This is a genomic window from Pseudidiomarina aestuarii, from assembly GCF_048263735.1.
Classification (GTDB): domain Bacteria; phylum Pseudomonadota; class Gammaproteobacteria; order Enterobacterales; family Alteromonadaceae; genus Pseudidiomarina; species Pseudidiomarina aestuarii_B.
Window position 1 is genome coordinate 230,554 of the sequence record NZ_JBLXDX010000001.1, and the last position, 57,671, is coordinate 288,224.

Annotated in this window: 54 protein-coding genes, 6 tRNA genes and 1 pseudogene (2 of these 61 only partly in view); 32 read left to right on the top strand and 29 right to left on the bottom strand. The window is 48.2% G+C overall.

The window, feature by feature from the left end:
* Positions 1 to 200, top strand: partial view of an H-NS family nucleoid-associated regulatory protein gene (locus ACN0S4_RS01080; RefSeq protein ID WP_417655905.1) — the end only. 202 nt of this gene lie to the left of the window's left edge; 200 of the gene's 402 nt are visible here — the last part of the coding sequence; its start codon lies off the left edge, out of view; its stop codon occupies positions 198 to 200.
* An 85-nt stretch (positions 201 to 285) separates the two neighbouring features.
* On the opposite strand, the gene ACN0S4_RS01085 is transcribed toward ACN0S4_RS01080, so the two are convergent.
* Positions 286 to 930: a hypothetical protein gene (locus ACN0S4_RS01085; RefSeq protein WP_417655906.1), complete on the bottom strand. Its 645-nt coding sequence runs from the start codon at positions 928 to 930 to the stop codon at positions 286 to 288.
* 203 nt (positions 931 to 1,133) lie between these two features.
* Here ACN0S4_RS01085 and tsaA point away from each other — a divergent pair, with 203 nt between their 5' ends.
* Positions 1,134 to 1,853: a tRNA (N6-threonylcarbamoyladenosine(37)-N6)-methyltransferase TrmO gene (gene tsaA, locus ACN0S4_RS01090; protein ID WP_417655907.1), complete on the top strand. Its 720-nt coding sequence runs from the start codon at positions 1,134 to 1,136 to the stop codon at positions 1,851 to 1,853.
* Between the two features lie 67 nt (positions 1,854 to 1,920).
* Entirely contained in the window at positions 1,921 to 3,633 is a 1,713-nt protein-coding gene (locus ACN0S4_RS01095) for a proline--tRNA ligase (RefSeq protein WP_417655908.1), read from the top strand.
* A gap of 75 nt (positions 3,634 to 3,708) precedes the next feature.
* On the opposite strand, the gene gpt is transcribed toward ACN0S4_RS01095, so the two are convergent.
* Positions 3,709 to 4,191: a xanthine phosphoribosyltransferase gene (gpt, locus tag ACN0S4_RS01100; RefSeq protein WP_417655909.1), complete on the bottom strand. Its 483-nt coding sequence runs from the start codon at positions 4,189 to 4,191 to the stop codon at positions 3,709 to 3,711.
* Positions 4,192 to 4,311: 120 nt separating this feature from the next.
* Here gpt and ACN0S4_RS01105 point away from each other — a divergent pair, with 120 nt between their 5' ends.
* Positions 4,312 to 4,632 (top strand): 2Fe-2S iron-sulfur cluster-binding protein, encoded by a 321-nt coding sequence (locus tag ACN0S4_RS01105; protein WP_417655910.1) that lies wholly within the window; start codon positions 4,312 to 4,314, stop codon positions 4,630 to 4,632.
* Between the two features lie 20 nt (positions 4,633 to 4,652).
* Here the strand turns inward: ACN0S4_RS01105 and ACN0S4_RS01110 are convergent, their stop codons facing one another.
* From ACN0S4_RS01110 to prmB, 4 genes are read right to left on the bottom strand one after another with little or no spacing between them, the layout of a single operon-like run.
* Positions 4,653 to 5,786: an ATP-NAD kinase family protein gene (locus ACN0S4_RS01110; protein ID WP_417655911.1), complete on the bottom strand. Its 1,134-nt coding sequence runs from the start codon at positions 5,784 to 5,786 to the stop codon at positions 4,653 to 4,655.
* Positions 5,779 to 6,321 carry an elongation factor P hydroxylase gene (locus ACN0S4_RS01115; RefSeq protein WP_417655912.1) on the bottom strand — a complete coding sequence of 181 codons (543 nt, stop codon included), beginning with the start codon at positions 6,319 to 6,321 and terminating at the stop codon, positions 5,779 to 5,781. Before ACN0S4_RS01115 ends, ACN0S4_RS01110 begins: the two co-directional genes overlap by 8 nt.
* Before the next feature lie 3 nt (positions 6,322 to 6,324).
* Positions 6,325 to 7,425, bottom strand: coding sequence for a chorismate synthase (gene aroC, locus ACN0S4_RS01120; RefSeq protein WP_417655913.1), 1,101 nt, complete (start codon positions 7,423 to 7,425; stop codon positions 6,325 to 6,327).
* A gap of 14 nt (positions 7,426 to 7,439) precedes the next feature.
* Complete coding sequence (prmB, locus tag ACN0S4_RS01125; RefSeq protein WP_417655914.1) at positions 7,440 to 8,357, bottom strand: 50S ribosomal protein L3 N(5)-glutamine methyltransferase; 918 nt, start codon at positions 8,355 to 8,357, stop codon at positions 7,440 to 7,442.
* Positions 8,358 to 8,503: 146 nt separating this feature from the next.
* Here prmB and smrB point away from each other — a divergent pair, with 146 nt between their 5' ends.
* Entirely contained in the window at positions 8,504 to 9,058 is a 555-nt protein-coding gene (gene smrB, locus ACN0S4_RS01130) for an endonuclease SmrB (RefSeq protein WP_417655915.1), read from the top strand.
* On the opposite strand, the gene sixA is transcribed toward smrB, so the two are convergent.
* From sixA to ACN0S4_RS01145, 3 genes are read right to left on the bottom strand one after another with little or no spacing between them, the layout of a single operon-like run.
* Positions 9,045 to 9,548, bottom strand: coding sequence for a phosphohistidine phosphatase SixA (gene sixA / locus ACN0S4_RS01135; RefSeq protein ID WP_417655916.1), 504 nt, complete (start codon positions 9,546 to 9,548; stop codon positions 9,045 to 9,047). The two genes, smrB and sixA, sit on opposite strands and share 14 nt — an antisense overlap.
* Positions 9,545 to 9,874, bottom strand: coding sequence for an RnfH family protein (locus tag ACN0S4_RS01140; protein WP_417655917.1), 330 nt, complete (start codon positions 9,872 to 9,874; stop codon positions 9,545 to 9,547). The genes sixA and ACN0S4_RS01140 overlap by 4 nt, the downstream gene beginning before the upstream one ends.
* A complete protein-coding gene (locus ACN0S4_RS01145) occupies positions 9,871 to 10,314 on the bottom strand; it encodes a type II toxin-antitoxin system RatA family toxin (RefSeq protein ID WP_417655918.1) in 444 nt (147 codons plus the stop codon). The genes ACN0S4_RS01140 and ACN0S4_RS01145 overlap by 4 nt, the downstream gene beginning before the upstream one ends.
* A gap of 170 nt (positions 10,315 to 10,484) precedes the next feature.
* On the opposite strand from ACN0S4_RS01145, the gene smpB reads away from it, so the two are divergent.
* The 7 genes from smpB to trpA all read left to right on the top strand — a co-directional run bounded on the left by smpB (position 10,485) and on the right by trpA (position 17,970).
* A complete protein-coding gene (smpB, locus tag ACN0S4_RS01150) occupies positions 10,485 to 10,964 on the top strand; it encodes an SsrA-binding protein SmpB (RefSeq protein WP_169929998.1) in 480 nt (159 codons plus the stop codon).
* A gap of 341 nt (positions 10,965 to 11,305) precedes the next feature.
* Positions 11,306 to 12,898: an anthranilate synthase component 1 gene (locus ACN0S4_RS01155; RefSeq protein WP_417655919.1), complete on the top strand. Its 1,593-nt coding sequence runs from the start codon at positions 11,306 to 11,308 to the stop codon at positions 12,896 to 12,898.
* A complete protein-coding gene (locus tag ACN0S4_RS01160) occupies positions 12,895 to 13,530 on the top strand; it encodes an aminodeoxychorismate/anthranilate synthase component II (RefSeq protein WP_417655920.1) in 636 nt (211 codons plus the stop codon). The genes ACN0S4_RS01155 and ACN0S4_RS01160 overlap by 4 nt, the downstream gene beginning before the upstream one ends.
* 7 nt (positions 13,531 to 13,537) lie before the next feature.
* Entirely contained in the window at positions 13,538 to 14,542 is a 1,005-nt protein-coding gene (trpD, locus tag ACN0S4_RS01165) for an anthranilate phosphoribosyltransferase (RefSeq protein WP_417655921.1), read from the top strand.
* Positions 14,535 to 15,941 carry a bifunctional indole-3-glycerol-phosphate synthase TrpC/phosphoribosylanthranilate isomerase TrpF gene (trpCF, locus tag ACN0S4_RS01170; protein WP_417655922.1) on the top strand — a complete coding sequence of 469 codons (1,407 nt, stop codon included), beginning with the start codon at positions 14,535 to 14,537 and terminating at the stop codon, positions 15,939 to 15,941. The genes trpD and trpCF overlap by 8 nt, the downstream gene beginning before the upstream one ends.
* Positions 15,938 to 17,164 (top strand): tryptophan synthase subunit beta, encoded by a 1,227-nt coding sequence (gene trpB, locus ACN0S4_RS01175; RefSeq protein WP_417655923.1) that lies wholly within the window; start codon positions 15,938 to 15,940, stop codon positions 17,162 to 17,164. Before trpCF ends, trpB begins: the two co-directional genes overlap by 4 nt.
* On the top strand, positions 17,161 to 17,970 hold the full coding sequence (gene trpA / locus ACN0S4_RS01180) for a tryptophan synthase subunit alpha (RefSeq protein ID WP_417655924.1): 810 nt from the start codon (positions 17,161 to 17,163) through the stop codon (positions 17,968 to 17,970). The genes trpB and trpA overlap by 4 nt, the downstream gene beginning before the upstream one ends.
* Here the strand turns inward: trpA and ACN0S4_RS01185 are convergent.
* Positions 17,942 to 18,847, bottom strand: a complete 906-nt coding sequence (locus tag ACN0S4_RS01185; protein ID WP_417655925.1) for a TIGR01777 family oxidoreductase — start codon at positions 18,845 to 18,847, stop codon at positions 17,942 to 17,944. The genes trpA and ACN0S4_RS01185 overlap by 29 nt on opposite strands.
* Before the next feature lie 103 nt (positions 18,848 to 18,950).
* Between ACN0S4_RS01185 and ACN0S4_RS01190 the strand changes: the two genes are divergently transcribed.
* Both ACN0S4_RS01190 and ACN0S4_RS01195 read left to right on the top strand, forming a co-directional pair.
* On the top strand, positions 18,951 to 19,508 hold the full coding sequence (locus ACN0S4_RS01190) for an inner membrane-spanning protein YciB (protein WP_417655926.1): 558 nt from the start codon (positions 18,951 to 18,953) through the stop codon (positions 19,506 to 19,508).
* Positions 19,509 to 19,520: 12 nt separating this feature from the next.
* Entirely contained in the window at positions 19,521 to 20,396 is an 876-nt protein-coding gene (locus tag ACN0S4_RS01195; protein ID WP_417655927.1) for a serine aminopeptidase domain-containing protein, read from the top strand.
* A 10-nt stretch (positions 20,397 to 20,406) separates the two neighbouring features.
* Here the strand turns inward: ACN0S4_RS01195 and ACN0S4_RS01200 are convergent, their stop codons facing one another.
* The gene (locus ACN0S4_RS01200) at positions 20,407 to 22,920 is read right to left on the bottom strand and encodes an ABC transporter permease (RefSeq protein ID WP_417655928.1); all 2,514 of its coding nucleotides are present in this window, start codon (positions 22,918 to 22,920) and stop codon (positions 20,407 to 20,409) included.
* Positions 22,910 to 23,590, bottom strand: a complete 681-nt coding sequence (locus tag ACN0S4_RS01205) for an ABC transporter ATP-binding protein (RefSeq protein WP_169930009.1) — start codon at positions 23,588 to 23,590, stop codon at positions 22,910 to 22,912. Before ACN0S4_RS01205 ends, ACN0S4_RS01200 begins: the two co-directional genes overlap by 11 nt.
* Positions 23,591 to 23,592: 2 nt before the next feature.
* On the opposite strand from ACN0S4_RS01205, the gene ACN0S4_RS01210 reads away from it, so the two are divergent.
* Positions 23,593 to 24,216 carry an arylesterase gene (locus ACN0S4_RS01210; protein WP_417655929.1) on the top strand — a complete coding sequence of 208 codons (624 nt, stop codon included), beginning with the start codon at positions 23,593 to 23,595 and terminating at the stop codon, positions 24,214 to 24,216.
* Between the two features lie 111 nt (positions 24,217 to 24,327).
* On the opposite strand, the gene ACN0S4_RS01215 is transcribed toward ACN0S4_RS01210, so the two are convergent.
* Both ACN0S4_RS01215 and ACN0S4_RS01220 read right to left on the bottom strand, forming a co-directional pair.
* Positions 24,328 to 24,403: transfer RNA gene (locus ACN0S4_RS01215), tRNA-Val, on the bottom strand.
* Positions 24,404 to 24,429: 26 nt separating this feature from the next.
* Positions 24,430 to 24,505 (bottom strand) — tRNA-Val (locus ACN0S4_RS01220).
* A gap of 229 nt (positions 24,506 to 24,734) precedes the next feature.
* Here ACN0S4_RS01220 and gltX point away from each other — a divergent pair.
* From gltX to ACN0S4_RS01240, 4 genes are all read left to right on the top strand, one after another.
* Positions 24,735 to 26,147, top strand: coding sequence for a glutamate--tRNA ligase (gene gltX, locus ACN0S4_RS01225; RefSeq protein ID WP_417655930.1), 1,413 nt, complete (start codon positions 24,735 to 24,737; stop codon positions 26,145 to 26,147).
* A 17-nt stretch (positions 26,148 to 26,164) separates the two neighbouring features.
* Positions 26,165 to 26,788, top strand: a complete 624-nt coding sequence (gene can, locus ACN0S4_RS01230) for a carbonate dehydratase (protein WP_417655931.1) — start codon at positions 26,165 to 26,167, stop codon at positions 26,786 to 26,788.
* A 186-nt stretch (positions 26,789 to 26,974) separates the two neighbouring features.
* Positions 26,975 to 27,050 (top strand) — tRNA-Ala (locus ACN0S4_RS01235).
* Positions 27,051 to 27,098: 48 nt separating this feature from the next.
* Positions 27,099 to 27,174: transfer RNA gene (locus ACN0S4_RS01240), tRNA-Glu, on the top strand.
* 134 nt (positions 27,175 to 27,308) lie between these two features.
* Here the strand turns inward: ACN0S4_RS01240 and ACN0S4_RS01245 are convergent.
* Positions 27,309 to 27,779 carry a DUF2919 family protein gene (locus ACN0S4_RS01245; protein WP_417655932.1) on the bottom strand — a complete coding sequence of 157 codons (471 nt, stop codon included), beginning with the start codon at positions 27,777 to 27,779 and terminating at the stop codon, positions 27,309 to 27,311.
* A 95-nt stretch (positions 27,780 to 27,874) separates the two neighbouring features.
* Here ACN0S4_RS01245 and ACN0S4_RS01250 point away from each other — a divergent pair, with 95 nt between their 5' ends.
* The gene (locus ACN0S4_RS01250; RefSeq protein ID WP_417655933.1) at positions 27,875 to 28,561 is read left to right on the top strand and encodes a glutathione S-transferase N-terminal domain-containing protein; all 687 of its coding nucleotides are present in this window, start codon (positions 27,875 to 27,877) and stop codon (positions 28,559 to 28,561) included.
* On the opposite strand, the gene uvrB is transcribed toward ACN0S4_RS01250, so the two are convergent.
* Entirely contained in the window at positions 28,558 to 30,582 is a 2,025-nt protein-coding gene (gene uvrB / locus ACN0S4_RS01255) for an excinuclease ABC subunit UvrB (protein WP_417655934.1), read from the bottom strand. The two genes, ACN0S4_RS01250 and uvrB, sit on opposite strands and share 4 nt — an antisense overlap.
* Positions 30,579 to 31,961 (bottom strand): MATE family efflux transporter, encoded by a 1,383-nt coding sequence (locus ACN0S4_RS01260; RefSeq protein ID WP_417655935.1) that lies wholly within the window; start codon positions 31,959 to 31,961, stop codon positions 30,579 to 30,581. Before ACN0S4_RS01260 ends, uvrB begins: the two co-directional genes overlap by 4 nt.
* A gap of 172 nt (positions 31,962 to 32,133) precedes the next feature.
* Here ACN0S4_RS01260 and ACN0S4_RS01265 point away from each other — a divergent pair, with 172 nt between their 5' ends.
* The 3 genes from ACN0S4_RS01265 (at position 32,134) to ACN0S4_RS01275 (ending at position 34,081) form a co-directional block, all read left to right on the top strand.
* Complete coding sequence (locus tag ACN0S4_RS01265) at positions 32,134 to 33,321, top strand: pyridoxal phosphate-dependent aminotransferase (RefSeq protein ID WP_417655936.1); 1,188 nt, start codon at positions 32,134 to 32,136, stop codon at positions 33,319 to 33,321.
* 573 nt (positions 33,322 to 33,894) lie between these two features.
* Positions 33,895 to 33,971, top strand: a tRNA-Asn gene (locus ACN0S4_RS01270).
* Between the two features lie 33 nt (positions 33,972 to 34,004).
* Positions 34,005 to 34,081, top strand: a tRNA-Asn gene (locus tag ACN0S4_RS01275).
* A gap of 2 nt (positions 34,082 to 34,083) precedes the next feature.
* Here the strand turns inward: ACN0S4_RS01275 and ACN0S4_RS01280 are convergent.
* Positions 34,084 to 35,142 (bottom strand): glycosyltransferase family protein, encoded by a 1,059-nt coding sequence (locus ACN0S4_RS01280; protein WP_417655937.1) that lies wholly within the window; start codon positions 35,140 to 35,142, stop codon positions 34,084 to 34,086.
* Positions 35,143 to 35,176: 34 nt separating this feature from the next.
* Entirely contained in the window at positions 35,177 to 35,710 is a 534-nt protein-coding gene (locus ACN0S4_RS01285; RefSeq protein ID WP_417655938.1) for a phosphatase PAP2 family protein, read from the bottom strand.
* 196 nt (positions 35,711 to 35,906) lie between these two features.
* On the opposite strand from ACN0S4_RS01285, the gene rsxA reads away from it, so the two are divergent.
* The 7 genes from rsxA to nth are packed head-to-tail and all read left to right on the top strand — an operon-like array spanning position 35,907 to position 41,690.
* Positions 35,907 to 36,491 (top strand): electron transport complex subunit RsxA, encoded by a 585-nt coding sequence (gene rsxA, locus ACN0S4_RS01290; RefSeq protein WP_417655939.1) that lies wholly within the window; start codon positions 35,907 to 35,909, stop codon positions 36,489 to 36,491.
* Positions 36,488 to 37,060, top strand: a complete 573-nt coding sequence (gene rsxB / locus ACN0S4_RS01295; protein WP_417655940.1) for an electron transport complex subunit RsxB — start codon at positions 36,488 to 36,490, stop codon at positions 37,058 to 37,060. Before rsxA ends, rsxB begins: the two co-directional genes overlap by 4 nt.
* Positions 37,061 to 37,063: 3 nt before the next feature.
* The gene (rsxC, locus tag ACN0S4_RS01300) at positions 37,064 to 38,665 is read left to right on the top strand and encodes an electron transport complex subunit RsxC (RefSeq protein ID WP_417655941.1); all 1,602 of its coding nucleotides are present in this window, start codon (positions 37,064 to 37,066) and stop codon (positions 38,663 to 38,665) included.
* Positions 38,662 to 39,720 carry an electron transport complex subunit RsxD gene (rsxD, locus tag ACN0S4_RS01305; RefSeq protein ID WP_417655942.1) on the top strand — a complete coding sequence of 353 codons (1,059 nt, stop codon included), beginning with the start codon at positions 38,662 to 38,664 and terminating at the stop codon, positions 39,718 to 39,720. Before rsxC ends, rsxD begins: the two co-directional genes overlap by 4 nt.
* On the top strand, positions 39,717 to 40,352 hold the full coding sequence (rsxG, locus tag ACN0S4_RS01310; RefSeq protein WP_417655943.1) for an electron transport complex subunit RsxG: 636 nt from the start codon (positions 39,717 to 39,719) through the stop codon (positions 40,350 to 40,352). Before rsxD ends, rsxG begins: the two co-directional genes overlap by 4 nt.
* Entirely contained in the window at positions 40,349 to 41,038 is a 690-nt protein-coding gene (locus tag ACN0S4_RS01315) for an electron transport complex subunit E (protein ID WP_417655944.1), read from the top strand. Before rsxG ends, ACN0S4_RS01315 begins: the two co-directional genes overlap by 4 nt.
* Positions 41,039 to 41,057: 19 nt before the next feature.
* Complete coding sequence (nth, locus tag ACN0S4_RS01320; protein WP_417655945.1) at positions 41,058 to 41,690, top strand: endonuclease III; 633 nt, start codon at positions 41,058 to 41,060, stop codon at positions 41,688 to 41,690.
* Between the two features lie 54 nt (positions 41,691 to 41,744).
* Here nth and ACN0S4_RS01325 read toward each other — a convergent pair whose 3' ends face one another.
* Positions 41,745 to 42,599, bottom strand: a complete 855-nt coding sequence (locus ACN0S4_RS01325; RefSeq protein ID WP_417655946.1) for a CPBP family intramembrane glutamic endopeptidase — start codon at positions 42,597 to 42,599, stop codon at positions 41,745 to 41,747.
* Between the two features lies 1 nt (position 42,600).
* A complete protein-coding gene (locus ACN0S4_RS01330) occupies positions 42,601 to 43,137 on the bottom strand; it encodes a MarR family winged helix-turn-helix transcriptional regulator (RefSeq protein WP_417655947.1) in 537 nt (178 codons plus the stop codon).
* 201 nt (positions 43,138 to 43,338) lie between these two features.
* On the opposite strand from ACN0S4_RS01330, the pseudogene ACN0S4_RS01335 reads away from it, so the two are divergent.
* Positions 43,339 to 43,599 (top strand): annotated as a pseudogene (locus ACN0S4_RS01335) (endonuclease III); the annotation flags it as partial.
* Between the two features lie 12 nt (positions 43,600 to 43,611).
* Here the strand turns inward: ACN0S4_RS01335 and ACN0S4_RS01340 are convergent.
* From ACN0S4_RS01340 to ACN0S4_RS01375, 8 genes are all read right to left on the bottom strand, one after another.
* On the bottom strand, positions 43,612 to 44,163 hold the full coding sequence (locus ACN0S4_RS01340) for a 4'-phosphopantetheinyl transferase family protein (protein WP_417655948.1): 552 nt from the start codon (positions 44,161 to 44,163) through the stop codon (positions 43,612 to 43,614).
* A 191-nt stretch (positions 44,164 to 44,354) separates the two neighbouring features.
* Positions 44,355 to 45,125 carry a thioesterase II family protein gene (locus tag ACN0S4_RS01345; protein ID WP_417655949.1) on the bottom strand — a complete coding sequence of 257 codons (771 nt, stop codon included), beginning with the start codon at positions 45,123 to 45,125 and terminating at the stop codon, positions 44,355 to 44,357.
* 47 nt (positions 45,126 to 45,172) lie between these two features.
* The gene (locus ACN0S4_RS01350; RefSeq protein WP_417655950.1) at positions 45,173 to 45,337 is read right to left on the bottom strand and encodes a hypothetical protein; all 165 of its coding nucleotides are present in this window, start codon (positions 45,335 to 45,337) and stop codon (positions 45,173 to 45,175) included.
* Positions 45,338 to 45,365: 28 nt separating this feature from the next.
* On the bottom strand, positions 45,366 to 47,198 hold the full coding sequence (locus tag ACN0S4_RS01355) for an ABC transporter substrate-binding protein (protein WP_417655951.1): 1,833 nt from the start codon (positions 47,196 to 47,198) through the stop codon (positions 45,366 to 45,368).
* A 46-nt stretch (positions 47,199 to 47,244) separates the two neighbouring features.
* A complete protein-coding gene (locus tag ACN0S4_RS01360) occupies positions 47,245 to 48,201 on the bottom strand; it encodes a prohibitin family protein (RefSeq protein WP_417655952.1) in 957 nt (318 codons plus the stop codon).
* Complete coding sequence (locus tag ACN0S4_RS01365; protein WP_417655953.1) at positions 48,198 to 49,832, bottom strand: cyclic peptide export ABC transporter; 1,635 nt, start codon at positions 49,830 to 49,832, stop codon at positions 48,198 to 48,200. The genes ACN0S4_RS01360 and ACN0S4_RS01365 overlap by 4 nt, the downstream gene beginning before the upstream one ends.
* A 50-nt stretch (positions 49,833 to 49,882) precedes the next feature.
* The gene (locus ACN0S4_RS01370; protein ID WP_417655954.1) at positions 49,883 to 50,959 is read right to left on the bottom strand and encodes a DUF481 domain-containing protein; all 1,077 of its coding nucleotides are present in this window, start codon (positions 50,957 to 50,959) and stop codon (positions 49,883 to 49,885) included.
* A gap of 176 nt (positions 50,960 to 51,135) precedes the next feature.
* Positions 51,136 to 51,693, bottom strand: coding sequence for a YcjF family protein (locus ACN0S4_RS01375; RefSeq protein WP_417655955.1), 558 nt, complete (start codon positions 51,691 to 51,693; stop codon positions 51,136 to 51,138).
* A gap of 414 nt (positions 51,694 to 52,107) precedes the next feature.
* Here ACN0S4_RS01375 and ACN0S4_RS01380 point away from each other — a divergent pair, with 414 nt between their 5' ends.
* Positions 52,108 to 57,671, top strand: the 5' end (the start) of a protein-coding gene (locus ACN0S4_RS01380; RefSeq protein ID WP_417655956.1) for an amino acid adenylation domain-containing protein. Its footprint extends 12,283 nt past the window's final position; only the first 5,564 of its 17,847 coding nucleotides appear in the window; the start codon lies at positions 52,108 to 52,110; the stop codon falls past the right edge of the window.

Sequence of the window (57,671 nt, forward strand, 5' to 3'; positions counted from 1 at the left end):
CAGGTATTGATCCTAGTGAATTACTGGGTGATAGCGCAGCAGCACCAAAGACGCGTCGCAAGCGCGCTCCTAAGCCACCGAAATATGCAATTAAAGATGATTCAGGTGAACGTATTACTTGGACCGGTCAAGGGCGCATGCCTAAGGCATTGAAGAATGCAGTGGACCGTGGCGAAAAACTGGAAAAGTTTTTAATTTAATACCTTTTCAGTCCCTCATTAAAAAAGCAGCAAATACACAATGTATCCGCTGCTTTTTTTAGTCTTTTCTATTCACTGTTCACTATTAATTATTTACATAGATCGTTACATCACCCACGCCAACATCGATATTGATGCGTGCTTCGCCTGAACCAGTGGCTTTTGTTGAAGACGTCACTAAAAAGCGATCGGTGGACGTGTTGACGTCTCCACGCACAGAACTATCCCCCACGCCGACATCCACTTTAACAGTCGCAACCGCACCGTCGATGTCCAGATCCACATCACCCACCCCCAGATCGAGATTGAAATCTGCAGCAGCGAAGGTACCTATCACCTCACCGACGCCAAGATCCGCGTCAATTTCGGCAATGGCTGGCATGGTAATGACCCAATCCAATTGAATATCATCTTGCTCCGGCACTTCTAAGCGCAACCGGTCACCTGACTGTGTTGCAACCAGTTCAGCTTTCGACAAATCGCCATTGTTCCAACGATCATCTTCATCAACTGTTGCGATAATTTCGACTTCAATGGTATTTTTGTCATGGTACTTAAATTCAATCGTACCTACTCCAGATTCAACTTTAAGTTCAGTGGCGGCCGTTACGTCGTAACTACCTGACAGCTGCTTCTCACGTTCACTGGCAATGGCGTTCGGTAAACTCGCCAACGTGATGCTCGAAATCAAAGTAAATGCAAATCCCCACACGATTTGTTGCTTGTTCATGGTGTTCTCCAGTCTTCCATGGTTATGATTTCCCTTTACTAAGCAATTACGATGCCAACTTTAAATAAATAATAAAAACCAATTACTTATAAAATATTTAGACTGTTTAAAGCGACATTCTCAGAATGGCATCATGAAGAGTATTAGCGATTTTCACCAATTTGTGGTGAAATTTCACGATTCGAAGTCAGTTGAGAAATTGCGTGGCCCAACTACAATCTCACACCGTCGAACCCATCGGTTATGTTGAATCTCCCTATGCGCAGAAGTTTGCCGTGCCGCGGCAGCCTGGGTTGGTGACTGCCGCTGTTGCCTCGATTCGTTTGCAGGGAGCCTATGCGCATCCCGACTGTGTTCGCGAGTTATCCACCTTTTCACATGTTTGGGTGCTATTTCTATTTTCCGAAACGCTTGCCAATGGCTGGAAGCCTTTAGTCAGGCCACCGCGCTTGGGCGGTAATGTCCGCGCTGGCGTATTTGCATCACGAGCCACCTATCGTCCGAACGGTATTGGCATGTCTGTTGTGCCGCTACAAGGGATTCGTCACACGCCATCAGCAACCTATATTGACGTTCTCGGTGCAGACTGGGTGAACGGAACCCCAGTGATTGATATCAAGCCCTACCTTCCCTATGCAGAAGCCATACCACATGCTCAAGCAGGCTATGCTGACAGCCGCCCCACGACTGCGCTCACCACGGTTTTTACTGCTGAAGTACAACAGCAATTATCTCGGTTTGAAGCGGACTATCCGCAGTTCGCGCTGCTCATTAAACAAGTACTTGCACAAGATCCACGCCCTGCCTACAAAAAGCAGGACGATCCGAATAAGGTCTACGGTATGACGTTGTATGACGTAAACATCCAGTGGCGAGTGGAAAATGAACAAAATATTGTCATGAGTATCAGTAAAGACTTTTGACACCTCCGCGAGACTGGTAGAATTCAGACCACTTATTTGGAATCGCTCGAAAGGATTGAAAAAGCTCATGCGCAGCAGTCAGTATTTATTGGGTACATTAAAAGAGACGCCTGCCGATGCCGAAGTAATCAGTCATCAACTGATGCTTCGCGCCGGCATGATCCGCAAAGTCGCCGCAGGTTTGTACACCTGGACGCCGAGTGGACTTCGTTCACTGCGGAAAGTCGAACGAGTGGTGCGCGAAGAAATGGAAAAAGCCGGAGCTCTCGAAGTACTGATGCCAATGGTGCAGCCCGCTGACTTATGGGAAGAATCTGGTCGTTGGGAGGACTATGGTCCAGAATTACTACGCCTAAAAGACCGCAACGCACGTGACTTTGTGCTCGGCCCGACCCATGAAGAGGTCATCTCAGAGTTGGTGCGTAAAGAGATCAATAGCTACAAACAATTACCGCTCAATCTATTCCAAATACAAACCAAGTTTCGAGATGAAATCCGCCCGCGTTTTGGCGTGATGCGCTCTCGTGAATTTATTATGAAGGACGCGTATTCGTTCCATCTTGATCAAGCTAGCTTGCAAGAGACTTACGAGCGTATGCATGCTGCGTATTGTCAAATCTTCACGCGTCTCGGCCTCGACTTCCGTCCGGTCATTGCAGATACCGGCTCTATTGGTGGTAGCTCCTCGCATGAATTTCATGTGCTAGCCGCTTCAGGCGAAGACGATATCGCGTTTTCAAACGAATCTGACTACGCAGCCAACGTCGAATTAGCAGAAGCCATGGCTCCGCAGCAGGAGCGCCCCGCTCCGGGGGCTGCACTAGAAAAAGTAGCGACACCTAATTGCAAAACCATCACCGCATTGGTCGAACAGTTCAACGTTCCCGTTGAACAATCCGTGAAAACCCTGATTGTCAAAGGTGCCGAAAAAGGACTCGTGGCACTAATGATTCGAGGTGACCACCAGTTAAATGAAATCAAAGCAAGCAAATTACCTGCGGTGAAAAGTCCGCTTGAGTTCGCCAGTGACGACGATATTCGCCAAGCTATCGGCGCTGGACCCGGTTCGCTCGGTCCGATCAACCTGCCAATGCCGTTGGTAATCGACCGCTCCGTCGCGATACTCGCTGATTTTAGTGCGGGTGCGAATGAAGATGGCTTCCATCACTTTAATATCAACTGGGAACGCGATTGTGCATTACCCGAAGTCGCCGATTTGCGGAATGTCGTTGAGGGCGATCCAAGCCCCGATGGCCGTGGTACTTTGTCGATTAAACGCGGCATTGAGGTCGGGCATATTTTCCAACTGGGTAAAAAGTACTCGGATGCGATGAAAGTCGGCGTCCTTACCGAGTCAGGTAAACATGAAACGTTGATGATGGGTTGTTACGGTATTGGTGTGACCCGAATTGTGGCCGCAGCTATCGAGCAAAATCATGATCAGTACGGTATTACCTGGGGTGATGGTTTAGCACCGTTCAGTGTCGCGATCGTCCCTATGAACATGCACAAGTCGGTGCGAGTTCAAGAAACCGCTGAGAAGCTCTATGAGGACCTCGTGAACGCTGGTATCGACGTCTTATTTGACGATCGCAAAGAGCGTCCGGGTGTGATGTTCGCAGATATGGAGCTGATCGGTATTCCGCATCAAATCGTGATTGGTGAGCGCAATCTTGATGAAGCGCAAGTGGAATATAAGAACCGCCGCTCTGGCAATAAAGAATTAATGGCCATTGATGCGGTTGTTGCACATCTCAAAACGCTGTTAGCGCAAGCATAACAGAGTATTCGGTTTACGAAAAAGAGCTGCGGTTGCAGCTCTTTTTTTACTTCCCCAAGTCGCTAAATCTGAGAACTATTCGGCGCCAGCTAGAGGGTCAACGTAATGCAGGTGCATGTCCCATGGAAAGTGAATCCAGGTTTCTTGTTCTAAATCGGCAACATAATCGTCTACCAATTCCATCCCTGCGGGTTTGGCATAAACGGTCACAAACTTCGCGCGCGGCAGCCGTTGACGAAGAAACTTCAGGGTATTCCCGGTATCCACCAAATCGTCAACAACCAGAAATCCCTCGCCGTCTGTGGTAGCCGAGACATCTTTAATTAAACTGACATCATCCCGTTGTGCTTGATGATCGTAAGAACTTACGCACACGCTGTCGACTATGCGTACATTCAATTCACGAGCAAGGATAGCTGCGGGCACTAAACCACCACGACTGACTGCAATAATACCGCGCCATTGTTCGGCTGGCAGTTGCCGTCTAGCTAATTCTTTGGTCGCTCGGTGCAACTCTTCCCAAGACACAAAAAATTCTCGATTGGCATGCCAACTCATATCGACTCCTTGAAACTTTTCATCAGTTAATCTCGTAGTTTACACCAAATAGGGCAAGAAAATCGCCCGTCATTTATGCTATTCTGCCCACCGCAAAATAGTTTCAATGGGAGTAGTGGTATGCCAAAAGTGATTTACATCGACGCACAGGACAATCAGTTTGAAGCCGATGTCAAAGTAGGTCAAAACCTCATGGATGGCGCTGTGGATCATATGATCGATGGCATTCTCGGTGAATGTGGTGGCGTAATGTCCTGCGCAACGTGCCATTGTTATGTTGACCCAGCTTGGGCCGATAAAATACCGGAACCAAGTGAGCTCGAAGAAGACATGCTCGGCATGGTCATTGAACCGCAAGATAACAGCCGACTCAGCTGCCAGATCGAGATGACCGAAGCACTTGATGGAATTGTCGTTCGGCTGCCGCGCTCACAATACTAAAGCGACGCTAGTTCGCCTTCTTAAATAGAATGGACGGCGACAAACACTTCATCCCGATACCCGGTAATGACGCGTTGTAATCCAGCGAGTTCATCATCGAGTTCGGGATCGCCACTGTCCACCAGTAAAGGTCTACCATCTAGAGCGTGCAATTTACGTTTGGTTGCGACCACCCAAATATGGTCTCGACCAATGGCTCGAATCACTGCAGGACTCAGCTGCTGATTACCACGCCCCAATAAGTGCCCCTGACCACCAATCATCGTGATCACTAAATCAGCACCTCCATAAGCATCAATCAACTCAAAGAGCTGGTTCGCGGTCACATCAGCAGCAATGACATCACCGCGATAGATTACATCGACGCCGAGCAATGTATTGGGTAGACCTAATTCTTGCATGATGAAGTCGACGGTAGAGCCGGAGCCCATAATGGTCAACCGATCGGGGTCGATGCGTTCAATGACTTCCGCAGCAATATCTGCCAAGACCAGCTCATCGCTTTCCTTACCACCCATTTTGACGGCTTGAACATAGCGGAGCTCAGCAGGCACGAGCAGCTCGCCGAATCGGCGCGCACGTACGGTACCTCGTTGGAAGGCTTCCTCGTCGATATCCATGACATCCGCATGAATCACACTGGCCAACTTGCCAGTCAAGAGATCGAGAATGACATTTCCGGCTGCGCGCGGGCTGATTGCGTAAACTCCAGAATGAATCTTAACGCCAGCAGGTATGCCCAGTACCGGCCGGTCATCTGGATAACTAGCCGCGACATCGCGCGCAGTGCCATCACCACCGACAAACACCAACAAATCAATATCTGAGCGTTCTGCGAGGAGCTGTACCAGTGCCCGAGTATCTGCTGCTGTTGAGTGTTCCGACGCGGCTTGATAGACAACCTCCACGTCAGCGCTGATACTTTTCGCGACGTTTTCTCCTAACTCACCGGCGGCAGTCACAAATTGAAGCATCCGCCCGTGTTCACCGAGTTGTCGAAACGCCTGCAATGCACGCTGTTGCGCTTGTGGCGTAGCCCCGAGCGCTAACGCGCGCTCCTTAGTCCCCTCCGCATCGCTCCCTTTAAACCCGACACTACCGCCCAATCCGGCAACGGGATTGATGATCAAACCGATGGTAAATGCTTTAGACATAATCAAGCTCTCGTATCGATTCTGCGATGCAGGTTGGCGGCCAAGGCTGCCGGTAATAATGACAGAGCGCCTTGGCGAAACACTCAGCACGCTCAGGTAACCCATGCTCAAAAAAGCCAAGTAACTGTAGCCACACTGCTTGTGTAAACGCTTGCCGATCCACCTCAATACCACTCAAATTATCGACGCTGACTTGAAACGGGACTCCAGCACACAACGAAAATAGCCATTCCAACGCCTGCGGCTTGCGCTCGACACGCTCAAACTCAGCCTGCTGTTGCGCGTCCCTCCCATCGGGTTCATACCAATAACCATAATCGAATTGCGTGCGACGTTGGCTACCCGCAATACACCAATGCGCTATTTCATGAAGTGCGGATGCAAAAAAACCATGCGCAAACACCACTTCCGCCAACTGCTCTGTCGTAGCCGGTTGATAATAAGGTTCATCCTCACCCGCAACCAATCGCGTGCGATACGAACGCTCGAAACATTCAGCAAATAATTCAATCAGTTGAGAGTAATGATGTTGCACAGCTTAACGTTCAATATCCGGAAATGAATGAGATACATCGGCATTTTGCGCGCGATGACGGAGCCAGTGATCCATCAAAACCAGAGCAACCATCGCCTCGGCAACGGGAACGCCGCGAATACCAACGCAAGGATCATGGCGGCCGCGGGTAACGATTTCTTGGGTCGCACCCTTCGTGTCTATGGTAGTACCGGGAATCGTAATGCTCGAAGTCGGTTTGAACGCTAATTCCATACGTAACGATTGCCCCGTGCTAATGCCACCCAAAGTGCCACCCGCATGATTACTGGTGAATCCGGTTGGCGTAAGAGGATCACGGTGTTCAGTGCCACGCTGCGCAGCAACTGCAAAACCGTCGCCCACAGCTACAGCCTTAACGGCATTGATACTCATGAGTGCTTTCGCTAAGTCCGCATCGAGTCTATCAAAGACTGGTTCACCCAATCCGACCGGCACACCCGTTGCCTCAACCAATACACGAGCTCCCACCGAGTCCCCTTCTTTTTTTAACGCCCGCATAAATTCATCACATGCGGTCGCCATGGTCGCATCAGGACAGAAAAATGGGTTTTCAGAGGTTTGCGACCAATCGAACGTCGAGGCATCAGGATCAGTTTGATGGGGACCTATCTGGACGACGCCCGCACGAATCTTCACACCGTGCTGGCCGAGCCATTGCATGGCAATAGCGCCAGCGGCAACTCGCATTGCTGTTTCACGAGCAGATGAGCGACCACCTCCCCGATAATCTCGATGACCATACTTATGGGCATAGGTGTAGTCCGCATGACCAGGACGAAAAAGATCTTTGATCGCACCATAATCTTGGCTGCGTTGATCACTGTTATGAATCAGCAGACCAATAGGTGCGCCCGTAGTCTTGCCCTCAAACACGCCGGATAAAACTTGCACGGAATCAGCTTCTCGCCGCGCGGTCGTAAAGCGACTTTGGCCAGGTTTGCGGCGATCGAGTTGCCGTTGAATTTCCTCAACCGAGAGCTCGAGACCCGGTGGACACCCATCCACAATGGCGCCAATGGCGGCACCGTGGCTTTCACCAAACGTGGTGACGCGAAATAATTCACCAAAACTATTACCGGCCATGTGTCATCCTATCCTTAAAATTCGTACTGGTGTTCGAGCAGTGTTGCGCGGGACAGCACGAATACACCGTCACCACCGAAAGCAAACTCAACCCATTCGAATGGCACCTGAGGAAATGCCTCTTGCAGCGCTAGCATCGAATTGCCAACTTCGCACACCAATACGCCATGTTCCGTCAGATGATCAGGAGCTTCACGCAAAATAGTCCGAACCAGGTCTAAACCATCTTCACCGGCAGCAAGTCCCAACTCGGGTTCATGATGAAACTCAGCCGGTAAATCGGCCATGTCGTCTGCATCCACGTAAGGCGGATTCGTCACAATTAAATCATAACGTTCGCCGCGCACGGTTTCATAAAGGTCAGAAAGTAACGGTATTACGCGGCCTTCCAACTGATGAAGTTCGATATTTTGTTCTGCGACCGCTAATGCCTCAGGTGAGATATCGAGTGCATCCACTTCGGCTTCCGGAAATGCATAGGCACACGCAATCGCAATGCATCCGCTTCCGGTACACAGATCCAGAATGCGCTCAACCGGCGGTGCCAGCCAAGGCTCGAATGCTTTTTCAATGAGTTCAGCAATGGGCGACCGTGGCACCAGTACCCGTTCATCGACAACAAAAGGTAACCCTGCAAACCATGCTTTGCCGATCAAATAAGCGGCAGGCTTACGGCTTTGAATGCGTTCTTCAATCAGTTCAACAAAACGAGCTTGCTCAGCCGGTGTTAAAGCAGCGTCACGAAAATGCTCCAGTTGTTCAAAGTCGAGTTCCAACGTGTGGCTCAGCAATAATTTCGCTTCGCTGTATGCGTTATCCGTACCGTGACCAAAAAATACGTCAGCGCCTTGCAGCGTGGTAACGCCCCAGCGCAAATGATCAAGAATAGATCTCAGATTGGTTACTGCTTCCGTGGCGTTAGTTAATCCCACTTTAATCTCCGTTTACGCACTGAAATTGGAGGTATCAGCACAATCGTTCATTGCGGTTCTCTATCGCTATAAGATACCCTAAACTGACGATTCACGCATTACTTGAAACTAGATTCCCAGCAGAAAATCCAACGAGAACTAAGCGTATGAGCAATGACAATGATGATGATGACAAAGCGCTCTTTCGCGATGCCGTTCAGGTCGATAAGCGCATTCGTCACGACACCGTTGAAGCCGCTCCGCGCAAGAAAACCCAATTGCAACGCCGAACGGAACGTCACGAACGGCAGCAGCAAACTGCTGAATTTGAGTTCTCCACCAGCTATCAGGCACATTTCCCAGCTGGTCCGCTGCGGTATGTAGCGGACGGTCAATCACCCTACTTAGCGAAACAGCTCCGCCGCGGCGATTTTAGTCCAGAGCTGATGCTTGATTTGCATGGCTTAACGCAAGCACAAGCGCGCTCAGAGTTGGTTGCCATGATTCGTGCAGCACAACGGCAACATATTGATTGTTGCGCAGTCATGCATGGCCACGGTCAAGGGATTTTACGTGAGAACTTGCCCCATTGGTTGGTGCAACATCCAGCCGTTCGAGCCTTTCATCAAGCACCTGCTGAATGGGGCGGTGACGCCGCTATTTTGGTATTAATTCAACATGAGCTAAATACACATGACGCGGATTCACTCAGGTCAGAATAGTCTCGGGGACGATGAGTCGTTGAAAAGTGCCGCGTAGCATCGCCAAATCAAGTTCAAACTCAGCAATACTTGCAGTTGGAAAGACAATGGGCTGTCGGGTTGCGTCTAACGTTTGCACCAAATAACTCACAAACGGCATGTGTGAAACCAAAGCAACGTGCTGTGCCCGGGCATGATTCACCGCCAATTCTGCAAACAGCCAATCGGCAAACTGCTGCGGATCGCCATCGGGTGTTGCATCGGCTGATTCAGATTGCTGTATAGCGGCGCAGTGTTGCTGCACAATCGCTGCAGTTTGACGAGCACGAATGTAGGGGCTAGAGATGAGCCAATCTAATTGCTCGACGCCCTGCTGCTGCAGATGCCTATGCAACCATTTGCCATTGATCGTCACTTCAGCCTCGCCTAGCTTACTCAGTGGGCGAATCGCGTCGGCATTTAATGCTTGCGAAGGTACCGCATCGCCATGTCGAATCAGATAGAATTTCATCGGCGCCGACCACCGGTCACAGGATCAGCTCGTCCATCGTCAACGGCTTGTTCCGCACGCTTTCGCCGAACGGCTTTCGGATCGGCAATCAGTGGCCGATAAATTTCAATCCGGTCACCCTCCCGGGGACACTGATCAAGCTTCACGGTCTTACTCCAAATACCAACCTTCTGCTCATTCAAATCAATCTCTGGGAACGCGGTGCAGATTCCCGACTGCGCAATACAATCCGCCACCGAGGTCTCGGCAGCAACTCGCAACGGAATAATTTGCTGGCGTTCTGGAGTTGCGTATGCCACTTCAATATGAATGTGGTCACTACTCATGAGGATGGGCTTCCGTATACCTGCCGAGCGCGTTGCACGAAGGCATCGACCATACGGCTTTGTAACTCGTTAAAAATACGACCAAAAGCCATACCCAGCAAACGATTGGCAAATTCGAAATCTAGTTTTAAAACAATTTTACAAGCATCGTCGTTGAGACGCTGGAAATACCAGCCACCTCGCAAATAGTGGAACGGACCGTCCACTAATTCCATCGCAATTTCATGTGGATGATCACCGCGATTACGAGTACTAAAACTCTTACTGATGCCGGCTTTGCTGATTTCTAAGCGAGCAACCTTGGATTGTTCAGTTTGCTCAACCACTTCGGCTTTCACGCATCCCGGGACAAACTCTGGGTATGCAAGAATATCATCGACTAGCGCATACATCTGGGCATCGCTATACGGCACTAACGCGCTACGCTCAATTGTCGGCATGAAAATCTAAGTTCCTTGTCTATGGCAAGAATGCTCGGCAAATAAGGTCAAAGATAAGCTGCTGCTTTTTCGACCACTTCAAATTGTTGCGGATCATAACCTACTTCGCAGTTCGGATCATCTGCATGGAAACGATTTTAATTTAGCGCGCCTTGCGTATAATACGCGCCATGAACAAACCTAAAGCATCTGCCAATACAGGAACCATCGCGCTTAATAAAAAGGCGCGCCATGAGTATTTCCTCGAAGACAAATTTGAAGCCGGTATTGAACTGCAAGGCTGGGAAGTGAAAAGCATCCGCGCCGGCAAAGTCAATATCGCGGATACCTATGTCGTTATCCGAAATAACGAAGCCTACCTGCTCGGCTCGCAAATCCAACCACTGTTATCAGCATCGTCGCACGTAGTTTGTGATTCCGAACGCTCGCGCAAACTGCTGCTAAAACGCCGCGAATTAGATAAATTGATTGGTGCCAGTGAGCGTGAAGGCTACTCCATTGTGGCTACAGCGATGTATTGGAAACGCCACTTGGTGAAGCTCGAAATCCATTTGGCGAAAGGTAAAAAGGCGCACGACAAACGCGATACCGTCAAAGAACGTGATTGGCAACGCCAGAAAGAACGAATTATGAAGCACAAGGTTGGCTAAACAACAGGTTGGCTAGACAAGTTAATCACCCGAAGCGATTGACTCTGCCCCCCAACCTAAGTATCTTCTGTACAAGTAAACAAAGTGAACAGTGAATAGATAACAGTAAATTCCTAAAGAATGAATGTTTTCTGTTGTCTATTCACTGTTCACTATTTTCTCAGGAAAGGATTTTATGTTGACAGTCATGAACGCAAGCAACTGGTGGTGGCACTTCCCGACATAGCGGGTGGTGAGTTTGTGCGTTGACTACAACAAAGTAGACGTCAGAATTCCAGAAAACCCGCTCCTTGAGCGGGTTTTTTTATGGTCGCGATTAATTATTGAGTGAGACGCTGTGCATGAGCATGATATTTGAACAACAGTTGGGACACGTCACAACACTGCAGATTCATCTGCCTTATCAAGCAGATACTTTAGCGCTGTTTCAGCGAGTCTGTGGACATTATCCACACACCATGCTGTTGGATTCTGCGGAAGTGAATTCGAAACGCAGTCTGAAAAGCTTGGTCATGGTCACTGCTGCGCTGCAGATTACCTGCCAGCATCAAACCATTCGTGTCAAAGCACTCACGAATAATGGTCAACAGCTCTTACCCTGGTTAGCGGCTGAGCTGCAGAATGACGCCTTCGCAATCGAGCAAACAGCGACCGAATTGACCGTAACTGTGACAGCACCAGCTACGACACTCGACGAAGATTCACGTCTGCGCGCTCTCGCTAACGATGAACCCTTGCGCATCTTGCAGCAACGTCTACAGCAGACACAGCCGCATCCGTTAGGCATTTTTCTGGGGGGCGTGTTCGCGTACGACTATGTCGCGTCATTTGAGCAACTGCCCGATGTGCCAAACGGCGACAACGATTGCCCTGACTATCAATTTTACCTCGCCGAGACCTTGGTGGTTGTTGATCATCAAGCGAAAACGACCGAGTTACTGGCCAATCTAATCAGTGGTCCAGAGTGCGAATCATATTACGCAACGCTGACAGATCAAGTCGGCAAAATAGCTGCAGCATGCCAATTGCCGCCTGTGCAGAATTCTAAAAAAGCAGGCACCGAAACCACTGTCGCTCTCACAGCTACCCCATCAGCAGATGTATTCGCGCAACAAGTGACTCAATTGAAAGAACACATTTTAGCTGGCGATATCTTTCAAGTGGTGCCATCACGGCGGTTTCAATTAGATTGTTCTGATGCGCTGGCGGCGTATGCAGAATTGAAACGCAGTAACCCATCACCTTACATGTTCTTTCTGCGCACGGAACATTTCGAGCTGTTTGGTGCATCACCAGAATCCGCGCTCAAATATACAGCTGCCAGTAACCAAGTCGAACTCTACCCAATTGCCGGAACGCGGCCGCGCGGTAAGCATGCTGACGGCTCTATTCATGCCGACCTCGACAGTCGCCTTGAGCTAGATCTTCGACTGGATCAAAAAGAACTCGCCGAGCATATGATGTTGGTTGACTTAGCCCGCAACGATCTGGCTCGCATTGCCGAGCCGGGAACTCGCTATGTCGCTGACTTGTTGCAAGTCGATCGTTATTCACACGTGATGCACTTGGTTTCGCGTGTGGTCGCACAACTCGCGCCGGATTTAGATGCATTACACGCCTATCGTGCTTGTATGAATATGGGCACTTTAGTCGGTGCCCCCAAACTCAGCGCTGCTCGACTCATTCGCGAAGTCGAACAACAACGCCGCGGCAGTTACGGTGGTGCGGTCGGCTACCTTGCCGGCAATGGTGATATGGATACCTGTATTGTCATCCGTTCGGCTTTTGTGCAGCACGGACGCGCAACCGTACAAGCAGGTGCCGGTGTGGTGTACGACTCGGTCGCGAGCGCGGAAGTTGCAGAGACCGAAGCCAAAGCGCAGGCGGTCATTCGCGCCATCCAGACCGCTATGGCACGGGGAGATCAATCATGAATAAGACACTCAATCAGCAGCCGAGTCGGATTGTCTTCATCGATAACTTTGACTCGTTCACGTACAACTTAGTCGACGAAATGCGGTTACTTGGCTATCCATTGGTGGTCTATCGAAATAATGTTCCCGCCGCGACCATTTTAGCGGCGATGGAAGCCTACACAGGACCCCAACTGCTGTGTCTGTCACCTGGTCCTGGACATCCCCGAGACGCAGGTAATTTACTCGAAATGATTGAAGGCGCAGCACAGCGGGGCTATCCCGTGTTGGGAATTTGCTTGGGCTTTCAGGCGTTATGGGAAGCGAGTGGTGGCGTGGTTGACCGCTGTCACGAAACCCTGCACGGCAAACGTTCGCCGCTGACTTGTCAGGACCACCCTATTTTTGCGGGATTACCGCAACCTATTGCAATCGCTAGATATCATTCGCTGGCAGGTTTTCAGCAACCTGACAGTGTCGATGTTCTGGCTACAGTGAACGATATCCCGATGGCTGCGTACTTCCATGATTACTACGCGTTGGGATTACAGTTTCACCCTGAATCTATTCTGAGTAGTTACGGTAGCCAACTGCTCAGCCAATGTGTTCAGCACTTATTTCAATTACATTCAACAGCGCAACTGACGGAGTGATTCGAGCGTGGAAATGATTAAACGTTTACTCGACGGTGAAGTCTTATCAACGGCAGAGACGCAGCGCCTATTTCAGCACTTGGTGAAAGGTGAGCTAACCGAAATTCAAATCACTGGCATTCTGACGGCAATGAAGCTGCGGGGCGAACAACCGACTGAAATGGCAGGCGCAGCACAAGCTTTGCGGGTGGCTGCAAAGCCTTTTGTACGACCCGATCGACTGATAGTGGACAGCTGTGGTACTGGTGGTGATGGCAGTAATACCATCAATATCTCCACGACCGCAGCATTAGCAGCTGCCAGTATGGGATTGACCGTCGCTAAACACGGTAACCGTAGTGTGTCATCACGCTCTGGTTCCGCGGACGTGCTGGAAAGTCTGGGGTTATCCGTTACACAGGACCCTGCCGTTGCTGCCGAGCAGTTGGACCGTTTCAATTTTTGCTTTTTGTTCGCGCCGCATTATCACCCCGGCATTCGTTATGCAATGCCCGTTCGACAAACCTTAAAGACACGAACCCTGTTCAACTTACTCGGACCGCTGGTGAATCCAGCTCGTCCCGACGTTCAGCAGTTGGGAGTCTATGATCCGAACTGGTGCCGCCCGTTGGCCGAAACCTTGCGGTTACTCGGTTGCCAACGCGCTATGGTGGTTCACGGTTCCGGACTCGATGAGATGGCTCTCCACGACGCGACCTTCGTGGTTGAGCTCAAAGACGGTGAACTGCACGAATATGAGCTGAATCCGGAAGATTTTGGGGTACAACGAGCCGCCATTGCCGAACTTCGCGGTGGGGACGCTGATTTTAATGCGAAAGCTTTACAACATGTGCTCGCAGGCACCGCTTCAGAGCCGCAGTTAAACGCTGTCGCAATGAGCGTTGCTGGCTTATTATATCTCGCCGACCGCTATGACAACTTCAGTGCGGCCACTGCAGCGGTTCGTGAGCATTTGGCCAGCGGTGCGGCATTGCAACACCTACAGCAATTACAGGAGTTTAATCGTGGCTGACACTATTCTGACGCGCATTGTCGCTGACCGTGTAAAGCGCCTCGAGAGCTTATACCCAAGCTACGATATGGCTGCTCTGGAGAGCAGCTTAACGCCAAGTCAACGTTCGCTAGCAGCGGCTTTGGCAACGCCGGCAAGCAGTTTCATTCTGGAATGCAAAAAGGCATCACCCTCGAAAGGCTTGATTCGTCCTGATTTTCATCCCGTGCACATGGCACAAACCTATGCGCGTTATGCAGCCGCGATTTCTGTGTTAACAGAGCCGGATTACTTCCAAGGTGATTTTGCCTATTTAGCAGCGGTCAGTGCAGCCGTATCGATTCCCGTTCTCTGTAAAGATTTCATCGTCGATCCGCGCCAAATAGTACTGGCGCGTCATTTTGGTGCCGATGCAGTGTTATTGATGCTATCGATTTTATCGGACGAACAGTATCGTGAACTCGCCGAGCGTGCAGCAGCCCTTGAGCTGGATGTTTTAACGGAAGTCAGTACGAATGAAGAAATGCATCGAGCCAATGCGCTCGGTGCCAAAATTATCGGGATCAATAATCGGAACTTGCACGATCTAAGCATCGATCCCCAACGTAGTATTGAGTTAAGTCAGCTTGCCCATGACCAAGCACTCGTGGTTGCGGAGTCAGGCTATCATACTGCACCGCAAATACAGGCAACGGCACCTTATGTCGATGGCTTTTTAGTGGGTAGTGCACTATCCGCTCAACCGAATCTCGATCAAGCCTGCCGCGAATTGATTTATGGGCAACATAAAGTGTGTGGTCTAACGCAACCACAAGATGCCATGGTGGTTCGAGCCGCTGGTGCAGCATTTGGTGGCCTAATTTTTGCCCCGAAGTCGCCCCGCGCGGTGACCTTAGAGCAAGCTCAGGCTATTGTTGCGACCGAACCCACCCTTGATTTTGTCGGTGTCTTTGTCAATCGACCGGTCGCTGAGGTGGTAAACTACGCGCAGCAACTGAACTTGCGCGCGGTGCAACTGCACGGTGACGAAGACTCCGATTACATTACGGATTTACGGCAAGTACTGCCGTCGACAACACAAATTTGGCGTGCGTTGGGAATTCGTAACGCACCCGTTCAATTACCCACCCACGCAGCGGTTGATGCATGGCTTCTTGATAGCCCAGGTGGTGGAACTGGAGAACCCTTTGCTTGGCAACATCTAACGGCGTTAACAGACGAACAACGTCCACACTGCATACTTGCAGGGGGACTTACCCAAGCGAACGCCAGTGAGGCACTGGCAACAGGTATTCAGCGACTCGATTTCAATTCAGGAGTGGAGCGTGACCGCGGGCACAAAGACGCAGGTAAAATTATTGCCTTGTTTGCCCACTTACGACAGTACGGACGCTCGATGACAAGAGGTATATCAGCATGACGACACAAACATCAGCAGCAGGTTTACGTCAAACTTATTCTGCTTATTTCGGTGATTTTGGTGGCCAATTTGTGCCCGAGATTCTTCTTCCTGCGCTAGACCAATTGGAGCAGGCTTTTGTTGACGCACAGGCCGATCCAGAATTTCAGCGCGAATTTGCAGATTTATTGAAGAATTATTTGGGGCGCCCAACCCCAGTTTCCCTCTGTCGCAATCTACCACTGGATTCACCAAACGGAACAAAAATCTATTTAAAGCGTGAAGACTTGCTCCACGGTGGCGCACACAAAACCAACCAGGTTCTAGGTCAGGCGTTGCTGGCAAAACGTATGGGCAAACGTCGTATTATCGCCGAAACCGGTGCGGGTCAGCACGGTACGGCAACCGCACTAGCATGCGCGCTGCTGGATCTCGATTGCACCATTTATATGGGTAAGAAAGATGTCGAACGGCAGCAGCCCAATGTTTTTCGTATGCAATTAATGGGCGCTAAAGTGGTACCCGTTGATACTGGCAGTGGCACGTTGAAAGATGCGGTTAACGAAGCAATGCGTGACTGGACTGCGAGCTATGCCACTACCCACTACCTTTTGGGTACCGCGGCTGGACCACATCCGTTCCCCACTATCGTGCGTGAATTTCACCGCATGATTGGCGCCGAAGCGAAAGCACAAATTATTGAACAGGCGGGACGCCTGCCTGACGAAGTGATTGCTTGTGTCGGCGGCGGTTCAAATGCTATTGGGATGTTTGCCGAGTTTATTGACGAAGCTGGTGTCGAACTGGTCGGTGTTGAACCTGCCGGGAAGGGTATTCAAACCCACGAACATGGCGCTACCATTGCAGCTGGGAAGCCGGGTATCTTGCATGGCTGTAAATCCTTCCTGATGCAAACCGAAGAAGGCCAGATTGAAGAAAGCTACTCGGTATCCGCGGGTTTAGACTACCCAGGCGTTGGACCACAGCATGCTCACCTTCACAGTATTGGACGCGCGCGGTATGAATCGGTGACTGACGATGAAGCCTTGGCAGCATTTCGTATACTTGCCGAAAAAGAAGGGATCATACCCGCATTGGAGTCGGCACACGCCTTAGCCTATGCGTTGCGCCGAGCAGCAGAGCCGGATGCCCCAGAGATTTTGCTGCTAAACTTATCGGGTCGTGGTGACAAAGATATCGACCATGTACGTAAAATTTTTCAAGCGCAGGGAGGCTTAGTATGAGTCGTTATGAAGCGATGTTTGGGCAACTCGAGCAACAGCGACAAGGCGCTTTTGTTCCCTTTGTCACCATCGGTGACCCAAATCCAGAGCAAAGTATCGAAGTCATTCGTGCACTCGTTCGTGGCGGTGCTGACGCGATTGAACTTGGCTTACCTTTTTCTGATCCAGTTGCCGATGGCCCAACCATCCAAAAAGCGAGCTTGCGTGCGCTCGCTGCAGGAACTCGAATCAGTGATTGCTTTCAGATCTTAAAACAGGTTCGAGCGGAGTTTCCTGATTTACCCATTGGCCTTCTCGTCTATGCCAATTTGATTGCCAGTGGCGGGCTTGATCAGTTTTATGCACGCTGCGCAGAAGCTGGTGTCGACTCCGTATTGGTTGCCGACGTGCCCGTCCGCGAAGGGTTGCAGTTCGCTACCATCGCCAAACAGCATGGCATAGCGCCAATTTTTATTGCACCACCCGATGCATCATCAGAGCGCTTGGGGCAAGTTGCTCAAGCCAGCGAAGGTTATGTCTACTTACTCAGTCGCGCCGGAGTAACAGGCGCTGAAACGACAATGCAAAAACCGACAGCGGCGGTCATTGACGCTTTGTTAGCGGTCAATAGTGCACCGCCGTTGCTCGGCTTCGGAATTGCCGAGCCAGCGCACGTTCAAGCGGCCATCGAAGCCGGCGCAGCAGGCGCCATCAGTGGTTCCGCTGTGGTGAAAATTATTGAGCACAACTTGGATCAACCCGCAGCTATGCTGACACAACTGACGCATTTTGTGCGCACTATGAAGGCGGCAACAGGCAAGCTCTGAGTGCTTCCGTCACTTGCGGATACTTAAACGAGTAACCCGCAGAACGAATACGATCGGGCAGTACAAACTGCCCTTTCGTCAACATCTCTGCCATTTCTCCAAATATCAGCTTCAACATCACCGGTGGCACTCGCATAAAATGGGATTTCCGCAAGACTTTGGCGATTGCGGCACTGAAATCACGCTGTGCGACGGGCTCTGGGGCCGTCCCATTGTAAATACCCCGACAAGCCTCCTGCTCAAGTAAAAACTCAAGAATGCCAACGATGTCATCAAGATGAATCCAAGAAAATCCAAAATCCCCCTTCCCAATAGGTCCACCAAGACCTAACAAGTAAGGCGGCAACATTTTCTCCAAAGCGCCGCCCTTCTCGGCCAGCACAACACCTGTGCGCACCACGCAAACTCGCGTCTTCTCACTATCGGCGGCTAACGCTAAACGTTCCCACTCGGCACACAAATGATGAGCAAAATCATTGGCTTGAATCGAACTAGCTTCGGTAACCGGTTCAGCACCTTGCGGACCATAGATACCGATAGCCGAGCCGCTGATAAAGACTTCGGGGGGTTGCGCACACGCTTGAATCCGTTCAGTCAGTTGGCGGGTGATCAGCCAGCGGCTTTGTTCCAGCCGCAGCTTTTGCCGTGTACTCCAACGTTTGTCAGCAATCCCCTCACCTTGCAGGTTAATGACTGCATAGTAGGCGCTCAGATCAGCGATATCATCGAGGCTTTTTAGTACTTGGACCTTTTTGCCTAACTGCTGTTGTGCACGCTGTGGCGTACGTGACAAAACCGTCACTTGGTAGCGGTCTTGTAACCGCGCCACCAGAGCTGAGCCAATCAAGCCAGTCCCACCGGTGATGAGTACTTTCATGTCCGTTTTCCCTCTTTGTTATCGCTTTGTTTACCCCTGTATACAGCTAGTATAGACCAAGCTTTTCTGGCACACTGCGTCTGTATATACCGTGGAGTCAAACATGTTAGTTGTTCTTGAGTACCTGCCATTAGCGCTATTTTTTATCTTCTATTTAGTGGGCGATATTTTCATCGCAACAGGCGTATTGATGGTTGGCACCGTAATCCAGCTCATCGGTTTGAAGTTTATGCGTGAGCCTATCACACCGAGACATTGGATTATTTGTTGTCTGGTACTGATTTTTGGCACCGTCACTCTCTTCTTACGCGATGATTGGTTTATCAAGATCAAGGTTACTGTCATTTACCTCGCTATCGCCGCCTTTCTTCTCGGTGCAATGTGGTGGCAGAAAAGAAGTCCGTTAGAAAGTATTCTCGGTCAAGAGATCAAACTTCCGCACTTCGCGTGGGTACGGTTGACCTATGCTTGGGTGATTTTTTGCATCTCGTTGGCTGTGGTCAATCTCTATATCGCTGAAACCATGAGTTTAGATGCCTGGGTCAATTTTAAAGTGTTTGGTACCTTGGCAGCGACGATTGTCTTTACGGTACTGTGCGGGGCTTATATCTTCAAACATCATACCGATACCGATAAAGATACTCCGGAAATAGATAACTAAGTTTGCCGTCCGATGACTTCACCGCCGCTCAAATTTAATTTAGAAACACAGAAGAATCGTGTTATCGCGGTGCAACATTGGCCACAGCAGGCACCTGAGCAAGTGATCATCATGGCTCCAGCCATGGGTGTACCTCAATCCTACTATCAGAACTTTTGTCAGTGGCTGGCACAGACCGGCCGTGCAGTCATTAGCTTTGATTATTTCGGTATCGGTGCGTCATTACAGGGACCGTTGAAACATCAGCAGACCACCATTCGTGATTGGGCAGAATTGGATGCTGCGGCGGTTATCACCCATGCGCAACAGCTCTACCCTACGGCCTCTGTCATTTGGTTCGCTCACAGCGTCAGCGGACAGTTGTTCGGTATGATTCCAAATTACTCCGAAATCGATCGGATGATCACGGTCGCCACAGGGAGTGGCTACTGGCGTGAAAACACACCGCAACTCAAACCCAAAGCCTGGCTGCTCTGGCACATCATAGCGCCGTTGACGCTGCCGATGTTTGGCTACTTCCCCGGAGATAAATTAGGCATCGTTGGCAACCTTCCTGGCCCAGCCATGCGCCAATGGCGGCGCTGGTGTCTGCACCCAGAGTATTTGATTGGTGTGGAGGGCGAAGCTAATCGGCAACGCTACGCCAACATTTCTACACCCATCACATCCATCAGCTTCAGTGATGACGAATTACTGTCACAGCGAAACATCCACGCCATGCATGACGCATACGTGAATGCTCCTCAACAACGTTTGTGTATTGAACCAGAATCCGTCGGTTTGGAACGGATTGGCCATTTTGGATTCTTTCGACAACGGTTGGCGGGATCTAGTTGGGACGAACTGATACTTCCTCATTTAAGCACCAGTTCGCCCGAACTCAGTTAAGTCGTCTAATTTAGGCTAGCTTACGAATCAATTGCGCAGTATTTCTGCGCACCAAACGACGACAAGCCAAACTACCCATAGTACCCACCACAGCGGCACCAGCCAGCGGTCCGATCACCCAGAAGCGCCAGTGGAAATTCGCATCCATGTCAAACACTTGGGTTTGCAAAATCAGCAATGCCAATTCCATTGCCAGCGTCGCAATTAAGCCACTGATCGCCCCAAGTATAATGAACTCATAGGATACACTTCGGCTTAGCAATTTCGACGGCGCACCTAGCGTTCTGAGTATCACCAGTTCCTTTTGTCGTTCTTCCATGGACGCTTGGACCTGCGCGAGTAACACGAGCACCCCCGCAATCAACACGAGCACCAACACAAAGCCAATCGCCAAACTAACTTGGCTGATCACTTCGCGTAGTTGTTCGGTAATCGCATCCAAATCAATCAAAGAAACCTGCGGGAATGGACGGAACAAGTCGAACAACTCGTTCTTCCGGTCGTTATCCAAGCGAAAGCTCGAAATAAAGGTTGCCGGAAAATCCTCTAACGTTTCCGTATTGAAGATCATGTAGAAATTCGGCTGCAAGGTTCCCCAGTTGACGCTACGAATACTCGTTACCGGCACGGTAAAGACATTACCACCGATGTTGAACTCTAACTCGTCCCCAACCTGCAAACGCATGCGCTCTGCAACTTCGGATTCGACCGACACTTGTGGTTCTGCGTTGTCGCCCCACCACGAACCGGACACCACAGTGTTGTTTTCCGGTAACGTATCACGCCAGGTCAGCGACAATTCACGACCAAAGCCCTCACGCAGTTCACTGGCCTCTTCACCGGCTTCGGCTTGTGCTTCTTTCGTCACCTCGTCAACTACAGGAACGCCGTTCACTGCAGTCATTCGACCCGGCACGATTGGATAAAGATCAGTGGACTCAATAGCACGTTCATCAAAGCGTGTTGCCAACTCATCAACATCTTCTTTTGCAACATTGATCACGAAGTAATTCGGCGCATCGTCAGGTAATTGCTCCTGCCAATCGGCCAACAATTCATTTCGCAGCGCAAGCACCAACAGCAACAACATAATCGCGGTCGAAAAGCTCAACATCTGCACGGAGTTGGCCTGCGCACGACGCTGCAAACCTGCCATAGCGAGACGCCACGCGCTGCCTGCTTGCATACCCGCTTGCCGGCTGACACGAATAAACAGACGCCCCACCACCAACAGCAACACAGCAGCAAGCGCACCACCGACAAACAATGCCGTCGACAGCATCCACTGCTGACTGTAAATCAGTAGCAAGGCATACACCGTGCCGCCCGAAGCTATCCAATGCAGCCATTGCAACGAATCGCTCCCGGTCATATCACGATTCAATACGCGCAACGGTGGAATCTGAATCAGTCGCAACAATGGATACAACGTGAACATCAAGGCACTGACGAAGCCCGTTGCACTGGCTAGAACGTAGGGCTGCCAACCTGCAGCAGGCAAGGTTTGCCCGAGGTATTCGGCGACAAACCCAATGACCGTCGCCTGAATAATCCAGCCTAAGGCGAGACCCACCCCAATGCTGAACATCGATAGCAGGAACAAATGCAAAATAAAGATCTTTTGAATCTGCCGTTTATCGCCTCCTAAGGTTTTGAAGATGGCGACAACATCATAATTACGCTGACAATAGCGTTGTGCGGCCACAGCAACAGCCGTTGCGGCAAGGACTACCCCCAACAGACTCGCTAGCATCATAAAGCGTTCTGCTCGACGCAGACTGCGCGCCAATGCCGAATCACCGTCTTCAACGCTACGCCAGTCATGAGTCGCTTCATTCAACTGCGGTAACAGCCACTCACCATAGTCATTCAACGCATCCGCTTCGCCCGCAAACAATACGTTGAAACGTACGCGTGATCCTTGCTGGATCAAGCCGGTCGCTTCTAATTCGCTATCATTGATAAGGACGTTCGGACTGTCTGTGAAAACAGAGAATCCGACATCGGGTTCATAGGTTAAAACCCGAGTGACGGTAAACGAACTCTCCCCAATATCAATGACATCACCGAGCTCTAACGCGAGCTCTTGAAACAGCGCTGACGCTACCCACGCCTCACCGGCTGCAGGCAGCCCTTGCGCAGGTTCATCGTCGCCAAAAGGTTGCTCACCAGTGCGCAATTCACCGCGCAATGGGTAGCCATCGCTCACTGCCTTCACATCAATCAGCGCCAATGCATCGTCATGAAACGCCATGGAATTGAATACCACACGGTTAGCGGTTTGCAGGCCCCGTGATTCGGCTTCTTCAATCCAGGTCGGATCGATCGTGCGGCGTGAACTCAGCACTCGGTCTGCAGCTAAAAATTCTGCGCTCCGCGCCGTCAGGCCGGCTTGCAGCCTTTCTGTGAACAGGCTTAATGACAGCACTGCCGTCACTGACAATACAATGGCTGCGGCCATAATCGTCAGCTCGCCGCGTTTCAGCTCCTGTCGCAGGAGTCGCCAAGAAATCTTATGCCACATGCTGCTGGTCCTCAGTCAATTGCCCTGCATCCATCCGCAGAATGCGTTGACAGCGTGCAGCAAGGGTATTGTCATGCGTAACCATCACCAGCGTGGTACCAGACTCACGATTCATTTCAAAGAGGAGGTCTTCCACTTTATGACCGGTATTGGAATCCAAGTTACCGGTTGGCTCGTCCGCAAATAGTATTTTGGGGGTACCAACAAACGCTCGCGCAATTGCAACCCGTTGCTGCTCGCCGCCTGACAATTGATTGGGATAATGCTTCAAACGCTCCGCCAAGCCGACTTTGCCCAGCAGCTCGCGCGCTTGTTGCTCGGCATTTCGATTGCCCGCCAATTCAGCAGGTAGCATCACATTCTCCAACGCCGTCAAACTTGGAATCAATAAAAACGATTGGAAGATAAAACCAATCTTGTCTGCGCGCACTTTCGCACGCTGTTCCTCATCCAATTCGCTCAACTTTACGTTATCTATAAGAACGTCTCCGGAACTTGCGAGGTCTAAGCCTGCCAAAAGAGATAAGAGTGTGGACTTACCGGAACCAGAAGCACCGACAATCGCAACGGTCTCACCGGCAGCAATCTGCAAGTCAATCGGTTGCAAAATGTGTAGAATACCGTCGGTGGTCTGAACGTCTTTTCGTAACTGAGTGGTTTGAATAAGCATCTATGAAAAACTTCCTAATTAAATTTGTGTTTGTAATCTGCGTCTTGGGTCTTATACGTCCAGTTTTCGCAAATGTCTCACTTGTGGTTCTCGGTGATAGTTTAAGTGCAGGTTACGGCATGTCACCCAAAGAGTCATGGGTTGGTATTCTGCAACAACGCTGGCAGACCGAGTATCCTGATATCACCCTGATTAACGCCAGCATTAGTGGCGATACCACACAAGGCGCTCTAAACCGCTTGCCTGGCGTGGTGGAGAAGCATCAGCCAACTGCCGTATTTGTTGAACTTGGCGGTAATGATGGCTTACGCGGGTTCACTCCGACAACCATTCAAGACAATCTGTTACAAATTATCGACCAGTTGCAACGTCAAAATGTTCGCGTTGCTCTCAGTCAAGTTCGCATACCGCCGAACTATGGACAACGCTACAGCCAAATGTTTGCAAATATTTTTCCGACCGTCGCTAAAGAAGCAGAGATTCCATTAGTGCCATTTTTTATGGAGCAAATTATTGTCGATGAGAATTTAATGCAGAATGACGGGATACATCCGAACCGCGAAGCACAACCACTGATCGCAGATATCATGGAGCCAAAGCTCCTAGAACTCGCCGGAGTAAAGTGATCGGTAAACGGTGAACAGTGAAAAGAAAACACTGAACAAATCGGATGTTTTGGGTTTGTCTTGGCTTTTGATTTTCTATTAACTGTTTACAATTCACAGTTCACTAGATGTTGGTGGATGGTACTGGGCTCGAACCAGTGACCCCCGCCTTGTAAGGGCGGTGCTCTCCCAGCTGAGCTAACCATCCATTGGGAAGAGAATGCATGCGGCAAGTGGTGGATGGTACTGGGTTCGAACCAGTGACCCCCGCCTTGTAAGGGCGGTGCTCTCCCAGCTGAGCTAACCATCCGATTTTTGCTGCGCTGCGGGGCGGTATTATAGGGAGATGACAAAGCCTGTCAACAGAAAATATTGTTCTACCTGTCTGACTGCTGACTTTTTAGGCGGCGGCAGAATAATACCCGTAGATTGTTCCAATTGTGCAGATGCATGGTCTGCCGCTTCTTGTTAAACTAGGTCCCTCTTTATCACCCTTTCCGAATACACTATTCGAATTGATAACGCGGAGAACGCAAATCATGGCAGTGGTCACTCGTTTCGCCCCTAGTCCTACAGGCTATTTACATGTCGGTGGTGCCCGTACCGCACTCTACTCTTGGCTAGTCGCCAAAGCCCAAGGTGGCAAATTTGTCTTGCGCATTGAAGACACCGACCGCGAACGCTCCACACAGCCCGCCATTGATGCCATTCTAGAAGGAATGCAGTGGCTTGGATTGAATTGGGATGAAGGTCCTTACTACCAAACCAAACGGTTCGATCGGTATGAGCATTACATTGAGCAATTGCTTGCTGAAGATAAAGCCTATAAATGCTACTGCTCAACTGAGCGGTTGGACGCCATGCGCGAAGAGCAAATGGCTGCCGGTGAAAAACCACGTTATGACGGTCATTGTCGCGACAACCCAAATGTTTCAGGCGACGGTTATGTTGTGCGTTTCCGCAATCCACAAACGGGGAGCGTCGTATTTGATGACCATATCCGCGGCCGGATTGAATTTGCCAACACAGAACTCGATGATCTGATTATTGCGCGTAGTGATGGCACGCCCACCTATAATTTTTGTGTGGTGATTGATGATTGGGAAATGAATATCACCCATGTGGTTCGTGGTGAAGACCATATCAACAACACGCCGCGGCAAATTAATATCTTGAAAGCCCTAGGTGCGCCAGTTCCAGAGTACGCTCATGTGTCTATGATTCTGGGCGACGATGGCAAGAAACTGTCAAAACGCCACGGTGCAGTCAGTGTAATGCAGTATCGCGATGATGGTTACCTACCTGAAGCTGTATTGAATTACCTGGTTCGTCTCGGCTGGTCCCATGGTGACCAAGAAATCTTTAGCGTCGACGAAATGATTCAGTACTTTAGCCTTGATGACGTCAACAAGGCTGCTTCAGCGTTCAATACGGAAAAGTTGAACTGGCTGAACCAACATTACATGAAGTCATTGCCCGTTGATGCAGTCGTTCCCCACTTGGCTTGGCATTTCCAAGACCAAGGTATCGACCCGAGCCAAGGTCCAGCGTTAGCAGACCTGATTGCTATGCAGGCTGATCGCGTTAAAACTCTTAAAGAAATGGTCTCGACCAGCCGCTATTTCTACGAAGATTTTTCTGAATTTGATGCGGATGCCGCCAAAAAGCATTTGCGCCCTGTTGCTAAAGAACCACTGACGGTTGTTCAGCAAAGGCTTGCGGCGTTGACAGACTGGACGCAAGAAGCGATTCACACAACCATTCAAGAAACTGCAACGGATCTCGACATCGGCATGGGCAAGATTGGAATGCCACTGCGCGTTGCGGTAACCGGCAGCGGCAACTCGCCGTCGTTGGATCTAACACTGGCTCATTTGAGCCAGGCTCAAGTGGTCGGACGCATTGAACGAGCGATTGCGTTTATCCTTGAGCGTGAAGCCAACGCTAACTAATCAACGCTGAGGTGATAATGGCCAGTATTGCGCATCTATTGAAAACTAATCATGACTGGGCTAAGCGCCAAGTTGAGCAAGATCCAGAGTTTTTCAAACGACTCAGCTCGCAACAAGTCCCGGAATATCTCTGGATCGGCTGTTCCGACTCTCGAGTACCAGCCAATCAAGTGGTGGATATGGCACCTGGCGAATTGTTTGTGCATCGCAATGTTGCCAACCAAGTCGTGCAATCAGATTTCAACTGTTTATCCGTGGTGCAATACGCGGTCGACCATCTGAAAGTGAAACACATTCTCGTGGTGGGCCATTATGGCTGTGGTGGCGTTAAAGCAGCCACAGAAAGTTGTAATCACGGTCTTGTCGATCATTGGCTCTACCCAATTAAAGACATCTACAAAGAATATCGCGATGAACTGGAACAATTGGATGAGTCAGCTCGAATCGATCGCTTGTGTGAACTCAATGTCATTGAGCAAGTACGTAACCTTGCCAAGACCACAATCATCCAAGCAGCTTGGGATCGTGGGCAGCAATTAGAGATTCATGGTTGGGTTTACAGTCTCGAAGATGGACTAGTTCGCGACATGAATGTTTCGGTTAGTGACAAAGCTTCTTTGGAAGCGATTTATCATTTTTGAGGAATGACTTGGAACCGATTTGGCTCACTTGCCAATCAGTTTGCTTAAAAAAGGCGCAAACGGCGGGAATTCCCCAAAAAAAGGTTGACGGACGCGGCGCGATTACCATAGAATTCGCCCCGCTGTCAGGGTACTGAAGTTGTGTTCCTTTCCATTGTGAATGAATAGAAAAGAACAGAGCGACGTGGGGCTATAGCTCAGCTGGGAGAGCGCTTGCATGGCATGCAAGAGGTCAGCGGTTCGATCCCGCTTAGCTCCACCAACATCGCGTTCGGTACATGTGAAAACCTGAGAGTATTTGTTCTGGTGCGTCCCCTTCGTCTAGAGGCCTAGGACACCGCCCTTTCACGGCGGTAACAGGGGTTCGAATCCCCTAGGGGACGCCACTTCTTCTTCGAGTCAATAGTGAACGGTGAATAGTGAATGGCACACATTTGCTCAGCTCCCTGTTCACTACTATCTGTTTAATCTGTTCACTAGTCACTATTCACTAGTCATTCTGTTACCTATTCACTGCTTACTATTCACTTAGCTTTATCAACTGCCAGAAGCGTTTTAGATGACGCGAGAACAGTAACAACCACAGACACATCAACCAGCCGAATATGAGTGCCGCTTTGACCACCGAAAAGCTCGGCCAATGGCTAGCGACAATGCTCAGCAATAACGCTCCATCCACTGTCCAACTGCACCACAGCAGCAATGGCGCAAAGCGCGCACTACTGCTCACCCAACGAGGCACGGTATCTTTCAGTTGAAACAACATGAGCAGCACGAACACAGCCGGTAATCCAACCAAGAGTGCGAGCGCAAATTGTTCGGTGGACGTATAGAAAAACTGCAATAAGCGGCCGCGATCCTCGCTGAATGTCAACGATATGATCCAAGCAACGTAGCCACGCATAAAGAATAAGAGCAGCACGGTCAGACTGAGCGGCGTTTTCAACTTGCCGTCAATAGTTACGTAGTTTTCGTCACCCGGTTTTAGCATTATGACCTCGTTCAAGAGATGCTATGCTACGTTTGCGACGGGACTTTGTCGATGCCCAAATGTGAAGTTTCTCAGCCTTAGAACGAGGATCCCTTATGTACGATTTATATTACTTCCCTACCCCAAATGGTCACAAAGTGACTTTGTTTCTCGAAGAACTTGGCTTGCCGTATATCATTAAAGTGGTGGATATCACCAAAGGGGATCAATTCGAGCCTGAGTTCTTGAAAATTAGTCCGAATAACCGAATGCCAGCACTCGTCGATCATCAACCGGAATTTGGTGATGAACCAGTGGCGATATTTGAGTCGGGGGCGATTTTGGTCTATTTGGCAGAGAAGCACGGCAAATATCTCCCAAAAGCGGGGGCAGAACGTTATCAGGTGCTGCAATGGCTGATGTGGCAGATGGGTGGTTTAGGGCCCATGCTGGGCCAGAATCACCACTTTAATCGTTACGCACCCGAGCCTATTCCCTATGCACAAGAACGCTATAACAAGGAAACTCGGCGGCTCTATAAAGTACTCGATAAACAACTCGAAGGACGGGACTTTATTTGTGGTGATTATTCAATTGCCGATATGGCCGCGCATCCATGGTGTCGGAGCCATGACTGGCATTATATTGATTTAGCCGATTACCCGAATGTGCAAGCGTGGGTCAAACGCATCCGCGCCCGTCCAGCGGCCGAGCGCGCGTATGCTATTGAAAAGGACTTTGAGCGTGCGAAAGAACTCAGTGATGAGGCACGTCGCAATATGTTCGAGCGCGATCCAGACTAACTGCGTTTCAATTGTTCGCGCAGTTCAGCCACCTCATCACGCAACTGGGCTGCGCGTTCAAATTCAAGGTCACGAGCTGCCTGATACATGGCTTTTTCGGTCTTCTCTAACTGCTGTAGTAATTGCTTCGGATCCACTATCGCAGCCTGCTCGTTATAGCTAGCGCGTGGCTCTGCCGCTTGTCGTTGCCCCCGCTCACCACGCTTATTGCGACTCGAGCCTAAGTCCATCACGTCGGTAATTTTCTTGTTGAGTCCCTGCGGCGTGATGCCATTCTCGGTGTTGAAAGCAATTTGCTTCGTGCGGCGACGATCGGTTTCATCAATCGCTCGTTGCATAGAGCCAGTGATACGATCAGCATAGAGAATCGCTTTACCATTTAAATTTCGAGCCGCACGGCCGATGGTCTGAATCAACGAACGATCGGAACGCAAGAATCCTTCTTTATCGGCATCAAGAATAGCCACCAAGCTGACTTCTGGCATATCCAAGCCCTCTCTTAAGAGGTTAATACCGACCAATACATCAAACTCGCCCAAACGTAGATCACGGATAATCTCCATCCGTTCAACCGTATCGATATCAGAGTGCAGGTAACGGACGCGAATACCATGCTCATCCAGATAGTCACTCAAATCTTCGGCCATCTTCTTGGTCAGTGTCGTTGCTAGTACCCGTTCATTTTTTGCCGTGCGCAAGCGTACTTCAGACATTAAGTCATCGACCTGTGTACCCACTGGGCGGATTTCAATTTCTGGATCGATCAGTCCAGTCGGCCGCACGACCTGTTCAACCACTTCGCCCGCACATTTCTCGATCTCGTACTTACCCGGTGTCGCACTCACATAGATGGTTTGTGGTGCTATGGCTTCAAATTCATCAAATTTAAGTGGCCGATTATCGAGCGCCGACGGCAACCGAAAGCCGTAATTCACGAGGTTTTCTTTGCGCGAACGATCGCCTTTGTACATTGCCCCAACTTGCGACACGGTCACGTGCGACTCATCAATGACAAGTAACGCATCATCCGGCAAATAATCTAGTAACGTCGGCGGCGGCTCGCCAGGCGCGCGTCCAGACAAATATCGTGAATAGTTTTCGATTCCTGAGCAATAACCGAGCTCGTTCATCATTTCGATATCAAATTGTGTACGCTGACTAATGCGCTGCTCTTCCAGCAACTTATTCTGGTCGAGTAAATCTCGTTTGCGTTCTGCCAGCTCCACTTTGATGTGTTCAATCGCTTTCAGTAGCGTTTCCCGAGGGGTTACATAGTGTGATTTCGGATATACCGTCACGCGCGCCACATCGGCTTCCGTAATCTGTCCTGTTAACGGCTCAAAAAAGCTGATTCGATCGATTTCTTGGTCAAATAATTCCACGCGAATCGCCAATTGTTCAGATTCAGCTGGGAATATATCAATGACTTCACCGCGCACGCGGTAGGTCGCACGCTCAAATGCAGCGTCGTTGCGCTTGTATTGGAGCTGGGCTAATCGGCGCAAAATGTCACGTTGGTCAATAATGTCACCACGGCGCAAATGCAACATCATGCTCATGTAGGCGTCGGGGTCACCCAAACCATAAATACAGGACACTGAGGCGACTAACACGACATCACGACGTTCCAACAACGCCTTGGTAGCCGACAGACGCATTTGTTCAATGTGCTCATTAATAGACGCGTCTTTCTCGATAAACGTATCGGTGGTGGGCACGTAAGCTTCAGGTTGGTAGTAGTCGTAATAGGAGACAAAATATTCGACCGCATTGTTCGGGAAGAACTCTTTCATCTCACCATACAATTGTGCCGCAAGAGTCTTGTTGTGAGCCAGAATCAAGGTCGGACGTTGCACTTTTTGAATCACGTTCGCCATGGTAAACGTCTTACCCGAGCCGGTGACCCCCAGTAATGTCTGATGCGCCAAACCAGCCTCGAGGTTATCGACCAACTTCTCGATAGCCTGCGGTTGATCACCAGCTGGCTGATACGAAGATACTAACTCGAAAGCTCGACTCATGCGGTTTTCCCTACTTCTTGATAGTGTCGTTGTTCTTGACCAAGTACGCGCTGAAACGCGTACCACGCCACTCCCGCTGTAATACAGTTTGCCACCACTCCACCGACAAAGAGGCCAGTTAGGTCAAACCAGAGTGCACCGAGATAACTCAACGGAACAAACATGACAAACAATCGAAAAACACTGAGAACCAAGGCCGATAATGGGCGGTGTAAAGCATTGAAGCTGGAGTTCGTCAGAATGATAATCCCTTGCAATCCATAGCCAAGCGGCATGATGTAAATAAATAAGCGGATAATTCGAGCTACTTCAGGGTCATCCGTAAATGCCGCGGCAATAAATGGCGTTAGTGCTACCAACACCACATACATGACTAATTGAATCAAGAGAATCGATTGCAATGCCAATCGATATGCCGCCGCTACTCGGGCAAAAGCATGCGCGCCAAAATTCTGGCTAATTAACGGGGGTAACGACATCGATAGTGCCAAAATGACGACACTAGCGAGCGATTCCAAGCGAGTCCCTACCCCAAAGGCAGCCACCGCTGGCGCGCCATAACTAGCGACAATCGCCGTCAGAACGCCCATGGCGATGGGCGTCAACATATTCGCCCCTGCAGCTGGAACACCAATAGAGAGAATCTGTTTGGCTGAATGCACGAAACTAGCGCCCGCAGGTGCAATCAAAGTCAGCAATTGCTTGTAGTTGAGATAGCAGAGCACCAACACCACACCTATGGTCCACGACAGCAAACTTGCCAAGGCTGCCCCTTGAATCCCAAACGCAGGTATCGGGCCCCAGCCAAATATAAGAATCGGATCAAAAATAGCGTTCAGCAAGCCACCGGAGGCCATGATAATGGAGGGGGTCCGTGTATCACCCGCTGCCCGGAGAACGGCATTCCCAACCATCGGCAAGACCAGTAAAGCCGCACCAATCAGCCAGACATGCATATAATCGCGAATATAAGGCATCAGGCGCGGTTGGGCTTGCAACATAGTGAAGATAGGCTCGAGAAAGAGATAGCCTAGCACCGACAATGCCGACACCAATAAGCCAGCAACGACCAGCGCAACGGCACCATCGAAACGCGCATGCTCCTCACGACCACTGCCCCGCTTGCGCGCAATGACCGCCGAGGTGCCTATACCAAGACCGATAGCCAGACTGATCACCGTAAAGGTGACAGGAAAAGTAAAACTGACTGCGGCAAGCGGGTCCGTACCCAACATGCCAATAAAGAACGTATCGACAACATTGAAGCTGATCAACGTCAACACCCCAATAATCACCGGCCATGTCATTCGCCATAGCGTTGGTTTTATTGGATCGGAAACTAATGATTTAGCCTTCACTGCAGCGGCTACATTGCTCATTCACTACGCTCTTATTGAAGGTGAAAAGAAAGACCACATAGTGTACCGAAAGCCCGCCTTCATCGCTACGCCTGAAACCCCGGAAAAGACACTTATTGACCGCGGACCAGATAGACATTTTTGGCTCGGAATCGTATGATAAGCCATCGTTTCGTCGCTACAGGAAGTATCCGTGAACTACCAGTTGTCAGATCGTGTCAATGCCATTCAACCATCCCCAACCCTCGCTGTTTCTCAAAAGGCGGCTGAGCTGAAAGCGGCGGGCCATGATGTTATCGGTCTGGGTGTCGGTGAGCCCGACTTCGACACACCCGCATTTGTGAAAGATGCGGCAAAAGCCGCAATTGATGCTGGACACACAAAATATACGGCTGTCGATGGTATTTTAGATCTGAAAAAGGCAGTCATAGAAAAACTCAAGCGCGATAACCAACTCGATTACCAAGTCAACCAAATCCTGATTTCTGCAGGCGGTAAACACAGTATCTTCAATCTACTGAGCGCTTGGCTGAATCCTGGTGACGAAGTACTCATTCCGGCACCCTACTGGGTTTCTTATCCCGACATGTCACTGCTGGTTGGTGCGGAGCCTAAGTTTATTCAAGCGGGAATTGAGCAGCGTTACAAAATTAATGCGGAACAATTAGCGGCGGCTATTACGCCCAGAACCCGTCTATTGTTCCTCAATAGCCCATCTAACCCAACGGGAACGGCTTATACGGCAGCTGAATTGCGAGCACTGGCCGATGTGTTAGTCAACTATCCAGATATCCTCATCGCCACTGACGACATGTATGAGCACATTCTCTGGAGCGAAGAGCCGTTTGCTAACATTGCCATGGTTGCACCTGAGTTACGTGATCGTATTGTGGTCTTGTCCGGTGTATCCAAAGCCTATGCCATGACCGGCTGGCGAATTGGTTACGCCGCAGGTCCGGCGCCGATTATTGCAGCCATGAAGAAAATTCAATCGCAAAGCACATCTAATCCAGCCAGTATCAGTCAGTACGCGGCACTTGCGGCACTCAATGGCGATCAAAGCTGTATCGATGACATGGTAACGGCATTCAAACAACGTCACGATTATCTAGTCGATGCATTAAATCAAATCCCAGGCATTCAATGTATCGCCGGTGATGGCACCTTCTACACGTTTGCCAATATTGACGGTTTGATGACCGCAAAAGGCTGCTCAACAGACGTGGAGCTCTGTGAGCAAATCCTCAGCGACGCAAAGGTAGCACTCGTTCCTGGGTCTGCATTTGGCGCACCGGGCCACTGCCGCTTCTCGTTCGCATGCTCGATGGAGACGCTACAAGAGGCCGTCCGCCGTATCGCTGCATTCGCCCAAACCAAGTAACTAGTAAATGGTGAACAGAGAATAGAAAGACACCTAAGCCTCTGGATTTGAGGCTTTTGTTTATTTCACTGTTCCCTATTCCCTGTTCCCTGTTCACTATTCACTATTCACTGTTCACTATTCACTATTCACCTATCTCTTATGATTAGGTTTTGCACAAGTATGACCGTTTCGTCATAAAAGCCGTGAATAGCTCGTGCGCAAGCAAACCGCAGTTCGTCGATTTTAAATAAATCACTGTTTTAAATAGATATTTTTATTTTGACGCAATTTTTAAGCAATCGCTAAATCAGGCCGAGACGCCCGATTTTTATGGAATCTCACAGGTTCTTCCACAAGGTTATCCACAGATTTAGTGGATAAGATCGGCAAGCCTTTGAGTGGCGTGACATTGGCAATACTGTGGATAATTGACATCCTTCACATTTTATATCATTTGATATATTTTCACGAAAGTCACATGCTTGACTTTGGCATTTTTTTTGCGAGTGCTGATTTATTCAGCAAACAAACTTTTTTAGTATTGACAGGGTGCGCAACCACCTTTAACATTCGCACCCGTTGTGTAGCTGTTCCCCAGTAGCTCAGTTGGTTAGAGCGGTGGACTGTTAATCCATGTGTCGTAGGTTCGAATCCTACCTGGGGAGCCAACTCAGCCTCTCACAACACCTCCCAAATGCTTTTCCCCAGTAGCTCAGTTGGTTAGAGCGGTGGACTGTTAATCCATGTGTCGTAGGTTCGAATCCTACCTGGGGAGCCATCTTAGCCGTGTTGTAGTAATCCGTAATAATCATCAAATTCACATTGCCGCCATACCTTTTGGCTCAATTCGTGTACCGGCTGTTCTGCACCGCTCGCAAGCCACTGCGCAATATGGTCAGCAACATGCGGCCAATGAAACTTTTTCGCACGACCTTGCTGCAACCACTCACCGACAATCTGTGGGTCTAATTCGGACATCACTGTCGCCAACCTTTGGTCAGCAAGACAGGTAGCATTAGCCTGTTGCTCAAATTGCCCTGCCAGTGGCCTCACGAGAAGCTTTTTACCCGCAGCTAGAGCCTCACTAGCGGTTTCGAATCCAGCGTTACTAATGACGCCGTTTGAGCTGGCAAAAACATCGGCAAATTCGTGTCGAGATGGCGCATAGTAATGCAGGTGATCGATTGACTTGCGCTCGGCTTGTGGATGGAAGATATGAAATTGATAAGCCGGAAATGCAGCCAACAACCGATGCACGGCAGCAAGCGGTTCAAAGGGTAAATAAACGATGATTTGTTGTTCGTTCACCGCGGCTTGCGTGGTCGCTCGTTGATGAATGACCGGAGGTAGTATTGATGGACTATCTGCCAACCAATGCATACCCACTGCATCAGATACTGGAGCAAACCAACGCAGCAGTTGGCGTTGTGTTGCTTGTACAGGCAAGCTCGGTAACCGATCAAAAAAAGCAAATTGACGGCCAATACCAATGACCCGTTGTTGCTGTTGACGACCAGCCCATGCCGTGACCGGTTCAAAATCACTGACCACCAGATCATAAGCGCTCAAATCCAGTGCATTAACATCATTCCAAAAGGTGCGCCAACGATTGCGCTGTAGCGTTTCGAGTAGCGCTAAGCGACCATCTTTAACGGCAAAAGTTAGCCCTTGTCGCCACGCAAAATCACCAAACACTTGCATATCGAACAGTGCTGAACGCTCGCGCCCAGAGACCAAGTAGTCCACATCAACAGAGTAACGTTGCAACGCTTCAGCAAGAGCTGCACAGCGACTAATGTGACCGTTGCCTGTGCCTTGAATACCAATCAAAATTCGCATGGTTTTACCTCCTTAATGGGTGCTAGTCGCTTCCTTAGCCACTGACAACAACCCCAATTGAAAACAGTGCGAGAGCAGAACCTAATGCGGCTCCAGCTAGAATATCGCCTGGATAATGAACCCCGAGTAATACGCGAGACAAACCTACTAAACTCGCCCACAGATAAAGCAAACCCGTGTAATCAGGCCAGAAGTAGCCAGCACAACCGGCAAACAGAAAAGCAGCTGTGGTATGTCCCGATGGGAAACTAAACTGATCGTGCGCTTGAATCACCGCTTGGAAGTTTTGCAAGCGCTGATAAGGCCGCGGCCGCTTAAGCCAACGTTTGATGAGCATGAACAAAGGAATTTCTATGGCAAAACCAAGGACTAATGCGAACAACATGGGTTGCATATCATGTTCGGCCAGCCACCAAGCGCAACCTACCAACAATGCATAAACGTAGCCATCGCCGCTGAGTGACACCAATCGGACATAAGGAGATTGCGATAGTTTTGCGAAGCGTCGACAACACCAGCTGAAGCTCAGCTCATCAACCGTATGTAATTGCTCTAGCCATCGTGTCATCACTCGGCCTCACTAGGTTTGTCTAGCGTGAACTTTAGGCGCTCAAAATGTAGTCTCAGCGACACTTTTATGAAGATTTCATGACAAACCGCTCTGAATGGCGAGAAAAATCTAATAACCCGACAGTTCGTCGGTTGTTTCATGGGGCTAAAGAGCCGATAATACCTCTGTTCTTGCTAGCCACATGAGAAGTGTTATGGGTGACTATTTGCTACTGTTGGTAGCAACCGTGTTAGTCAACAATTTCGTACTCGTTAAGTTTCTAGGGTTGTGCCCGTTTATGGGGGTCTCCAACAAACTAGAGACCGCTATTGGTATGTCCGCAGCAACCACTTTTGTGTTGACGCTAGCCTCTGTCGCCAGCTATTTAGTGAACCAGTATATTCTGGAACCGCTGAACCTGCTGGCGCTGCAAACCTTAAGCTTTATTTTGGTGATTGCCGTAGTGGTTCAATTCACCGAAATGGTCGTGCACAAAACCAGCCCCACGCTCTATCGACTACTCGGTATTTTCCTCCCGCTCATTACCACCAACTGTGCGGTGTTAGGTGTAGCGCTGCTCAACATTAACGAGCAACACAACTTCGTCGAATCTATTGTCTATGGCTTTGGCGCTGCGGTGGGTTTCTCATTGGTCTTGGTCTTGTTTTCCGCGTTGCGTGAGCGGCTTGCCGCAGCGGACGTTCCCCTGCCCTTTAAAGGCGCAGCGGTTGCGATGATTACCGCTGGTTTAATGTCGTTGGCATTTATGGGGTTTGCTGGCTTGGTGACGGTACAATGAGTGTATTGACCGCAATCTTAGTCTTCGGTGGTCTGGCTTTAATATTTGGCTTGATCCTCGGCTTCGCTGCCGTGCGCTTTAAAGTTGAAAGTGATCCTATTGTCGACCAAATTGATGCCATCTTGCCACAAACGCAGTGCGGACAATGCGGTTATCCCGGTTGTCGACCCTATGCACAGGCTATTGCCAATGGCGATGCCATCAATAAATGCCCGCCGGGCGGTGATGCCACCATTAAAGAGCTCGCTGACTTAATGGGGGTAGAAGCCAAACCGTTGGACTCGGCACACGGTGCTGAAGACGTCAAAAAAGTTGCCGTTATCCGCGAGGACGAGTGCATCGGGTGCACCAAATGTATTCAAGCCTGTCCGGTCGATGCCATTTTGGGTGCGGCGAAACATATGCATACCGTCATTGCGCATGAGTGTACTGGCTGTGACTTGTGTGTTGAACCTTGCCCAGTCGACTGCATCGACATGGTGCCTGTTCCCACCAAACCTGAAACTTGGCAATGGGATTTACAACAAATACCCGTGAAGATGGTTGCTACTGCGGACCAGGAGTCGTAACGGATGACCGCTGACCCGAAAACTATCGCCGCAGGACATATCTGGACGTTCCCAGGTGGTATCCATCCGCCAGAACGCAAAGAGCTATCCAACACCTATCCGTTGCGAGAATTACCGCTGGCAACCCACTATTCCGTGCCCATTAAGCAGCACAGTGGTGAACCCGGTGACATTATTGTTAGAGTGGGTCAAACCGTCTTAGCTGGCCAACCGCTAACGCAAGTGGGCGTTGGGTTTGGCTTACCCGTCCACGCACCAACATCGGGTACGGTTACGGCTATTGGTCCTGGGCGCATCGCGCATCCATCTGGACTACCCGACGTTGTGATCACTATTTCCGCTGATGGCAAAGATACCTTTGCCCCACCGTTACCGGTGCAAGACGTTGCAACCGCCTCTCGCGCTGACTTGCTTGAACAATTACGCCAAGCGGGGATTGCCGGACTCGGCGGCGCAGGCTTCCCGACAGCCCAGAAATTAGCATTACAGCGCCCCCTCGACTATTTGATCATCAATGGGGTGGAATGCGAGCCCTACATTAGTGCAGATGACCGCCTGATGCGTGAGCACGCCACCACTATCTTGCGTGGCGCTGATTTACTGTTGGACATCACCCAGTGTCCACAGGCTCTGATTGCCGTTGAAGACAATAAACCCGAAGCCATTGCGGCCATGCAAGCGGCATTGACTGATTATCCGCGCATGCAGCTTCGCGTAGTGCCTACTAAATATCCGTCGGGTGGTGAGAAGCAACTTATTCAGTTGCTGACCGGTCGCCAAGTACCGAGCCGTGGTTTGCCTATCGACATTGGCCTCGTCATGCACAATGTCGGCACGGCTTATGCCGTCGCACGTGCTATTGATCACGGCGAGCCGTTGTTGCAACGCGTGGTAACCGTGACCGGTGAACATGTTGCCAAGCCGGGCAACTACTGGGTGCGCCTCGGCACCCCAGTTGAGCATGTTTTACAGGTCACACGTTACACCGCAGAGACCAATCAACGCGTCATTATGGGTGGACCAATGATGGGCTTTACTCTGCCCGACTTGACGGTGCCTGTGGTGAAAATCACGAATTGTATTTTGGTACCATCAACCGCCGAGTTAGCGCCACCACAACAAGAAATGCCCTGCATTCGCTGTGGTGCCTGTGCCGATGTGTGTCCAGCAAAACTGCTTCCGCAGCAGTTGCAATGGCTCGCTAAAGCTAAAGATTATGACGGCTTAAATAAACAAAACCTGTTCGATTGCATCGAATGTGGCGCCTGTGCCTACGTCTGCCCAAGTGAAATTCCTTTGGTGCACTATTATCGCAAAGCAAAAGCCGAAGTGCGCAACATTGCTCGTGAAAAGGCCAAAGCCGAAGTGGCCCGTGAGCGCTTTGAAGCGCGTAATGAACGATTAGAGCGTGAAAAAGCCGAACGTCTGGAACGCCACCGCAAAGCAGCGGAAGCACGTAAACAAGCGCAAGCTGAAGCAGTCAAAGCCGGTGCCGATAATCCGCAAGATGCGGTGCAAGCTGCGATTGCTCGTGCCAAAGCTCGGAAAGCTGCGCAGTTGAAAGAGCAGCAGGCGAACTCAGAAACGGATGGGAAATCATCATGAGTTTTACCATAGCGACTTCACCCCATACGCATCAACGGCGCACGACACAACAGGTCATGCGCTGGGTTTATCTGTGCATGATTCCCGGTGTTGCTGCACTCACCTACTTTTTTGGCTGGGGCGTCTGGTTGCAAATGCTCCTCGCACTGGTCACTGCAATTTTTACCGAAGCGGCCTGTATGTGGCTCCGGGGTCGTTCAGCTCGGTTTGCGTGGCGTGATCATACAACTATTGTGACCGCACTGCTGCTTGCCGTCAGTATTCCCGCGTATGCACCTTGGTGGATTATCGTCATCGGCACGAGTTTCTCCATTGTGGTGGTGAAGCACGTGTACGGAGGCGTCGGTCAAAATCTATTTAACCCAGCCATGGCTGGCTATGTGCTGCTGTTGATCTCATTCCCCGTGCAAATGACCAGTTGGCCAGTACCGCAATCGTTAGCGCAATACACAATCAATTTTGCCGATAGCGTATCCTTAGTCGGCTCGGGTTACACCCAGTCAGGCTACAATATGGAGCAATTGCGCACCGGCATTGATGGCGCCACTATGGCGACGCCGCTGGATAGCATGAAAACCGATTTAAGTCGTTCGTTAACACCGAGCGAAGCGTTTGCAAAACCTATCTTCAATGACATTGCAGGTATTGGTTGGATGTGGGTGAATCTCGCATTCTTACTCGGCGGTCTACTGCTGGTTTATCAGAAAATCATCAGCTGGCACATCCCAGCCGGATTGCTTCTTGGCTTGGCTATTCCAAGTATTCTCATGTCATTGTTCGCACCCGGGCAAGCCATTGGCTTATCGGTGCACCTGCTCAGTGGCGCCACCATGTTAGGTGCGTTTTTTATCGCAACCGATCCAGTGACGGCCGCCACGTCCAATCGTGGTCGACTCTACTTCGGTCTGTTGATTGGTTTTCTCACCTTCGTGATTCGAACCTGGGGTGGCTATCCTGACGGGGTTGCTTTCGCGGTGCTGCTTGCCAACATGTGCGTTCCGGTTATTGATAAATACACGCAACCTATCGCTTATGGTCACGGAGGTCGTTCATGATTGCTCGTAGTATGCGACGTAATGGTTTGATCCTCGCGGTTTTTGCCATGTTGGCGACCTTGTTGATTGTCGTCATCGCGAAACTCACCGAAGCCCCTATTCAACGGCAGCAAGAAGCGGAATTATTGCGTGTATTGAACGAGATTATTCCAGCGCGCGCGCATGACAATGACCTCTACGCGAGTTGTACGCAATTGAACGTGCCTGAACTCGGCAGCAAGCCCCAACGCGCCTATCGCGCTTGGCTCAACGGTGAGCCACAAGCGCTCGCCATTACGGTTACTGCACCCGACGGCTATAGCGGTGCGATTCAATTAATGGTCGCGATTCAGTACGATGGTTCTGTCGCTGGGGTGCGTACCCTAGCTCACGCCGAAACTCCGGGACTCGGTGATAAAATTGAACGCCGAAAAAGTGATTGGATAGATAGTTTTCAGGGACTCACGGTCAACGGTTCTGATGACCCCCGCTGGGCCGTCAAACGCGACGGTGGTATTTTCGACCAGTTTACGGGTGCCACTATTACGCCACGAGCGGTGGTGAGCGCTGTTGAAGAAGCCGTGTTAAGTTTCCAAGCCAATCGCGACAGCTGGTTTGCAGCGCCGAGTAACTGTTGGGAGACGACGTCATGACGCAACTGAAAGAGCTCACACAACAAGGACTCTGGACCAATAACCCCGCACTGGTTCAACTGTTGGGTTTATGTCCATTGTTGGCAGTCACCGCAACCGTCACTAACGCTCTAGGTTTAGGGCTAGCGACGTTGTTTGTACTGGTAGGCTCCAATATTACCGTCTCATTGGTACGTGATTACGTCCCCAAGGAAATTCGCATTCCGGTGTTTGTGATGGTCATCGCAACATTTGTGACCGTCATTCAGTTACTCATTAATGCCTACCTGTTTGAGCTCTACCAAGCGCTTGGTATCTTTATTCCACTGATCGTCACAAACTGTGCGATTATCGGTCGTGCTGAGGCGTATGCCTCGAAAAACCCATGGCATTGGTCAGCCTATGATGGTTTGATGATGGGGCTCGGCTTTACCGCAGTATTGCTGCTGTTAGGGGGTATCCGTGAGGTCCTTGGCAACGGAACTCTGTTCGCGGGTGCCGAGTTGCTCTTAGGTGACTGGGCGGTGCATTTGCGCATCGACGTATTTACGGTCGACTATCCGTTGCTATTGGCAATCTTGCCACCGGGCGCTTTCATTGTGATGGGCTTCATCATCGCGCTGAAAAATATGATTGATCACTATCGTGAGCAACGTGCGCAGCAACCTGATAAAGTGGTAACACGAGCGCGCGTTACTTCTCAATAGAAGACTTAGTTGTAGGACTATGAATCAAGCCAAGCGAATTGAAATCTTAACGCGGCTGCGTGCCGAAAACCCACACCCAACCACTGAGTTGGAGTACAGTTCGAGCTTTGAGTTGCTGATTGCGGTACTGCTATCTGCCCAAGCAACTGATGTCGGTGTCAACAAAGCGACCCGCACCCTCTTCCCTGTTGCACGAACGCCTGCTGCGATGCTCGCGTTGGGTTTAGACGGTGTTAAACATCACATCAAGACCATCGGCTTATTTAATACCAAAGCAGAAAACGTCATGAAGACCTGCAAAATTTTGGTCGACCAATACAATGGTGAAGTCCCGGAAGATCGCGAAGCCTTAGAGGCATTGCCAGGCGTTGGGCGCAAAACCGCAAACGTGGTGTTAAACACCGCATTTGGCTGGCCCACCATCGCGGTGGATACGCATATTTTCCGGGTCAGCAACCGTACCCGGCTGGCACCGGGCAAGAATGTCAACGAGGTTGAGCAGAAATTGTTAAAAGTGGTTCCCGCTGAATTTAAAGTCGATGTCCATCACTGGCTTATTTTGCACGGCCGTTACACCTGTATTGCCCGCAAGCCCCGTTGTGGTTCTTGTATTATCGAAGACTTGTGTGAGTTTAAAGACAAAACCGAATAATATTTTGAGTTTATTCAATTAATGCTTTTGCTGATTATATCCCTCAACAGGGTTTTAAGTTTTTTGGGCTAATGAAGAAAACTCTTTTACACCTTTCCTCCAATAGACAAACGCGACAACTGTGGCTACCAACGCTAATACCGCTCCGAATTCATCAATGTAATAACTTGAGTTTTCGTTTGTAATGGTAATAGGCGTAAATACTTTTTGAATAAATATATTAGACGCCCCATGATACATAACGGCTGTCCAGACACTGTCTGTTTTTAACCGGATATAAGCCATGATAGTTCCGCTAGAAATAATGAATAACGTAAAGAAAAATAGTTGATAGTAAATCGATGTATCGCTATTCCCATACAAACCTAAAAAGATCAACGGCCAATGAAATGCAGACCAGAGCATGCCACTCACTAACACGACCCCAGTAAATGATGTGATTTTAGAAAGCTCAGGAACTAATAGCCCTCTCCATCCAATTTCTTCTCCTAAAATAGACGGAATTGACATTATGAAGCTGATACACGCGACTAAAAACAAATGAAAAAGAAATATACTTAAATCATTCCATTCGCTTAAGTTATAGCTTTGCTTTTTGTCCGCTAAGAATTCACTGTTGTATAAGTCACCGCCCCCCAAAGACCAAATAAGTAAATAAGCCACTGACGCAATAGCAAAGGGTATCAGATAGCTTTTCCATTGCACTTTCCAACTGCCCCAATTCCAACCTAGTTCAGATAAGCTCTTCTTTCTAACTAAACAAGTTAAAATCGTAGCAGCGCCTACTGACAACATAAGGGGCGTTGCTTGTCCCATTCTAAATATCAGCCAAAATCCCAGGAAGTAAAAAGCAATAACGAAGGCCAAAAATGTTGCGAGCGTGATATAAGTGTCTTTAGTAGAGTTCATATTAGGCTTTCTCATCTTTTTTTAACGCAACGCGTTGCTTATAGGTTTGTAAGTGTTCAGGAAAACGCTTACCAAAAGATTTGTTTTGAAGTGCTGTTATGGCTGAATTCAGAACACTTTGAATATCTACACCTATTTCGTCAGACAAGTCTTTAAATGCTTGCGAAGCATCCAAACAATACAAATTTAGTATCTCAGATTTTTCTTGCCCTTTAGGCGTCAAATGATACAAAGTTCTCCGCTTGTCATTATCGTCTTGTACACCATCGACCAATTCTAACTTGAGCAGGATTTTTACTCGTTGTGAAGCCAGCTGATGCGACAAATTTATTGCTTGCGCAATTTGCATAATAGATGCGTTTTCTACGCTAGATAAGAAAAGCAATGCAGATGAAGCCCATACAGGAAAACCCATTTCTTTTTTGATATATAACGCTTCAGACTGCCCTTGTATAAGACAATGTAAGTCGAAAACAGATTTTGCCACGAAAGCAGAATTTGATTTTATTTGATTACTAAAACGCGATTCTTCAGTCACAAATTTGACTCTCTTTGAAGCCCAAGATTATCCGCAATAACTTGCGAAACTTGTTGCACATATTAATAGGGATATTAATTTTGTGAACAGAAGAATTTGTAACATTATTTAAAAGTAGAGATAAATCACTGAAAGTTAAGATGAATTAATCCAGAAAATAGAGAATACCCAGTTCTATCTTTAAGGGTAGCTCTTTGATATCTACTTCTCTTATCCTTCGGCTGGCCGACCATTGCCGTAGACACGCATATTTTTCGCGTGTCGAATCGAACCAAGTTGGCACCCGGCAAGAACGTCGATCAAGTTGAGAAAAAATTATTAAAGGTGATACCGGCAGAATTTAAGGTTGATGTTCACCATTGGTTGATTTTGCATGGTCGCTACACCTGCATAGCCCGCAAACCAAGATGTGGCAGCTGTATCATTGAAGATTTGTGCGAATTTAAAGAAAAAACTGACTAACCCACCCGTTTATCATTGCATCAACAAGGTATGTACTAGAGCGCCTTTAATACTGAACTGAATAGTGTAATCTGACGCCAATCCATACTGAGACGCAAAAGCGTGACATAAAGTTAAGGTAAGACTACTGCGCTGAAGATCTAACTGACTTACACGAGCTTGTTCAAAACCAAAATAGCAACGTACCACAGGGTAAAGTGCTTTATACAAGCTCTCTTTCGCGGAAAAAATGATGCTGGTGCCCACAGCTTCATTAAAGCCGGCGTTAATCGTTAATTTTAGTTCTGATTCGTTATGGATTTCCGCTGCTAAGCTACTCGCAGCTGACGCTGATAAAATCAGTTCTGAATCTACCCCAATAAGACTAATATCCGTTGCTCTGGCAACGCAACAAACAGCAAATTCGTCGGTATGGCTGATTGAACCAACGATATCCTTTGGCCACACGGGTGCGCGATCTTTCTCAATACCTACCTGTTGTTGTGCGACCGCAAGTCCTAAGGCTGACAATGCGTGTTGCACCACTATACGACCAGCTAAATATTCCGCTTTACGCTTTCTCACTGCTGCTCTAACTTCGTCTGGAAAATCAATACCGTGTGCTACAAAACATTGGTCATTATAACTATGAATATTGAATTCACAGCTGAGTAAATGAGTCGAGTAGTTATGCACCTGATGACGGATAGATCGGATGAAACCGCTGTGCCAATGCTCGTCACGGAATGGTTTAAACTGATCGAAATACATATGGCTCAGACGCCTACAGCCTTGTCGTTCAAACATTGGCCAATAACCGACTGTATGTAGTCGGCCAGTTGAGTTGAATTCTGGTTAATATAGAAATGCTCGCCTGGATAAGACCTCATTGCACAAGTGTTTTCCGTCAGCGCGCTCCATGCTGTGAGCTGACTCATGTCTATACTAGTGTCCTGCTCACCGTAAATTACAGAGACTGAAAACGGCATTGGTACTGGTTCGGCCTGATAGGTTTCGGCAATTCTGAAGTCTGCTCTTAGCATAGGTTCAAATAATGCCATCAACTCTTCGTTACGCAAAACCTCCACTGGTGTTCCGTTTAATTGTTCTAAAGCTTGAATAAATTCACCGTGCGGCAAAACATGGCGGATTTGATTTCGAAAAGGCAAATGAGGGGCTCTGCAGGCTGATACAAATAAATGTACTGGCATCGGCAAATTTGATTTTTGCAACTGACAGCACAAAGCATAACTAATCAATGCTCCCAAGCTATGGCCAAAGATCATGAATGGATATTCAGTAAAATATGTAGCATGAGTCATTAATTCTTCGATGAGCTGCTGCATCGTCTGGTGTGGTTGCTCACAAATTCGCGAGCCCCGCCCTTTTAGTTGCACAAATACTTGCTCAACATCTGAGTTAGAACTGTAATGCCACTGCTGATAACTTTGCGCTGAACCACCCGCAAAAGGAAAATAAAAAAGGCGTACCTTCGGGGCTAATCGACGCTGCGGAACAAAAAATAGATTACTGTCCTGCAACGTCATACCCTAAGCTACGCCTTTTATCGATTCCTGTTGTTCTCACTACCACCTTAATTGGCTGCAACAGCCTTCTTATCTGACGCTAACAATAACACGACGCCAATAAGTGGAGTAAATAACATGGAGGCAAATAAATATCCCCAGAAGCCCAATTTACGGTTTCTACCCATATAAGCAACTGTGGCACACAACAACAAATATAAAAGCACGTACATAGTTCACTCCTTTCTGTTAGAAATTTACCTAAAGATCTTCGAGTTTATGGATTTTCATTTCCTCAACCAGAATATCGCCTTCGGTGATGCCATGGCTATGACAACTAAACATTAGCCCTTTATCGGCAAATTCGCTATTTGCCCGGTACAACAAGGTATCTGCTATAACTTCAGGCTCAAGAGAATGCGCAGCTTTGAGTGTTTCCTGAATCATGCTCGCTGCAAGATAGCCTTGAATGGCCCAGTTATCCGGCTCGGTACCATATGTCTGTTGATAGCTTTCTGCGAAATTCTGAAATTTTACATATGCTGTTTCAAAATTCGGACAAGCATAACGTTCGGGTAGGCAGTTAACGTCGTCTTCTGCACAGACTTTCTCGGGGGCAGCGCCCTGCTTCATCGCCTCGTACGCACGACGGTATTCGTCCACATTATGCGTTACTAGTGCATAGATATCGTCATAGCCTGTGCAATTAGTCGTTGTTTTACATTGGTTTTCTAGATCGATTAACGGGTGACCACCAAAAATTGGCAGTTTTATACCTAAATCTCTGGCTTGCGCAATAGCCACTCCGACTTCAGGCATAAAGCCCGCGATAAAGATAACATCGACCTCGCCAGATTTGATCTTGCTAATTCGTTTCTGCATCTGCTCAAACTTAACCAGCATCCCATCGGCATCTAAGTCGATCACTCTTCTGGTGACATGAAGCTCATCAACCAACCTGGCTGACACTGACGCAGTGTCTTCGTCTTTGATTGACTTGATCTTATCAATCCACATTTGCAAGTCAGTATTCAGTTGATCAAGTTCTACATATTGCTCCTTTTTCTCAAGCAAAATTAACTCTTTTTGATTCTTGAGAAACAGGGATTCCAGGTAAGTTGTTGACCGACTTTGTTTGAGATCCTCCTGCAGATACTGTTGCAGTTTTGCTCTTGGCATAGAATCAAAAAACTTGTTCTCCCCATTTTTCAGTTTTTGTTCAGCGGTTAGAAACTGAATGATACTGGCATCGTCTCCCCTTGCGGACAACCTGGCTATTTCAAGCATTCGCTCAGCTTGCTGCAATTTAGCTTGCAGTAAGGCAATCTCATCGGTCAGATTAATAGGACTTATTTTACTTCGTAGTGATGACAACATAGGCCCAAAATTAGTATGACCTTCCTCAAAAAACGCCTGAGCCGGAACTCTGAGACCCAAGGCCGTGGCGTGCTCTATAAAATAGTTTGAAAATTCGGTGCCATATAAATCTCGCTCATAGACCACATAAGCATTAATGTAACCTTCGTCATGAATATGTTTTGCCAGTATTTTCGCATTCGTATCGTCGTTTGCTGCATTCCGAAAAATGTAGTTGAAGTCGTAATCAGTCAACTTCACATTCGTGGAACCTGAAGACAGCATCATCACCCCTTCAAATTCGAATACTGGAGCAGCAGGAAGGGCAGCATCTGAACGGTAGTAGCCTATGGCCGCCAACAGACTTGGATTCCGAGCTATAGTCTTCGCCTGCTTCACCGCAGCATCTCTCTGAATAGGTTCAGCATAGCTTGTCAGTTTCAGAGTTTTTGTTGTGCACGCCGCGTTGTTCGCCTGCTCCGATTCCTCCTGTTCCATGTTTCGACAAAGCCCCAAACTTTCAGAGTTGATAACATCGACAACCAATCGAACCGCCTTTACATACCCGACCTTGTCTTCGCCTTCAGGCCAAACTACTGCCACATCAAGCTGTTCACTTTGCACCAAATGCCTTTCCCTGATCTCAATAGCGGATACAGGTTGTGACTCCAGATAAAACCGGTAGGCCACAAATACTAGGTAGCCAATCAGCACGGCATAAAACAGACGCCACTTCATCTAAACTCTCCCACGACAGGATCAAGAATGATACGCGACTGCTTTATCATGGCTGATTCGCCTTTAGAGTGGAATCATTTCCCTGAGAACCTTCAGACGACTCGTCAGCAGCTTGCTCCGACGGTTTCCGGAAACTTTCATTTTCAGCATTGAGAATAATAGGTAGTGAGTTTCTGTCTGGTCCTATTAAAATAACTTTGGAGTTATCTGACTTGGCAATATCTTTGGTTGCTTCAATCCCTTTCCACAACAAGACGTCACTACTCAAACTTGAATTGACTATCGTGTTGTAGCGGCTGATACCCTCAGCTTCTACTCTTTTACGCTCGGCCTCTTTCTCTTCTCGGTCAATTCTGAAATCGTAGGCAAATACTAATTGTTGTTGCGATAGTTTCTCTTGAATGGCCTGATCAACTTGCTCCGGCAACTCGATATCTGTGATCATCACTTCGTCCACAGTAACGAATTTTCTTGCGACTCGACCAATTGCCTCGTTGACAGCTTCTTGGAAGGTCGACTTGGTAGCAAGCGTAGCGTAGATATTGGTAAGATCATCATCAACCGCATAAGAGCGCACTGTCGCCTCTATTTCTGGCAATACAACAATTTCAAAGTAATCCTGACCAACAAATTTATGTAACACCCCAACCATATCGCGGTCTGGGTGAAAACGTATGGCCATTTTGATCGTGAGTTTTAAACCTTCTTTGGTGAGCACATCTAAACTATGCAATTCATTTTGTACCCGTAAATTGTAGATCGCCATGATGTCCCAAGGGTAAATTAAATGAAGCCCCTCACCATAAATTTCATCGACCACAGTACCACCGGCAAATCGCTTATAGAGCACTCCGCCTTCACCTGCTTGAATAGTAATAAAAATACGGTTCCACAATAAGACTAATAAAAATAGCAGTATGAAACAGGTGATAATAATATTCGGTAAATATTCGTCTATTTTCGCGCTGACACGGTTGAAAAAGCCTTTTATCTTGAGTCTCATTCGTGGTCCTGCCTTGTTATGCTGGCAATCTTTCCATATTCAAGCTTGATTAATGTATCTGCCATATCAAAGTATCTGTCATCATGACTGACCAGAATAATCGTCTTATTTTGTTTTTTCAGTTCAGGCAGTATCACACGGTAATACTCCTCCCTGAATTCAGGATCTTGATCTGCAGCTACTTCATCGAACACCATGATCGGTTTATCTTCGAGCAGGGATACGATCAAAGCAATGCGTTTACGTTGTCCTGTTGATAAATCTAGGTTGCTAAATCGTCCATCTTTAAAGTAGGTCTTGTCTTCAATTTTCATTCGCTCAATCAAATCATTAATGCTTTTCTCGTCGTAACTTTTCAAACCATACAACTTTTCAAACAAGTGAAAATCAGTTAATACGATGGAAAACAGGTTCCGGAAATCATCATAGCTGTCGTTCTGCAGTACACGATCATCAATATGAATAGAGCCCGAGGACGCGGAATACAAACCGCAAATATTCTTCAGCAACGTGGTTTTCCCACTGCCATTACCGCCGACCAAAAAGATAATTTCACCTCGTTTTAGAGTCAGGTCAACAGGTCCTATACTGAACATCTTATTTTTAGTTTCATCGAGATAGTTGTAGGTCAAATCACTTAAGCGGATACTAGAGAAATCATTAAAGTGGCCAGGTCGGTTCAGCTGTTCACACTCCATTGCTTGATTTATTCTGCTCTCCATTTTGTCCAGATTACCCAAAGCGATATCGGCTTTCATCACTAATGGCATTGCCTCCACTAGCAAACCTATAGCACCAGACATAAACAACACCACAGCAGTGATAGACATCAGCACACTAGGTTCTGCTTCATCTAATTGAGGTAATAAAAATACGACGCAAGCCATTAGGACGTAAAACAAACATTGAATAAAGGTGGTATTGGTCACCACCTTTTTTTCTGAACGCAATTTGAGTGCAACTGACTCATGAAGATTAGCAGTGAACTCGTTGAGATAAATATCGTTACTTCTTTCTCTTGAGATTTTTAACTCTTTAAACCCATCGAGAAAGTGATTCAAAGCATTATAAAATTCGGCATCTTTAGCCTGATATTCATGGTAAAGCTCGACCACCTGACGTTGTGCTTTTTTGTAGGTAAAAATGCCTATCGTCAGGACCACCGCACACATCCAAAATGCAATGGTCGACAACCAAGCGATATAGCCAAAACAAAAGATTAGCATCACACCAGCAGTGCTGACATGGACTAAAATACGAGAGGATTCATAGATAATTTGAGAGTTATCAAGCAAGTTACTGATGACGCTCATCTTGCCAATTTTTTCATACTGGCTCAGAGAGCTTTTTCTTAGTTTATCTATGATCGCGAGATGTCGCTCTGAAATTGCAGACTGCACACTGGCCTGAGTGTTGTATTCAGAAAAACGCCTTGCATACATAAATCCTGAAATACATAGGGCAAAAAACAGTAAGTTTACGAAGTTGATTTCATTAAAATCTTTTGCGACATCATTAATCACCAGCATCACCATACCGTTTGTGATGCCCGCGAAAATGACAGCTGCAAGAACTTTATTTCTTTTACTGCCCAGTTTATCCAGGATAAAACTAATCAGATTAAACTTCATGTTTGTATGATATCCCTACATCTCTTTAATCCATAGTCGATACTTCAATATTAGAAGCGCACTCTGACACTTATACTGTTGCTTTTATCTGTTCCCTCAACACCGACCCAGGGTGTGTTGTCCTTCTCGAAACTATAGTTATAGAGCAACGCCATATTAGCGCTGATCTGATACTGAAGACCCAGGGTAAAGCCCAACTTAGATTTATTGCTATTACCGATGATGCAATACTCTGAACCAAATGCTGGCGGTTCGACGCACATGGGATTAACTGTGTTACCAGCGGTCATTGAAGGTCCAGGTTCAGGCAACGACTCCAAGCTATGCAACCAAGTGAAACTCTGGTTTATGCTGATGGTTTTCGTGATATGCCAAGACAACTGCTCTACAAAGTAAGCTACCGAATAATCTAGTGAACCGATACCAACAGCATCTTGGTTGATAAATTCGTCATGCTGTTCTCCCACCGCCAGCATCGAACTTAAGTTCACTCGATCAGTGGCAATGATGTGCATACCGGCACCTGCATACAGAACTTGCTGGCGATCTAAGGATCGACTGGTGTCTTGCTCGATAATATAACCACCTTGGGCAAACCAAGTCTCGTTAAAATCGTAACGACCACCGTAGTTGAAGGCATAATGTTTTTTATCTAGAGCTTGAATACCCGACTGCTTGACGTCATCTTTTTCATAAATCAGTGTCAGGAAGTTAGTCCAGGCATTGACGCGGGAAAAGTAGTCCACTTCGATATGAAATTCTTCACCTTCAATGTTACCGCTCATTTCTGCCAAATCAGCCGTTACTTGCAATGCATGCTGCCACTGATCATTTGGCCCTTGTTCATAAGCGCTGTCATACCACCATTTACCCGCAGGTTGAGTAGGCTTTGGTGCTGAGTCTGTTTGGTGTTGAGTTGCTCCAGAACGATTCTTATTAGAATCGGTAGCCTGACAGGAGGTGCTTTGCGGCTCTTTGCGACACAATTCCACCGCCATTAACTGGCGGTATAACTCTGGGTTTGCTGATTTCAGATAATCGATATCGATCGTCTGAGCTAGTAAAGATGAGCTAAAAACTGCACTGCTCGTTAGTATTACAGCATATAAAAAATGTAGTTTTGCCATATCGTGTGCCCACAATGCAGAATGATGCGATTAACAATGAACGCAACAGAGTAATCAGATGCGGGACGCACTAGCAACTGGTTCCATTGACTCATTCGGTATAAACCAAACAAAGCTTGTGGCCAACATTCACTGATCCACAAAGCTTTGTTTGATTGCAAAGCGAGGCTTAAAAGCTACTTTTCAGCTTTTTTAGCCTCAGCAGTGACTTTTCTACCGACATCAAACTGTTCTTTAAAGTACGCTTTTACTTTTGCTGGATCTAAATCCAGAAAAGTACCACCCGACGCAAAATGCTGATTAAAAACTCGGCCGATAGCATAAGTTGTTGCACCACCGAGAATCGACATAGTAACAGCGCCAGTAGTTTGGCCAATCAACGGAATTGCTTTGATAAAACTAGCCACAGGTTGCGCAATGGCCACAGGTAAGAAGCCGCTAACCAAGGAACCAATGATGGCCTTGCCGCGTTCTTCCGAGAATTCCACCTCATAAGTCTTAGACAGCTGGTTCAGCATCTTTAATTGAATCGCTGTTAAACCAATAAAGTCGACCCAAGGAATAGGAATTAAACCTACACCGGCTGCCGCATAACTGTGTTTGCGGATGAGCTCTTCGGCTTGTACTGATTTATCTACGTTCGAATTATCAGCTTGTGTTTTTTCATCAGCCTCAGTTTCGGCTTGACCCGAGGTACCGCTCGCATTTGATGTGGATGTTTTTGCAGTTGCCATCTTGATTTTCCTTGTAGTCGTACGCTAGTACACTGAATCGAAAAAATGGTTCTATTAACTTTGTTGCTAAGGTAATCTCTTAGGTGTCTAAAAAATAAACTATTTTTTATTTTTTGTAAACTTTTGAGATCGGTTTGCGCCATGCGTCATATTTATTTGTTAGTTTTATATTTAAATACTGGTCAATAACTACAATCTGTTCATAAAAATTGCGAATAATAAGAAATATCTTTCTATCTCTACTTTGTGCCACAAACAAAAAATGTTAGCTTTTGTGATAGTGAGAATAAACTTAATAATCATCAAAATAAAAGTTAGCATTTAGCTAAACAAATATTATAAAAAAAGCTTTTTTATCCCTGACAACCATGGCATGGGTCATTTGATCTAGTTCGATTAACGGGAAGACATCACATGGCTTTGACCAGTAGTAATGAGGAATTGCTTTTTCAATGGTTTGTGAATCCCATTGAACAGCGAAATAATGCGTCACTCGTTTTTGAGATTTCCGGTCCACTTAATGTAGAGCAGTTTTTACAAGCCTGCTACCGCTATCTTCAACAAAATATTAATGACCGTCTTAGTATCGACTACGCTTATCGCACTGAACAGTCCGAAATCACAGCAGAAAGCTACGTTCAGTTGCTTGCTTTCGACGACCACAATTCTTGTATTTACGATTTCATCAAACAATTGGTAAACCGCCCTTATGATCTGTCTTCAGCTGCTCAACCTCATTTGTTTCTGATTGAACATTCTGCTTCCCGTTACTATTTTGTAATCAATACCTTTCATCTGGAAATCAATAACGGCCTGGCCGAACAGTTGATACGACAGATATGGAGTTACAGTACAGATGAAGAGTATGTAGTCAATTTAGAGCAGCCTGCGGAGTCTTTACCTGCAGAGGTCTACAATGATAGCCATCAAGTTGAGTCCGCTCGCTCCTACTGGCGTGAGCAGCTCAGCGGTATGGATCTCTTTACACCGCTGCCGGTCAAAAAAGTCGCCACTGCACGTTACCATTCACATACGTTTTTATGGGATTCTGAGCGTGTCACCCTAGCCAATAACATAGCCGAACAACTGCAACTGGATAGTTATCAATTGCTGGCAGCCGCCTACTCCACCAGTCTGGCTCTATTAATTGGACAGTCCAAGCTGGTGTTGTCGGCACGCAAGCTAAACCTTGGTGATGGTCCATCACATTTAAGTGCTTTGCCCTTGTGCTGTGACATGCGCATTGGCTCAATCTCGCAGTTGGTCCAATCGTTAGGTAGTCAATACCGCAACGCCCAACAGCACAGCGCTTTAAGCTTTTACGACATTATTCACGATCAACAGCAGTTAACCGGCACCAACCGGTGTTTAAATCTTGATTTTGCTGAGGCGCCATTGCTGGAAGTAGCGTTAAGTGCTGACGACCTAGACATCACTCCGTTACCCATGCCTTGGAATACAGCGGATGACTATGATGTCTCATTGCAGTTTGACCGTAACGATAATCAAGAATGGTTGTTCAGATTAACCTTTAACAATCAGCATTTGTCAGATGCAGAGGCACTCTGGCTACAACAAAATATGGCTCGTTATCTGGATGCTTTGCAACTTCAACTGCAAGACAGTGTTCCAGCTACTTCACTCTGCATCCATCAGATGTTTCAGCACACCGCCTCCTTATATCCTGACACAACTGCTTTGGTCGACGGCGATAAACTAATAAGTTATCAACAGCTTGACGAAATTACTGATCAATTGGCGAAGCTGATTCGTCAGCATTATTTCACTACCTACAAACGCTCCATGCCGCAGGAAACGCCTGTGGCTATTATGCTCGAGCGGAGCTGGTATGGAGTTGTTGCGATGCTTGCCATACTGAAAAGTAGTGGCTGTTATGTCCCCGTAGATCCCGACTTCCCAGAGCCACGGATTGACTACATACTCAAGGATTGCCAAGCCCCCATACTGATCAGTCAATACAGCGTGCAGCATAAGTGCCCAGCCAGCGCAGCGAGTTTGTTGTGCATTGAGGACTTGTTGCAGCAAACACCAACCCATCAAGATGAAGTAGACGCTCCGCCGCAATCAGCAACGAGCTTGGCTTATATTCTTTATACCTCTGGCACGACAGGGGAGCCTAAAGGGGTAATGATTGAGCATCGTAGTGCGCTAAATACCATCCATGCCCTAAAACACCTCTATGGCGTACCTGGTTATCGAATTGCAGCTTTTACCAACTTTGTATTTGACGTTTCAGTGTCCGAAATCTTTGCGACTTTACTTTACGGTAACGAATTGCATTTGCTGCAAAACGATATCCGACAAGATGCCCACAACTTGTCTCTCTATTTGAACCAAAATCGAATCAACCTGGTTTACTTGCCCCCTGCTATATTGGCGATAGTTCCCAGAATCAACTATCCGGCATTACATTGCATTATTTTCGCGGGCGAACCTTGTGATCAAACAGTCGGCAGTTATTTCGCCGAACGCTTTGCCTTGTACAACTACTATGGGCCAACTGAAGCCAGCATTTATGTTACCGGCAAACGAGTGGACTCCGCAGATGTCAACGATATTGGCTATGCGTTACCCAATATGCGCTCCTATGTTCTCGATGACGCAATGCAAGCTGTTTCGGACGAAGAGATCGGAGAATTATATGTATCTGGCATAGGCCTAGCCCGTGGTTATTTGAACAAAGCAGAGCAAACAGAAGCTTGCTTTATTGCCAATCCCTTTGCTACTGCTGCTGAGCACCAGCAAGGATTTGACCGACTCTATAAGACCGGTGATCTGGTGAAGCATACTGCGCAAGGCAGTCTGAAGTATTTAGGCCGCAATGATTTTCAGGTTAAGATCCATGGCTTTAGGGTGGAGCTTGGTGAGATAGAAGCCGCATTATCCACTATCGAAGAAATTGGTCAGTCTTTAGTGCTGGTTAAAGAACGCAATGAATTAAAGCGTTTGGTCGCCTATTATCAGGCGCTCGCCCCAATTGATGAGAAACGTTTAAAAGCGCAACTGGCTGAACGCTTACCGAGCTACATGCTGCCGCATTATTTTGTCGGTTTGCAGTCTTTCCCGTTAACCACCAACGGCAAAATTGACAGGCAACGTTTGCCCGAATCTGAATGGCTGCAGCAGGTCGGTGCCGTACCAAAAAATCAGCTTGAACAGCTGATTTTAAACTTGTGGCAACAAGTTTTAGGATCAGATCAGTTTGGTGTCACCGATGATTTTTTCCAAGTCGGCGGTGACTCACTGACGGCCATGCGGGTGGCCTTGTTATTACAACAACAGCAACTCGATTGCAGCACTAAATTACTGTATCAGCACAGCACAGTACGAAAACTGGCGTCTCAACTCCTGCCTTTGCATCAACAAAATCAGCAGCTTATCGCGTCAGACAGTACAGAACTGAATGAAATGCAGCGACTGATCCTGAATCATCAGTTCATCACTAGCCCAGTGCTATACAACGAAAACATTACTATCGATTTTCACGGTATGAACTTCATGGAGCAGCAACTAAGTCATGCTTTGATGCGGTTTATCAATCATCATGCTTCGATGCGAATGAAAGTTCTGGAGGACTATCAGAATTTTGCTGTGACTGCATTACTGGAACAAGGCCCAGAGATCCACACCGAGTATTTTTCAAGCGCCGAATTTGACCAAAAATACAAAGCCAGCTTAAAGCACTGGGTCAATTTGCCTTTCCCTTTACTTCGAGGACCTCTATACAGGTTTGTGTTGTATTATCGCGATCACAAGCCGGCGAAGTTGGCCTTTATTCATCATCATCTCATCAGTGATGGTGACGCTATGTATAACCTCTTTGTGCCACAGTTATATGCGTTGCTCAAAGATGGCAATTCCACGTTAGCGCCATACCCGGCAACGATTTCACGCCCTTTACCAAGGTCAGATCTGTCAGCACTGATTCAAGGCATGCAGCGAGTCGATTTATTCAATAGCCGCCCTTCTGTGGACTGTCGGGGCAACTATCTCTGTACCCATTTCAGTGAGGCTCAAACCAAACAATTGGAGATGTTTGCCCGTCAGCATAATGTCAGTCTATATGCTGTGTTGCAGAGCTTGATCGCGGTTCTAGTCTGGAAATTTTCAGGGCAGCAGCAAATGAGTATTGGTGGCGTAAAATCATTGCGTGGACCCGATGCAGAAGCTGTGTACGGCAATTTTCTCGCCAATGACATCAGTAATTGTCAAATCGACGCAACCGGACCTTTTATTGATTTGGTAAAGCAGCGGTTTGCCGATATCCAGCAAGATCTGGACCAAATTATTCCTTACCAACAATTGCTTGAAGCGTTGCGGCATGAGAATACATTAGACGATAAGCTACCCGGCATTTATATGACTTTGGAGCCCAAGTCCAAAGTACAGCTGCTTTGGCAGGTCACGCAAAATGAAACCTTGCCACATAGCGTTAAATATCCCCTCTACTTTGAATTTGACCACCAGCGGCAACTGCTATTGCGACTCGAATATCGCAGCGGAATGTACACCGAAACTCAAGCGCAGCAACTCATCACAGCCTTGCAGTTACTGACAGAACAATGTCTGCAACATTCTGAAATCAAGATCCGCCAATTGCGGGTGATGCCAACACAGCAGATCCATCAGTTGTTGCATCCAACTCAGGTTTTGCAAGACAAGCAGAGCGATCAACAGAACCAAACTCTAGTACAGATGTTTGAGCGTTCTGTGCAACAGTTTCCGGACAACGTCGCCCTTAACTTTGGTACAGAAGCCTGGACTTATCGACAACTCGATAACAAGGCCAATCAACTGGCTCATTTGATCCGACAACGGATTGATGTCGAGGCCGATACGCTCATTGCTTTGTTGCTGCCACGATCGCTCGATACTGTGCTGGCAATATTGGCGGTTTTAAAAGCAGGTGCAGCTTATGTGCCAATAGACATCAGCTACCCCGAAGACAGAGTCAATTTTATTCTGCAAGACACGCAAGCAGCCCTATTATTGACCCATCGAGACTACTCTGAGTTAAGCGGTGAATTTTCTGGCAATACTCTGTTTTTGGATGAAAATATTGGGCAAGAACACAGCACCACCGCACCTGAAGTCAGTATAGATGCGCGTCAACTGGCTTATGTAATTTACACTTCGGGCAGTACGGGTAAGCCCAAAGGAGTGTTATTGGAGCATCATAATGTCTGCCGTTTATTGAACTCTACGGAGGCTAATTACCAGTTTAACCACCAAGATGTCTGGTGTTTGTTTCATTCCTACGTCTTTGATTTCAGTGTATGGGAGATCTGGGGCGCATTTGCTTATGGCGGGCGGCTGTTTGTGCCGACCAAAGAAGAAGCACAAGACACCGAAGCTTTTGTCGCTTTATGCCAGCAGCAACAACTCACGGTGCTGAACCAAACACCTTCTGCTTTTTATAATTTTGGTGACCGAGCTTTGCTGTTGCCCCGCATTAAATCGTTACGTTATGTGATTTTTGGTGGCGAAGCGCTCAACTTGAACCAACTAAGCGCGTGGTTTGATTACTACGGAGACCAACAGCCGCTCTTGGTCAACATGTATGGCATTACAGAAACTACGGTGCATGTTACCTACAAGGCGATCCAACAACGTGACATCAGTGACCAATCGACAATCGGCAAACCACTGAGCGATTTGCAAGTTTATGTACTGGATGAGTATTTAGAGCCTGTACCCATGGGGGTAACCGCTGAACTATATGTTAGTGGTCCAGGCTTAGCACGTGGTTATCTGAACCGACCTGAATTGAACAAAGAGCGCTTTATCCCGAACCCCTATGCACGGCCAGGTCATGAAGTTTTGTATAGAAGCGGTGATTTAGTGTGCCTGACCGTGCAAGGCGAGTTAGACTATATAGGCCGCATGGACAGTCAGGTAAAGATTCGTGGCTATCGCATTGAACTCGGTGAAATTGAGTCTGCTTTATCTGCCTATCC

Coding starts and splice junctions, on each gene's coding strand:
- ACN0S4_RS01085 (WP_417655906.1), bottom strand. CDS start 930: ATGAACAAGCAACAAATCGTGTGGGGATTTGCATTTACTTTGATTTCG.
- ACN0S4_RS01095 (WP_417655908.1), top strand. CDS start 1,921: ATGCGCAGCAGTCAGTATTTATTGGGTACATTAAAAGAGACGCCTGCC.
- gpt (WP_417655909.1), bottom strand. CDS start 4,191: ATGAGTTGGCATGCCAATCGAGAATTTTTTGTGTCTTGGGAAGAGTTG.
- ACN0S4_RS01105 (WP_417655910.1), top strand. CDS start 4,312: ATGCCAAAAGTGATTTACATCGACGCACAGGACAATCAGTTTGAAGCC.
- ACN0S4_RS01110 (WP_417655911.1), bottom strand. CDS start 5,786: ATGTCTAAAGCATTTACCATCGGTTTGATCATCAATCCCGTTGCCGGA.
- aroC (WP_417655913.1), bottom strand. CDS start 7,425: ATGGCCGGTAATAGTTTTGGTGAATTATTTCGCGTCACCACGTTTGGT.
- smrB (WP_417655915.1), top strand. CDS start 8,504: ATGAGCAATGACAATGATGATGATGACAAAGCGCTCTTTCGCGATGCC.
- sixA (WP_417655916.1), bottom strand. CDS start 9,548: ATGAAATTCTATCTGATTCGACATGGCGATGCGGTACCTTCGCAAGCA.
- ACN0S4_RS01140 (WP_417655917.1), bottom strand. CDS start 9,874: ATGAGTAGTGACCACATTCATATTGAAGTGGCATACGCAACTCCAGAA.
- ACN0S4_RS01145 (WP_417655918.1), bottom strand. CDS start 10,314: ATGCCGACAATTGAGCGTAGCGCGTTAGTGCCGTATAGCGATGCCCAG.
- smpB (WP_169929998.1), top strand. CDS start 10,485: ATGAACAAACCTAAAGCATCTGCCAATACAGGAACCATCGCGCTTAAT.
- ACN0S4_RS01155 (WP_417655919.1), top strand. CDS start 11,306: ATGAGCATGATATTTGAACAACAGTTGGGACACGTCACAACACTGCAG.
- ACN0S4_RS01160 (WP_417655920.1), top strand. CDS start 12,895: ATGAATAAGACACTCAATCAGCAGCCGAGTCGGATTGTCTTCATCGAT.
- trpB (WP_417655923.1), top strand. CDS start 15,938: ATGACGACACAAACATCAGCAGCAGGTTTACGTCAAACTTATTCTGCT.
- trpA (WP_417655924.1), top strand. CDS start 17,161: ATGAGTCGTTATGAAGCGATGTTTGGGCAACTCGAGCAACAGCGACAA.
- ACN0S4_RS01185 (WP_417655925.1), bottom strand. CDS start 18,847: ATGAAAGTACTCATCACCGGTGGGACTGGCTTGATTGGCTCAGCTCTG.
- ACN0S4_RS01190 (WP_417655926.1), top strand. CDS start 18,951: ATGTTAGTTGTTCTTGAGTACCTGCCATTAGCGCTATTTTTTATCTTC.
- ACN0S4_RS01195 (WP_417655927.1), top strand. CDS start 19,521: ATGACTTCACCGCCGCTCAAATTTAATTTAGAAACACAGAAGAATCGT.
- ACN0S4_RS01200 (WP_417655928.1), bottom strand. CDS start 22,920: ATGTGGCATAAGATTTCTTGGCGACTCCTGCGACAGGAGCTGAAACGC.
- ACN0S4_RS01205 (WP_169930009.1), bottom strand. CDS start 23,590: ATGCTTATTCAAACCACTCAGTTACGAAAAGACGTTCAGACCACCGAC.
- ACN0S4_RS01210 (WP_417655929.1), top strand. CDS start 23,593: ATGAAAAACTTCCTAATTAAATTTGTGTTTGTAATCTGCGTCTTGGGT.
- gltX (WP_417655930.1), top strand. CDS start 24,735: ATGGCAGTGGTCACTCGTTTCGCCCCTAGTCCTACAGGCTATTTACAT.
- can (WP_417655931.1), top strand. CDS start 26,165: ATGGCCAGTATTGCGCATCTATTGAAAACTAATCATGACTGGGCTAAG.
- ACN0S4_RS01245 (WP_417655932.1), bottom strand. CDS start 27,779: ATGCTAAAACCGGGTGACGAAAACTACGTAACTATTGACGGCAAGTTG.
- ACN0S4_RS01250 (WP_417655933.1), top strand. CDS start 27,875: ATGTACGATTTATATTACTTCCCTACCCCAAATGGTCACAAAGTGACT.
- uvrB (WP_417655934.1), bottom strand. CDS start 30,582: ATGAGTCGAGCTTTCGAGTTAGTATCTTCGTATCAGCCAGCTGGTGAT.
- ACN0S4_RS01260 (WP_417655935.1), bottom strand. CDS start 31,961: ATGAGCAATGTAGCCGCTGCAGTGAAGGCTAAATCATTAGTTTCCGAT.
- ACN0S4_RS01280 (WP_417655937.1), bottom strand. CDS start 35,142: ATGCGAATTTTGATTGGTATTCAAGGCACAGGCAACGGTCACATTAGT.
- ACN0S4_RS01285 (WP_417655938.1), bottom strand. CDS start 35,710: ATGACACGATGGCTAGAGCAATTACATACGGTTGATGAGCTGAGCTTC.
- rsxA (WP_417655939.1), top strand. CDS start 35,907: ATGGGTGACTATTTGCTACTGTTGGTAGCAACCGTGTTAGTCAACAAT.
- rsxB (WP_417655940.1), top strand. CDS start 36,488: ATGAGTGTATTGACCGCAATCTTAGTCTTCGGTGGTCTGGCTTTAATA.
- rsxC (WP_417655941.1), top strand. CDS start 37,064: ATGACCGCTGACCCGAAAACTATCGCCGCAGGACATATCTGGACGTTC.
- rsxD (WP_417655942.1), top strand. CDS start 38,662: ATGAGTTTTACCATAGCGACTTCACCCCATACGCATCAACGGCGCACG.
- rsxG (WP_417655943.1), top strand. CDS start 39,717: ATGATTGCTCGTAGTATGCGACGTAATGGTTTGATCCTCGCGGTTTTT.
- ACN0S4_RS01315 (WP_417655944.1), top strand. CDS start 40,349: ATGACGCAACTGAAAGAGCTCACACAACAAGGACTCTGGACCAATAAC.
- nth (WP_417655945.1), top strand. CDS start 41,058: ATGAATCAAGCCAAGCGAATTGAAATCTTAACGCGGCTGCGTGCCGAA.
- ACN0S4_RS01325 (WP_417655946.1), bottom strand. CDS start 42,599: ATGAACTCTACTAAAGACACTTATATCACGCTCGCAACATTTTTGGCC.
- ACN0S4_RS01345 (WP_417655949.1), bottom strand. CDS start 45,125: ATGACGTTGCAGGACAGTAATCTATTTTTTGTTCCGCAGCGTCGATTA.
- ACN0S4_RS01350 (WP_417655950.1), bottom strand. CDS start 45,337: ATGTACGTGCTTTTATATTTGTTGTTGTGTGCCACAGTTGCTTATATG.
- ACN0S4_RS01355 (WP_417655951.1), bottom strand. CDS start 47,198: ATGAAGTGGCGTCTGTTTTATGCCGTGCTGATTGGCTACCTAGTATTT.
- ACN0S4_RS01360 (WP_417655952.1), bottom strand. CDS start 48,201: ATGAGACTCAAGATAAAAGGCTTTTTCAACCGTGTCAGCGCGAAAATA.
- ACN0S4_RS01365 (WP_417655953.1), bottom strand. CDS start 49,832: ATGAAGTTTAATCTGATTAGTTTTATCCTGGATAAACTGGGCAGTAAA.
- ACN0S4_RS01370 (WP_417655954.1), bottom strand. CDS start 50,959: ATGGCAAAACTACATTTTTTATATGCTGTAATACTAACGAGCAGTGCA.
- ACN0S4_RS01375 (WP_417655955.1), bottom strand. CDS start 51,693: ATGGCAACTGCAAAAACATCCACATCAAATGCGAGCGGTACCTCGGGT.